Origin of the sequence: Chitinibacter bivalviorum (assembly GCF_013403565.1) — a bacterium.
GTDB classification, from domain to species: Bacteria; Pseudomonadota; Gammaproteobacteria; order Burkholderiales; family Chitinibacteraceae; genus Chitinibacter; species Chitinibacter bivalviorum.
Genome location: NZ_CP058627.1, coordinates 1,211,103 through 1,266,493 on the forward strand (window position 1 = coordinate 1,211,103; position 55,391 = coordinate 1,266,493).

General features: G+C 49.8%; 64 protein-coding genes (2 of these 64 cut by a window edge). 48 read left to right on the forward strand and 16 right to left on the reverse strand.

All coding sequences use genetic code 11. The features are described 5' to 3' along the window. The 26 genes from HQ393_RS05700 to HQ393_RS05825 all read left to right on the forward strand — a co-directional run. On the forward strand, positions 1 to 367 hold the end of the coding sequence (locus HQ393_RS05700; RefSeq protein ID WP_179357871.1) for a glycosyltransferase family 4 protein. The gene continues 866 nt to the left of window position 1, outside the view; the window shows 367 of its 1,233 coding nt (coding positions 867-1,233); the start codon falls outside the window, past its left edge; it ends in the stop codon at positions 365 to 367. Next, complete coding sequence (locus HQ393_RS05705) at positions 360 to 992, forward strand: acyltransferase (protein ID WP_246307964.1); 633 nt, start codon at positions 360 to 362, stop codon at positions 990 to 992. The genes HQ393_RS05700 and HQ393_RS05705 overlap by 8 nt, the downstream gene beginning before the upstream one ends. Beyond that, the gene (locus HQ393_RS05710) at positions 982 to 2,163 is read left to right on the forward strand and encodes a glycosyltransferase family 2 protein (RefSeq protein WP_179357872.1); all 1,182 of its coding nucleotides are present in this window, start codon (positions 982 to 984) and stop codon (positions 2,161 to 2,163) included. Before HQ393_RS05705 ends, HQ393_RS05710 begins: the two co-directional genes overlap by 11 nt. Next, positions 2,160 to 3,158, forward strand: a complete 999-nt coding sequence (locus HQ393_RS05715; protein ID WP_179357873.1) for a glycosyltransferase family 2 protein — start codon at positions 2,160 to 2,162, stop codon at positions 3,156 to 3,158. Before HQ393_RS05710 ends, HQ393_RS05715 begins: the two co-directional genes overlap by 4 nt. A gap of 14 nt (positions 3,159 to 3,172) precedes the next feature. Beyond that, positions 3,173 to 3,676 carry a serine O-acetyltransferase gene (locus HQ393_RS05720; RefSeq protein WP_179357874.1) on the forward strand — a complete coding sequence of 168 codons (504 nt, stop codon included), beginning with the start codon at positions 3,173 to 3,175 and terminating at the stop codon, positions 3,674 to 3,676. A gap of 4 nt (positions 3,677 to 3,680) precedes the next feature. Continuing rightward, a complete protein-coding gene (locus HQ393_RS05725) occupies positions 3,681 to 4,421 on the forward strand; it encodes a PilZ domain-containing protein (protein WP_179357875.1) in 741 nt (246 codons plus the stop codon). Between the two features lie 87 nt (positions 4,422 to 4,508). Further along, positions 4,509 to 4,847, forward strand: a complete 339-nt coding sequence (locus HQ393_RS05730; protein WP_179357876.1) for an STAS domain-containing protein — start codon at positions 4,509 to 4,511, stop codon at positions 4,845 to 4,847. Continuing rightward, positions 4,844 to 6,061 carry a nucleotidyltransferase family protein gene (locus tag HQ393_RS05735; RefSeq protein ID WP_179357877.1) on the forward strand — a complete coding sequence of 406 codons (1,218 nt, stop codon included), beginning with the start codon at positions 4,844 to 4,846 and terminating at the stop codon, positions 6,059 to 6,061. Before HQ393_RS05730 ends, HQ393_RS05735 begins: the two co-directional genes overlap by 4 nt. 21 nt (positions 6,062 to 6,082) lie before the next feature. Further along, entirely contained in the window at positions 6,083 to 8,221 is a 2,139-nt protein-coding gene (locus HQ393_RS05740; protein ID WP_179357878.1) for a GumC family protein, read from the forward strand. Continuing rightward, complete coding sequence (locus HQ393_RS05745; protein ID WP_179357879.1) at positions 8,208 to 8,936, forward strand: glycosyltransferase family 25 protein; 729 nt, start codon at positions 8,208 to 8,210, stop codon at positions 8,934 to 8,936. The genes HQ393_RS05740 and HQ393_RS05745 overlap by 14 nt, the downstream gene beginning before the upstream one ends. A 9-nt stretch (positions 8,937 to 8,945) precedes the next feature. Continuing rightward, the gene (locus HQ393_RS05750) at positions 8,946 to 9,569 is read left to right on the forward strand and encodes a class I SAM-dependent methyltransferase (protein WP_179357880.1); all 624 of its coding nucleotides are present in this window, start codon (positions 8,946 to 8,948) and stop codon (positions 9,567 to 9,569) included. Positions 9,570 to 9,981: 412 nt separating this feature from the next. Continuing rightward, positions 9,982 to 10,959 carry a tRNA dihydrouridine(20/20a) synthase DusA gene (gene dusA, locus HQ393_RS05755; protein ID WP_246308000.1) on the forward strand — a complete coding sequence of 326 codons (978 nt, stop codon included), beginning with the start codon at positions 9,982 to 9,984 and terminating at the stop codon, positions 10,957 to 10,959. Positions 10,960 to 10,970: 11 nt separating this feature from the next. After that, entirely contained in the window at positions 10,971 to 11,612 is a 642-nt protein-coding gene (locus HQ393_RS05760; protein ID WP_179357882.1) for a retropepsin-like aspartic protease family protein, read from the forward strand. Positions 11,613 to 11,682: 70 nt separating this feature from the next. Further along, on the forward strand, positions 11,683 to 12,276 hold the full coding sequence (gene rdgB, locus HQ393_RS05765; protein ID WP_179357883.1) for an RdgB/HAM1 family non-canonical purine NTP pyrophosphatase: 594 nt from the start codon (positions 11,683 to 11,685) through the stop codon (positions 12,274 to 12,276). Next, positions 12,273 to 12,503, forward strand: a complete 231-nt coding sequence (locus HQ393_RS05770; protein ID WP_179357884.1) for a hypothetical protein — start codon at positions 12,273 to 12,275, stop codon at positions 12,501 to 12,503. The genes rdgB and HQ393_RS05770 overlap by 4 nt, the downstream gene beginning before the upstream one ends. Positions 12,504 to 12,508: 5 nt before the next feature. Then, the gene (locus tag HQ393_RS05775; RefSeq protein WP_179357885.1) at positions 12,509 to 13,012 is read left to right on the forward strand and encodes a hypothetical protein; all 504 of its coding nucleotides are present in this window, start codon (positions 12,509 to 12,511) and stop codon (positions 13,010 to 13,012) included. 26 nt (positions 13,013 to 13,038) lie between these two features. Then, the gene (locus HQ393_RS05780; protein WP_179357886.1) at positions 13,039 to 13,605 is read left to right on the forward strand and encodes a hypothetical protein; all 567 of its coding nucleotides are present in this window, start codon (positions 13,039 to 13,041) and stop codon (positions 13,603 to 13,605) included. Positions 13,606 to 13,633: 28 nt separating this feature from the next. Next, positions 13,634 to 14,827: a radical SAM family heme chaperone HemW gene (gene hemW, locus HQ393_RS05785; protein ID WP_179357887.1), complete on the forward strand. Its 1,194-nt coding sequence runs from the start codon at positions 13,634 to 13,636 to the stop codon at positions 14,825 to 14,827. 76 nt (positions 14,828 to 14,903) lie between these two features. Further along, positions 14,904 to 15,476: a flavin reductase family protein gene (locus HQ393_RS05790; RefSeq protein ID WP_179357888.1), complete on the forward strand. Its 573-nt coding sequence runs from the start codon at positions 14,904 to 14,906 to the stop codon at positions 15,474 to 15,476. Positions 15,477 to 15,487: 11 nt separating this feature from the next. After that, entirely contained in the window at positions 15,488 to 15,940 is a 453-nt protein-coding gene (locus tag HQ393_RS05795) for a GNAT family N-acetyltransferase (protein ID WP_179357889.1), read from the forward strand. Positions 15,941 to 15,977: 37 nt separating this feature from the next. After that, complete coding sequence (locus HQ393_RS05800; protein ID WP_179357890.1) at positions 15,978 to 16,358, forward strand: Rid family detoxifying hydrolase; 381 nt, start codon at positions 15,978 to 15,980, stop codon at positions 16,356 to 16,358. A 2-nt stretch (positions 16,359 to 16,360) separates the two neighbouring features. Next, entirely contained in the window at positions 16,361 to 16,717 is a 357-nt protein-coding gene (locus HQ393_RS05805) for a DUF3147 family protein (protein WP_179357891.1), read from the forward strand. 69 nt (positions 16,718 to 16,786) lie between these two features. Then, a complete protein-coding gene (locus tag HQ393_RS05810) occupies positions 16,787 to 17,209 on the forward strand; it encodes a CoA-binding protein (protein WP_179357892.1) in 423 nt (140 codons plus the stop codon). Between the two features lie 144 nt (positions 17,210 to 17,353). After that, a complete protein-coding gene (dapF, locus tag HQ393_RS05815; RefSeq protein ID WP_218871395.1) occupies positions 17,354 to 18,187 on the forward strand; it encodes a diaminopimelate epimerase in 834 nt (277 codons plus the stop codon). A gap of 75 nt (positions 18,188 to 18,262) precedes the next feature. After that, a complete protein-coding gene (locus HQ393_RS05820) occupies positions 18,263 to 18,928 on the forward strand; it encodes a DUF484 family protein (RefSeq protein WP_179357894.1) in 666 nt (221 codons plus the stop codon). Next, complete coding sequence (locus HQ393_RS05825; protein ID WP_179357895.1) at positions 18,915 to 19,877, forward strand: tyrosine recombinase XerC; 963 nt, start codon at positions 18,915 to 18,917, stop codon at positions 19,875 to 19,877. Before HQ393_RS05820 ends, HQ393_RS05825 begins: the two co-directional genes overlap by 14 nt. A gap of 11 nt (positions 19,878 to 19,888) precedes the next feature. Here the strand turns inward: HQ393_RS05825 and HQ393_RS05830 are convergent, their stop codons facing one another. Together HQ393_RS05830 and HQ393_RS05835 are read right to left on the reverse strand one after the other, a co-directional pair. Further along, entirely contained in the window at positions 19,889 to 21,451 is a 1,563-nt protein-coding gene (locus HQ393_RS05830; RefSeq protein ID WP_179357896.1) for a cyclic-di-GMP receptor FimW-related protein, read from the reverse strand. A 6-nt stretch (positions 21,452 to 21,457) separates the two neighbouring features. Beyond that, positions 21,458 to 22,786: an adenosylmethionine--8-amino-7-oxononanoate transaminase gene (locus tag HQ393_RS05835; protein ID WP_179357897.1), complete on the reverse strand. Its 1,329-nt coding sequence runs from the start codon at positions 22,784 to 22,786 to the stop codon at positions 21,458 to 21,460. A gap of 111 nt (positions 22,787 to 22,897) precedes the next feature. Here HQ393_RS05835 and ltaE point away from each other — a divergent pair, with 111 nt between their 5' ends. The 6 genes from ltaE to HQ393_RS05865 all read left to right on the forward strand — a co-directional run bounded on the left by ltaE (position 22,898) and on the right by HQ393_RS05865 (position 27,013). Beyond that, on the forward strand, positions 22,898 to 23,923 hold the full coding sequence (gene ltaE / locus HQ393_RS05840; RefSeq protein WP_179357898.1) for a low-specificity L-threonine aldolase: 1,026 nt from the start codon (positions 22,898 to 22,900) through the stop codon (positions 23,921 to 23,923). A gap of 79 nt (positions 23,924 to 24,002) precedes the next feature. Beyond that, the gene (locus HQ393_RS05845; RefSeq protein ID WP_179357899.1) at positions 24,003 to 25,013 is read left to right on the forward strand and encodes a methionine ABC transporter ATP-binding protein; all 1,011 of its coding nucleotides are present in this window, start codon (positions 24,003 to 24,005) and stop codon (positions 25,011 to 25,013) included. Then, complete coding sequence (locus HQ393_RS05850) at positions 25,010 to 25,678, forward strand: methionine ABC transporter permease (RefSeq protein WP_246307965.1); 669 nt, start codon at positions 25,010 to 25,012, stop codon at positions 25,676 to 25,678. The genes HQ393_RS05845 and HQ393_RS05850 overlap by 4 nt, the downstream gene beginning before the upstream one ends. A gap of 155 nt (positions 25,679 to 25,833) precedes the next feature. Then, positions 25,834 to 26,616 carry a MetQ/NlpA family ABC transporter substrate-binding protein gene (locus tag HQ393_RS05855; protein ID WP_179357900.1) on the forward strand — a complete coding sequence of 261 codons (783 nt, stop codon included), beginning with the start codon at positions 25,834 to 25,836 and terminating at the stop codon, positions 26,614 to 26,616. Next, a complete protein-coding gene (locus HQ393_RS18035; protein WP_179357901.1) occupies positions 26,600 to 26,722 on the forward strand; it encodes a hypothetical protein in 123 nt (40 codons plus the stop codon). Before HQ393_RS05855 ends, HQ393_RS18035 begins: the two co-directional genes overlap by 17 nt. An 18-nt stretch (positions 26,723 to 26,740) precedes the next feature. Beyond that, a complete protein-coding gene (locus tag HQ393_RS05865; RefSeq protein WP_179357902.1) occupies positions 26,741 to 27,013 on the forward strand; it encodes an acylphosphatase in 273 nt (90 codons plus the stop codon). A 63-nt stretch (positions 27,014 to 27,076) separates the two neighbouring features. Here the strand turns inward: HQ393_RS05865 and HQ393_RS05870 are convergent, their stop codons facing one another. Further along, a complete protein-coding gene (locus tag HQ393_RS05870; RefSeq protein WP_179357903.1) occupies positions 27,077 to 27,547 on the reverse strand; it encodes a WbuC family cupin fold metalloprotein in 471 nt (156 codons plus the stop codon). Positions 27,548 to 27,662: 115 nt separating this feature from the next. Between HQ393_RS05870 and HQ393_RS05875 the strand changes: the two genes are divergently transcribed. The 7 genes from HQ393_RS05875 (at position 27,663) to mscL (ending at position 33,640) form a co-directional block, all read left to right on the forward strand. Continuing rightward, positions 27,663 to 28,757 (forward strand): hypothetical protein, encoded by a 1,095-nt coding sequence (locus HQ393_RS05875; protein WP_179357904.1) that lies wholly within the window; start codon positions 27,663 to 27,665, stop codon positions 28,755 to 28,757. Positions 28,758 to 28,788: 31 nt separating this feature from the next. Then, positions 28,789 to 29,100: a (2Fe-2S) ferredoxin domain-containing protein gene (locus tag HQ393_RS05880; protein ID WP_179357905.1), complete on the forward strand. Its 312-nt coding sequence runs from the start codon at positions 28,789 to 28,791 to the stop codon at positions 29,098 to 29,100. Between the two features lie 37 nt (positions 29,101 to 29,137). Continuing rightward, positions 29,138 to 29,785 (forward strand): alpha/beta hydrolase, encoded by a 648-nt coding sequence (locus HQ393_RS05885; RefSeq protein ID WP_179357906.1) that lies wholly within the window; start codon positions 29,138 to 29,140, stop codon positions 29,783 to 29,785. Positions 29,786 to 29,788: 3 nt separating this feature from the next. Further along, a complete protein-coding gene (locus tag HQ393_RS05890) occupies positions 29,789 to 30,445 on the forward strand; it encodes an energy-coupling factor ABC transporter permease (protein WP_179357907.1) in 657 nt (218 codons plus the stop codon). Between the two features lie 100 nt (positions 30,446 to 30,545). Beyond that, positions 30,546 to 32,027 (forward strand): sensor histidine kinase, encoded by a 1,482-nt coding sequence (locus HQ393_RS05895; RefSeq protein ID WP_179357908.1) that lies wholly within the window; start codon positions 30,546 to 30,548, stop codon positions 32,025 to 32,027. A gap of 86 nt (positions 32,028 to 32,113) precedes the next feature. Continuing rightward, positions 32,114 to 33,169, forward strand: coding sequence for a 23S rRNA (cytidine(2498)-2'-O)-methyltransferase RlmM (gene rlmM, locus HQ393_RS05900; RefSeq protein ID WP_179357909.1), 1,056 nt, complete (start codon positions 32,114 to 32,116; stop codon positions 33,167 to 33,169). 45 nt (positions 33,170 to 33,214) lie between these two features. After that, positions 33,215 to 33,640: a large conductance mechanosensitive channel protein MscL gene (mscL, locus tag HQ393_RS05905; RefSeq protein WP_179357910.1), complete on the forward strand. Its 426-nt coding sequence runs from the start codon at positions 33,215 to 33,217 to the stop codon at positions 33,638 to 33,640. Positions 33,641 to 33,706: 66 nt separating this feature from the next. On the opposite strand, the gene HQ393_RS05910 is transcribed toward mscL, so the two are convergent. Beyond that, entirely contained in the window at positions 33,707 to 34,885 is a 1,179-nt protein-coding gene (locus tag HQ393_RS05910) for an acetyl-CoA C-acetyltransferase (RefSeq protein ID WP_179357911.1), read from the reverse strand. A gap of 99 nt (positions 34,886 to 34,984) precedes the next feature. Next, a complete protein-coding gene (locus HQ393_RS05915) occupies positions 34,985 to 36,703 on the reverse strand; it encodes a PHA/PHB synthase family protein (protein WP_246307966.1) in 1,719 nt (572 codons plus the stop codon). 224 nt (positions 36,704 to 36,927) lie between these two features. On the opposite strand from HQ393_RS05915, the gene pbpG reads away from it, so the two are divergent. Continuing rightward, the gene (gene pbpG, locus HQ393_RS05920) at positions 36,928 to 37,989 is read left to right on the forward strand and encodes a D-alanyl-D-alanine endopeptidase (RefSeq protein WP_179357912.1); all 1,062 of its coding nucleotides are present in this window, start codon (positions 36,928 to 36,930) and stop codon (positions 37,987 to 37,989) included. 85 nt (positions 37,990 to 38,074) lie between these two features. On the opposite strand, the gene HQ393_RS05925 is transcribed toward pbpG, so the two are convergent. The 3 genes from HQ393_RS05925 to HQ393_RS05935 are packed head-to-tail and all read right to left on the reverse strand — an operon-like array spanning position 38,075 to position 39,608. Next, complete coding sequence (locus HQ393_RS05925) at positions 38,075 to 38,260, reverse strand: YgaP family membrane protein (protein WP_179357913.1); 186 nt, start codon at positions 38,258 to 38,260, stop codon at positions 38,075 to 38,077. A gap of 27 nt (positions 38,261 to 38,287) precedes the next feature. Continuing rightward, a complete protein-coding gene (gene trxC / locus HQ393_RS05930; protein WP_179357914.1) occupies positions 38,288 to 38,716 on the reverse strand; it encodes a thioredoxin TrxC in 429 nt (142 codons plus the stop codon). A gap of 7 nt (positions 38,717 to 38,723) precedes the next feature. Continuing rightward, positions 38,724 to 39,608 carry an MBL fold metallo-hydrolase gene (locus HQ393_RS05935; protein ID WP_179357915.1) on the reverse strand — a complete coding sequence of 295 codons (885 nt, stop codon included), beginning with the start codon at positions 39,606 to 39,608 and terminating at the stop codon, positions 38,724 to 38,726. A gap of 93 nt (positions 39,609 to 39,701) precedes the next feature. On the opposite strand from HQ393_RS05935, the gene HQ393_RS05940 reads away from it, so the two are divergent. The 4 genes from HQ393_RS05940 to HQ393_RS05955 are packed head-to-tail and all read left to right on the forward strand — an operon-like array spanning position 39,702 to position 42,664. Next, on the forward strand, positions 39,702 to 40,052 hold the full coding sequence (locus HQ393_RS05940; RefSeq protein ID WP_179357916.1) for an ArsR/SmtB family transcription factor: 351 nt from the start codon (positions 39,702 to 39,704) through the stop codon (positions 40,050 to 40,052). Beyond that, a complete protein-coding gene (locus tag HQ393_RS05945) occupies positions 40,042 to 40,470 on the forward strand; it encodes a YeeE/YedE family protein (protein ID WP_179357917.1) in 429 nt (142 codons plus the stop codon). Before HQ393_RS05940 ends, HQ393_RS05945 begins: the two co-directional genes overlap by 11 nt. Before the next feature lie 14 nt (positions 40,471 to 40,484). Next, on the forward strand, positions 40,485 to 40,913 hold the full coding sequence (locus HQ393_RS05950) for a DUF6691 family protein (protein ID WP_179357918.1): 429 nt from the start codon (positions 40,485 to 40,487) through the stop codon (positions 40,911 to 40,913). Positions 40,914 to 40,915: 2 nt separating this feature from the next. After that, the gene (locus tag HQ393_RS05955) at positions 40,916 to 42,664 is read left to right on the forward strand and encodes a SulP family inorganic anion transporter (RefSeq protein WP_179357919.1); all 1,749 of its coding nucleotides are present in this window, start codon (positions 40,916 to 40,918) and stop codon (positions 42,662 to 42,664) included. A 193-nt stretch (positions 42,665 to 42,857) separates the two neighbouring features. On the opposite strand, the gene HQ393_RS05960 is transcribed toward HQ393_RS05955, so the two are convergent. The 3 genes from HQ393_RS05960 to HQ393_RS05970 all read right to left on the reverse strand — a co-directional run bounded on the left by HQ393_RS05960 (position 42,858) and on the right by HQ393_RS05970 (position 46,611). Continuing rightward, on the reverse strand, positions 42,858 to 43,898 hold the full coding sequence (locus HQ393_RS05960; protein WP_179357920.1) for an ABC transporter ATP-binding protein: 1,041 nt from the start codon (positions 43,896 to 43,898) through the stop codon (positions 42,858 to 42,860). Between the two features lie 3 nt (positions 43,899 to 43,901). Next, positions 43,902 to 45,509, reverse strand: a complete 1,608-nt coding sequence (locus HQ393_RS05965; RefSeq protein WP_179357921.1) for an ABC transporter permease — start codon at positions 45,507 to 45,509, stop codon at positions 43,902 to 43,904. A gap of 94 nt (positions 45,510 to 45,603) precedes the next feature. Next, a complete protein-coding gene (locus HQ393_RS05970; RefSeq protein WP_179357922.1) occupies positions 45,604 to 46,611 on the reverse strand; it encodes an extracellular solute-binding protein in 1,008 nt (335 codons plus the stop codon). A 157-nt stretch (positions 46,612 to 46,768) separates the two neighbouring features. Here HQ393_RS05970 and HQ393_RS05975 point away from each other — a divergent pair, with 157 nt between their 5' ends. Continuing rightward, positions 46,769 to 47,677: a recombination-associated protein RdgC gene (locus HQ393_RS05975; protein ID WP_179357923.1), complete on the forward strand. Its 909-nt coding sequence runs from the start codon at positions 46,769 to 46,771 to the stop codon at positions 47,675 to 47,677. 64 nt (positions 47,678 to 47,741) lie between these two features. Here HQ393_RS05975 and HQ393_RS05980 read toward each other — a convergent pair whose 3' ends face one another. From HQ393_RS05980 to nudB, 5 genes are all read right to left on the reverse strand, one after another. Then, on the reverse strand, positions 47,742 to 48,008 hold the full coding sequence (locus HQ393_RS05980) for a hypothetical protein (protein WP_179357924.1): 267 nt from the start codon (positions 48,006 to 48,008) through the stop codon (positions 47,742 to 47,744). Between the two features lie 330 nt (positions 48,009 to 48,338). Further along, positions 48,339 to 50,369: an NADPH-dependent 2,4-dienoyl-CoA reductase gene (locus HQ393_RS05985; RefSeq protein ID WP_179357925.1), complete on the reverse strand. Its 2,031-nt coding sequence runs from the start codon at positions 50,367 to 50,369 to the stop codon at positions 48,339 to 48,341. 120 nt (positions 50,370 to 50,489) lie between these two features. Next, on the reverse strand, positions 50,490 to 51,659 hold the full coding sequence (clsB, locus tag HQ393_RS05990; RefSeq protein WP_179357926.1) for a cardiolipin synthase ClsB: 1,170 nt from the start codon (positions 51,657 to 51,659) through the stop codon (positions 50,490 to 50,492). Between the two features lie 3 nt (positions 51,660 to 51,662). Next, complete coding sequence (locus tag HQ393_RS05995) at positions 51,663 to 52,433, reverse strand: endonuclease/exonuclease/phosphatase family protein (protein WP_179357927.1); 771 nt, start codon at positions 52,431 to 52,433, stop codon at positions 51,663 to 51,665. Beyond that, on the reverse strand, positions 52,434 to 52,877 hold the full coding sequence (gene nudB, locus HQ393_RS06000; protein ID WP_179357928.1) for a dihydroneopterin triphosphate diphosphatase: 444 nt from the start codon (positions 52,875 to 52,877) through the stop codon (positions 52,434 to 52,436). Positions 52,878 to 52,942: 65 nt separating this feature from the next. On the opposite strand from nudB, the gene HQ393_RS06005 reads away from it, so the two are divergent. From HQ393_RS06005 to HQ393_RS06015, 3 genes are all read left to right on the forward strand, one after another. Beyond that, positions 52,943 to 54,154 (forward strand): aminotransferase class V-fold PLP-dependent enzyme, encoded by a 1,212-nt coding sequence (locus tag HQ393_RS06005; protein WP_179357929.1) that lies wholly within the window; start codon positions 52,943 to 52,945, stop codon positions 54,152 to 54,154. Continuing rightward, on the forward strand, positions 54,151 to 54,597 hold the full coding sequence (locus HQ393_RS06010) for a SufE family protein (protein WP_218871311.1): 447 nt from the start codon (positions 54,151 to 54,153) through the stop codon (positions 54,595 to 54,597). The genes HQ393_RS06005 and HQ393_RS06010 overlap by 4 nt, the downstream gene beginning before the upstream one ends. An 84-nt stretch (positions 54,598 to 54,681) precedes the next feature. Continuing rightward, positions 54,682 to 55,391: the 5' portion of an HDOD domain-containing protein gene (locus HQ393_RS06015; RefSeq protein ID WP_179357930.1), read on the forward strand. 139 nt of this gene lie beyond the right edge of the window; 710 of the gene's 849 nt are visible here — the first part of the coding sequence; the start codon lies at positions 54,682 to 54,684; its stop codon lies off the right edge, out of view.

Below are 55,391 nucleotides of genomic sequence, written 5' to 3' on the forward strand. Positions count from 1 at the left end.
CCCCTTAAGCAGCGAAGCTACCCGCCAACTTTATCGTCAAGCCAAGGTATTTGTTTTACCTAGCTTTGCTGAAGGCATTCCAGTGGTGCTGATGGAAGCGATGGCCAGTGGCGTGCCGTGTATTAGCAGTCGGATCACGGGCATTGCTGAATTAATCGAGCACGAAAAAGAAGGCTTGCTGATTCATGCCGGTGACAGTCACGCCCTGGCGCAAGCGATCAAGACACTGCTTTTTCAGCCCGATTTCGCACGCAGCCTAGCCCTAGCCGCTCAGGCCAAAATCAAGCACGCATATCACTTGGAGCGCAACCTAGATCAACTAGCGCAGTGCTTCAGTGCATTTAATCGGGAGCCACATCATGCTTAACTTTGCCATGCACGCTATACGTCAAGTGGTATATCAACAAGCACATGATCATAAAAGGCTTGTCGGGCTATACCGTAGGCTATGTCGCCCATTTGGTCTGGAATGGGCACAATTTCTCAAGCGCTGGGGCGGGTTTCAAGCCATCGGTGAGCACTGCGCCATCAATATGAATGTGACGATCACTGATCCGGCCTACGTCAAGCTGGGCAATAACGTTCACCTCAGTGGCTGCACGCTGTTTGGTCATGACGGCTCGGTCAATATGGTCAATCAAGCCTTTGGGCTCAATTTAGATCACGTGGGCAAGATTGATATTCGTGACAATGTCTTTATAGGCCATCAAGCCATCGTGCTGCCGGGCGTCACGATTGGCCCCAACGCCATTGTGGCCGCCAATTCGGTGGTCACTCGTGATGTGCCGCCCAATACTGTGGTTGGAGGCGTTCCCGCCAAAGTACTGTGTACTTTATCTGAATGGATAGCGCGCACCCAAAAAGCCAATACCGATATGCCCTGGGCGGAGGAATTCGCCAAACGCCAGCATGTACTCGAACCGGAAAGTAGCGCGCTGCGTGCCGCGCGCCTACAGGCTTTCTTTGGCGAAGGAGCGCATCATGCTCATTGAAACACTCCAATCGACCCTAGGCTTGGCCAGTATGGCCGCGGCCATCTACACCCTGCCTGGCAGTTGGGCGCTGGCAAGATGGACTTGGGCTGCTCGTCACCCTATGCCATCTGTACAAGGCCCCTCTTCAAACGAAGCAATTTTAATTTTAGTGCCGGCACACAATGAAGCGGCGACCATTCCGCGCACACTCCCCCCCTTAATGGCGCAATCCAAACAAGATGGCAACAGTGTCGTCGTGGTCATAGCAGATAATTGCACCGATCTCACCGCGCAGATTGCTCGTGATTTGGGGGCGATCGTTCTGGAACGCCACAATGAAACCGCTCGCGGCAAGGGCCATGCTTTGGCTTATGCCTTTCAGACCTACCCTGATACCGCCTGGTATTTAATCGTGGATGCGGACAGCAGCTTAGATGACGATTTTTTATTTAAATTACGCCAGAAAATCAGTGAAGATCCCGCCGCCATCCAAGCTCGTTACACCCCCGATTGCGCAGCTGACGACCCACGCGCAACGCTAAAGCATTGGGCATTACAAGCATTTAATATTAACCGCCAGCGCGGCCGGGCCAAGCTGGGCGAGAGCGTGAGCCTACTGGGCAATGGCTTTGCATTATCGGCAAGCACCTTAAATCAAGTGCCCTATCGCGCGGGTTCAATCGTAGAAGATTTTGAATATCAATTGGCGCTCCAAGCTGCGGGCTTAAAAATTAGCTGGCTGGAAGAAGTCGCCGTCCACGGCGAGATGCCAAGTGGTAGCGGCGAAAAAACTCAACGCGTCCGCTGGGAAGGCGGCCGAATTGCCATGCTGCGCCAACATTGCCTTCCCTTACTCAAGCAAATCACACAAGGCCAACATCAGGCTTGGTCAGCGTTGCAAGAATTAATGCTTTTGCCTTTAAACCTGCACGCTTTGTTATTACTCATCGCCTGCTTAGGCAATAGCTGGACCAGTCTGATGGGCGTAATCGGATTGTTAATTTTAATCGCTCACGCAGGTTTTGCGCTGTCCGAATTACCCGCTGGTGAACGTAGCACGGCACTGTTGAGCCTACCTCGCTACCTAATTTGGAAACTGATTCAACTGCCTGCTATTTTGCGCAGCAGCACCCTTAATAGCCCATGGTTACGTTCGGAACGTCAAGCTGAAAGGAGTCGCCCATTATGAAACCCGCCCCAGTCTTTGATTTAAGCGTCATTGTGGTCAGCTACAACAACGCACCCGAGATCACATCGTGTCTATGCAGCATTCAAGCCGCTTGCGGTGCGCTACGGTACGAAACATATGTCGTCGACAACGCCAGCAACGATGGCTGCGCAGAACTTGTAGCGCAAAACTTCCCCGATATCACCTTGATTGCAAGCCCCGTCAACCTTGGATTTGCCGCCGGAAACAATTTAGCTTTTGCACATGTCAGAGGGCGCTATATCGCCCTGATTAATCCAGATGCTCGGCCAGCGGCCGAATCACTGGCGGAGGCTGTCGCGTGGATGGATGAACATGCCCAAATCGGTTTGGCCGGCGGGCAATTATTAGATGAAGAAGGCCACAATCAACCTTCTGCCCGCTGTTTTCCGTCACTACTCAATGATTTTCTCGCTATCAGTGGATTAGCGGCAAAATTTGCAAACAATCGATTTTTTGGCCGATTTGACCGAACCTGGGCCAACCCAGCGGAGGCGGCACAAGTCGATTGGGTGCCCGGAGCCTTTGCCATAATTCGGCATCAAGCGCTGCGCCAAGTCGGGCATTTTGACGAGCGATTTTTCCTGTATTACGAAGAAGTCGACTTATGTCGCCGCTTAAAGCGAGCAGGCTATCAAATTTGGTATCAGCCTCAGTGGCAAGCAGTGCACATTGGCGGCGTCTCCTCGCGCCGCGTGGCAGGGGAACATTTTAATCGCCATGGCAGCCAGCTTTCCTTATGGCGAATGCGCAGCACTTTACTCTACTACCGCAAACACCATGGCTGGCTAATAGCCAAACTCGATAATCTGCTCGAGCAAATTTGGCATTTCGCACGTCAATGCCGTAATGCGTGGTTTTCACAGCGCGCCCAGGCAAAAGAAAAAGCGCAGGAATCCACTGCATTGCGTCGGCTATTGCAACAAGCCTGGGGTGACACCGCAGGTGGCCAACGCTCCCCCCCCACACCTTGGTAATGCGGAGCGACATCATGTTCGATTTGATCCGCGAAGATTGGCAAACCTACCAACGCGACCCTTGGCGGCAAGGGCTTTGGGTCATGCTGGTGTATCGATTTGGACGCTGGCGTTACGGCATACGCAATCGACTGGCGCGCAAACTTTGCTCAATTATTTATAAATGGCTCAAAATTTTCAGCCAGATCTTGACTGGCATTGACCTGCCTTGCGAAACGACAGTCGGGCGACGACTGCGCATCGATCATTTTGGTGGCGTGATTATCAGCGGCGATACCATCATCGGTGACGATGTCATTTTGCGGCATGGCGTGACTCTGGGCTTAAAACATGAGGGTGAGCGCGGCGCACCTAGGCTAGGTGATCGAGTTGAGGTGGGTGCTGGTGCCAAAATACTTGGCCAGATCCATATCGGCGCGGGGGCCAAAATTGGCGCCAATGCGGTGGTGTTAAGCGATGTGCCCGCAGGCGCCATTGCCGTTGGCATCCCGGCCAAAATCATTCAGGCCAAGGAGTAGCACCATGCTCAATCCGCTCAAGTTATTTCGCTTTAACACCGCCAGCCCGAGCATGGAACTCGAGCACGAGCCCATCGATCAATTACCGAGCCCAGATATTGTCCGTAACCCACAACAAATTATTCGGCTACTCCAGGATATGTCCTCACCATCCGAACGCATCCATGCACTCGCATTATTCGAAGGAAGTCGTTCCGCAATTGGAATATGGGATATGCAGCTTCAGGTCGATCGCCATCAGTGTGATTTTGAAGTCATCCCACAACGAGGGCAACTCATTGGCAAACACCTCACCGTGATCGCCAATTGGCATGAATATCGAATGGCTTTTTCCAGCCCAATCGTCAGTCAATACAATCAACACCACTTCGCCTTTGACATACCCAGTGAAGTGATTCAACTGAGCGGCCGCAATTTCTATCGCGTTCATCCAGCACACAAAACGCTGGCTACCTTGCTCAACGCCAATATCCAGCTCAAAGGCGAGTTGCATGATCTAAGTGAGGGCGGGATAGGGATCAAGCTAGATGCATTGCAATTAGCGCAATTAAGCGCTAACGCCAGCAATAAACTCATTATTGAGATTACAGGTCAGCGCATTGGCATCACCCACTTTAGCATCTGCAATATTCAGACCCCACATCAAGAGCGGCTCAGTCGGGTCGGCTTAGTCTTTGATGAGATGGCTGCGGCAGAGCAATTCAAGCTACGCAGGCTGCTACTGCAACTGCAAACCCGACATTAAGTTTTACACTCCCGTCACAATCCCCACCCCCTGCTCGCCTTTAATAGCACTAAGACCTCTATCGGTTCTTTCGCTAAGGAGAGCATCATGAATTTGATTAATCAACACGAACAAGATGACCTCACCATTATCTCGTTCAATGTGAGCAACCTCGATGCCAGCAATGCCGATGCATTTCGCAAACAGGTTCGCCCGGCCCTCGAAAAATCAAAAAAAGTTGCACTGGATATGTCAGTTTTGCAATTTGTCGATAGCTCGGGGCTCGGGGCTTTGCTGTCTTGCTTGCGCTTTTGCAATGAACAAGGCGGTAGTTTTGTGTTATTTGGCCTGCAGCGCCCTGTCACTGCGCTCTTTGAATTAATGCGGATGCATCGGGTCTTTAATTTGTTTGATTCCATTGATGAAATCGTGGGGGCAACATCATGAAAGCCCTCATCCTCGCGGCGGGCAAAGGCACACGACTGATGCCATTGAGCCGGGATTGCCCCAAGCCCATGCTGCCTATTTTGGATAAGCCGGTCCTCGAATGTCTGATCGAACACCTCGCCAGCCAGGGCGTCGATCAAATCATTATTAATACCAGTTACCTCGCACCAGAAATCGAAAATTATTTTTCCAGTGGCCGTCGCTGGGGCGTGGAGTTGGCATTTAGCTACGAAGGCTATGAAGAGGATGGCCAATTGCATGACGAGCCATTGGGTTCAGCCGGCACCATTCGGCGCATTCAACAGCATTCAGCCTTTTTTGACGACACATTTATCGTGATGTGTGGTGATGCATTATTGGATTTGGATTTACGTGCATTAGTGGCCGCACATCACCAAACCGGCGCACTAGCCACCTTGGCGCTGATGCGTGTACCGAAAAATAAAGTCTCGCAATATGGCGTAGCCGTGCTCGATGATTTAGGCCGGATTATGTCATTTCAGGAAAAGCCCAAACCTGAAGAAGCGTTAAGCGATTTGATCAATACTGGGGTGTATGTGTTTGAACCCAATATTATCAAATACATTCCAGAACATACCCCATATGATCTTGGTAGTGAAGTCTTTCCGGCGCTCGCCCGAGATGGTCAAGCTATCTACGGGGTGGAAATGGATTTTGACTGGATCGATATTGGTCGCGTCTCTGATTATTACAGCGTACAAATGCGCGCCATTGCGGGCGAATTGGCCACCGTAACGCGCCCTGGGAAGGAAATCTTGCCGGGTGTTTTTGTCGGCGCGAACACCCGTTTTGATCCACGTCGCTGCCATATTGAAGGCCCCATGGTCATTGCCGACAGCGTGACAATCGAAGATGGCGCAACCTTGATTGGGCCACTGTATATCGGCAGAGGCTCAATCATAGAACGCAATGCAATGATCAAACACAGCTTAATCTTTGATTACACCCGAGTGGGAGCCCAAGCGAGCCTAAGTAATATGTTGGTCAGTGGCCGATGGTGCGCATTGCCTGATGGATTCACCATCGATCCGCAACGCAGTGGTATTTCGTGGATTCTTGCCGATAGCCGTACCCCACGCAAAAACATCAATCAGCATGAGCAATTGTTTCTGGAGCAAATCAACGATTTCCCGCCCGTCACCGAATTAATCGAGCAGCTTAATCGCGAACACTCATTTTCGCGCCCGTGGTAAATCGAACCAAGGCGAATGACCATGTCCACCAACCTATCGGCAGCTGGGATCGGCATCAAACCGCTCGTTAGCCTGCGCCAACACCCCAAGCTGGCGGTTATTAGCTGCCTGTTGGTGTTGATCGCTAGCCTGCCATTGGTATGGATCAAAGGAAAACCCAATTACAGCAGCGAAGCGGTCGTACAAGTCGCGCCGCGCTATATGAAAACGCTCAAAGACGACAACGAGCTCGATTTTCAATCTAATTCACAATACCGCCAGTTTGTGCAGCAACAAATGAGCACCTTGCTGCGCTACGACATTTTGGCGGACGGCATGAAACGCGCCAAAGTACCCTTTCGGCTCGCCGCCGAATCTGAACAATACGCAGTTGATCGACTCCGCAATTTATTGCAGGTCGCGGCTGTTCCCGATACCTATATGGTACGGATCAGCATGTACGGTCAAAATAAAGCGCAGATGGCCCCATTGATCAATAGTGTCGTGAATGTGTATCTAGAGCGCGCCCGTACCGAACAAGTCTTTGGCCGTGATGACCGCATCAGCAAATTACAAAACCGCCAAGCCGAATTACTCAAACTCATTGATGAAAAATCCGAGCGGCGCAATCAAATCGCGGGCGAGCTTGGCATTGCCACCTTTTCAGCGGAAGCCGGCAATCCCTACGACAAAGCCATTGAACGGCTCCGCGAAGCACTGGCCGAGGCCAAAATCAAACGCTTTGATGCAGAAGCGCACGAGAAAGCCTTCCATCAGCATGGCGACACAGACCCTTCGGTGCGTTCAATCATGGAAAGCGTTTCGGTCGATCCGGGGCTCAATAGCCTCAAAGCCAGCCTGAACAATCGCCGGGCCACGCTCGTGTCAGGCATGGCGGGGCTCACCGCCAAACATCCGGGTTATGAACAAAGCCAAATCGAATTGGGCGATATTGATAACGAGCTCAATCGCCAAACTGACAAACTGACCAACTCAGTGCGCCGCAATTTAGAAAGTCGCTTTGCCACAGCGAGCACACAGGCCAAACAACTGGAAGCCCAGCTCCAATCTGAGCTGGCCGAGCAGGAGAAATCGCGCGGTCATTACGCAACTTTGTTTAAAGAAGCGAATGAAATATCTGGTCAAATCACACAAACGCGCAAAGAAGTAGAAACCATCCAAGATCGGCTCAATTTCTTTGCTGGCGAAACCAGCTCGCTCGGTTTTGTCCGCTTGGTGAGCGCCGCCCTGCCCCCCGAAATCCCCCAAGGACCTGGCTACAAAAAACTACTGCTGATGGCGATTTTAGCGGCATTGGGCGCAGGGATATTCATCCCTATTTTGCGCGATCTGCTCGATCGCACCATACACGCACCGAATGATGTGATCAGCAGCTTTGGGTTTGCGCCGGTTGGCTGGTTAATTCAAAGCAAAGATCATGATAGTGCGCTGTTTCTTGACAACCAATTGCGCCGCCTCGCCAGCGCCTTGATTCGCGAACAAGATCGCACTGGCATTCGCATTTTTGGTATTTCATCGCTTCAACCCGGCGGCGGTGCTAGCAGTTTGACGCAACAATTAATGAACACCTTCCAAAACATGGGTATTGCAGCGCTTGCGGTCGATGCCAACGCGTTTAGTCGGGATAGCTTTTTTGATCAGTCCACCGAATACACCATCGGTGAAGACTTACCCAGCCAATTAGCTCAACTGAATAGCTTACGGCTCAAAGCCAACGGGCGTCATCTGCAAGCGATCGACAAACTGGGTGTTTCACTGGAGAAAATGGCCGAAACCTTCCGTTTTGTCTTGGTGGACGTGCCCCCGCTACTCGTCAGCGGAGATGCCGAGCTCACCCTGCGCGCCACGCCTGCGATATTGGCTGTTGTGGAAGCCGAAGCGCAAAGTCGTGGCGAAGTAACGCGTGCTGCGCGGCTGCTTCAGGGCATAGACCCGGCCTCAATCGGCGTCGTCGTTAATCAAGTTCGACCTTTGGATGGCGGTGGCTATGTGCGAGATTTGATGACCGAATTTATAGAGGGCCGCAAAACGGCCAAGGCGGGCAAATTAACCGAGCTCTGGCTGACGGCCCAAGTCATTGGCAAGGCTTGCCGCAGTTTAATGCAAGAGCTCTATCACCCATTACGCTTTAGCCGGAGATCAAGCCATGACACTCTCTGACCTGATTGATCGCATCTATATTATCAATTTGCCTGAGCGAAATGATCGCAAAGCTCAAATTAGCGCCGAGCTCAACAAGCATGGTATGCACTGGCAAGACAACAAAATCATATGCTGGCCAGCTATACGCCCCCATGATGCTGCAGATTTCCCTACTCTTGGCGCACATGGCTGTTTTCTTAGCCACCTTGGCGCGCTCAGAGATGCGTGTCAATTATCGCAGGGTTGGGTGCTCATTCTGGAAGACGATGCAGTCTTACTCCCTCAGCTAACAGCCGCCCTGCCCGACTTAAAACATTTGATGGCCAGTGATCAGGCCGATCTGATTTATCTGGGTTGCTGTGAGCAGCAAGACCAACGCTGCAGCGATAAGACTTTCCAGCCGAGCAATAATCCAATCGTCGGGGCCCATGCCTATCTGGTATCCCGCGCCTTCATCGATGAACTCTTGCCCTATTTACAAGCCTGCCTGATTCGCCCGGCCGGGCATCCTTTGGGCGGTCGTTTACATTTTGACGGCGCATTGAGTTTATTTAGGCAATTTAACCCCGATTGCCGCACATGGCTGGCCAACCGCAATCTGGTTGAGCAGCGTTTTTCACGCAGTGATATTCAAGCACGCTGGTGGTATGACCAATGGCCAGTCGTGAAGCAACTGGCCGCTTGGGCTAGGCAATGGAAACAATTTCAACGTCACGTAGCCAACAAAACTTAGGAGCTCATCATGGAATACTATGGCTTTGTCCGTCACGAAATCGCCCCGATGTTGCCTGCGCACGCAGATCGGGTTTTAGAATTGGGCTGCGGCAACGGCGCGACGCTGGCTTGGTTAAAAGCCAATGGGCGCTGTAACTCAACCACCGGCATTGAATACAGCCCCGATGCCAGCAGCATTGCACGCCAACATCTCGATCATGTAATCGAAGGTGATGCCGAACAAATCGATCTACAAGCATTAGGGCAATTCGATCTGATTTTGTGCCTCGATGTGTTAGAGCATTTGCGTGATCCATGGCAGATGCTTAGAAAGCTAAAACAACAACTCACGCCACAAGGCCGCATCATCGTGAGCGTACCTAATATTCGTCACCATAGTATTTTGCTGCCGCTGTTATTTCGTGGCCAATGGCGATACCAAGCTGCCGGCATCCTCGATCAAACGCATTTGCGCTTTTTTACGCAAGAATCGGCTCAGCAATTACTAGAGCAAGCCGGCTTTCAAATCGAACAATGCACAGGCCTTGGCCAGCAATGGGCCGCCAGCCGATTCTGGCGCTGGCTAGGCAAACTCGCTTGGGCTAAGCCATTTTGCAGCGTGCAATATATTCTCAACGGGAAAATCAGCTAACGCGCTCATATTTTCCATAGCCATTTGGCTTACTGAAACGAGCTAGCACTAATGGTTATGAATTTTTTGTGGGATATGAATTTATTACGGCGCCGCTTGAGCCATAAGGCTTAAGTCGGCGCACCTGACTCGGCGGCAAATTACATATTTACAGACCGAGGCATGGCGCCATCTCACGAGGCGACATCTCCATGAGGCAAAAAGAAAAAGCCATCTTTCTTCTGAACGCGTAAAATGCTCGCCATTGGACGCAGCTGTGCCAGGGGTCAACTCCCCCGTACTTCATAGTTGGCGATCCCATTTTAAACCTACATAAAAATGTCGCATGCCCAACGTCGAAACCCAATCAGAAGCAAAACAACCCTTAGCAAACTTGGACCTTAAACCTTCTCGCCGCTTCTGCATCGCGCCGATGCTCGATTGGACTGATCGTTTTTATCGTCGCTTTGCGCGTGAGCTCTCACAGCAGACGTGGCTTTACACTGAAATGGTCAATACGGGTGCGATTTTGCATGGGGATAAAATGCGGCATTTGCGTTTTGACCCAGCGGAACACCCGATTGCTCTACAACTGGGCGGCAGCGAACCGGCGGATCTGGCGCGCTGCGCGAAGATCGCGCAGGACTGGGGCTATGACGAAGTCAATTTAAACGTCGGTTGCCCGAGCGAGCGAGTGCAGTCGGGCTCGTTTGGTGCCTGCTTGATGCTGGAGCCCAATTTAGTGGCCGATGGCGTTAAAGCGATGCGTGATGCTTGCCAGATTGATGTCACCGTCAAACATCGCATTGGGATCGATAAAATCGAAGATTATTCTTTTGTCCGCGATTTTGTCGGACATATTGCTGATGCGGGCTGCAGTACTTTTATTGTTCATGCGCGTAATGCGATATTGAAAGGTTTAAGCCCCAAAGAAAATCGCGATATTCCGCCGCTAAAATACGATTACGCCTATCAACTCAAACGTGACTTTCCAAACCTTGAAATCATTATCAATGGCGGCATCACGACGCTTGAGCAAACTCAATCGCACCTATTGCATGTTGACGGGGTTATGGTTGGGCGCGAGGCTTATCACAACCCTTGGATACTGACCGACATTGATTCAGCAATTTACGGGCAAGCCCATCGTGATCAAACTCGCCGCGGTACCATGGAAAATTTGCGCGTATTTATCGAGGCCGAACTAGCGAGCGGCACGCCCTTACGCTTTATTGCGCGCCACATTCTGGGCTTGTATCAAGGCCAATATGGTGCACGACAATGGCGTAGAATGTTGTCTGATGCGACACTATTAAAAAATGCCAATTGGGAATTGATCGAATCTGCTCTGGCGCAGATTGAGAACAGCCTGAGCCATCGCGAAGCATCGAACTTGAATGATCCTAGCTAAGGAATTCTGACATGCGCATCATCCTTGCCCTACTCGCCTTGTGTTATTGCAGCCTGAGTTTTGCCGACGACATTGTGCTCATTGGCACGATGGGTAATAAAGGCGTGTTCCAAATCAATGGACAAAAGAAAACCTTGCAAGCTGGACAGGAAAGCGGCGCATTCAAAGTGCTTGCGATTCAAGGCGAAACAGCAACGGTCAGTAGTGGCAGTCAACAGCGACAATTGCAATTAGGGCAAGGCTATGTCGCGCAAACTTCAGAAAATAACGAGAATAGCGGCGGCAGCTTGGTGCTCAGCCCCGATGCGCAGGGCCACTATATGGCCGATTTATTCATCAACCAAGTGAGCCGACGCGGTTTGGTCGATACCGGTGCCACTCACTTATCCATGACCCGTAATGTCGCGGAGGCGATGCGGATTAGCTACCAATCAGGTCAACTCGGCCGCTCGCAAACCGCCAATGGCGTCATCAATGCATGGTTAATCCGCATTCCACAGGTCAAAATTGGCAATATCATGGTTTACGATGTGCCCGCAGTGGTGCGTGATGCCAACGATAACAGCCCCATTCTGATCGGCACCAGCGTACTGAATCGTTTTCAAATGAAGCGCGATCAGGATCTGATGATTTTAAGTAAAAAAGCATATTAATACCTGGGTATACATCCAAAAACCAATTAGAAAAAAGACTTTAAGCATATACCTAGAAAAGAGCCTTCCAATGCAACGTATTGTTCTAGCCAGTAATAATGCCGGAAAATTAAAAGAATTTTCCCATCTGCTCGCCCCATTGGCACTACAAGTCATCCCGCAGGGCGACCTCAATGTCCCTGAATGCCCCGAGCCTTTTGGCACATTTGTGGAAAACGCGCTCGCCAAAGCGCGCCATGCCGCTAAAATCACCGGCTTGCCTGCGCTAGCCGATGATTCAGGACTGTGCGTTCATGCTTTAGGGGGTGCGCCAGGGGTATATTCAGCCCGTTATGGCGGCGAACCAAAATCCGATCAGCGCAATAATGAAAAACTGTTGGCCGCACTTGCGGGTAAGCCGGATCGCCGCGCTTGGTATTACGCAGCGCTGGTGCTGGTTCGTAGCGAGAATGATCCACAACCCTTGATTGCCGATGGCGTTTGTGTTGGTGAAATTGCGCAAGCGCTGATCGGTGAAGGCGGATTTGGCTATGATCCGCTGTTTTGGCTGCCCAATCTGGGTAAAACAGTCGCTCAAATCAGTGCCAGCGAAAAAAGTCAAATCTCTCATCGTGCTAAAGCACTCAACGAGCTGATCAGTAAATTACGGGAAACAGGTTTATGAACAAGCAGGACGAAAGTCGCTGGGCCAAATGGTGCCGAGACGACGGCTCCGTGGTATCGTGCACGGAAAAAGTAAAAGTGATGAATGAAAATCTGGATGAACTATCGCAAATGGCACAAGACCTATTTGAAGATGGTTTGCTCATGGAAGTATCCGAAGACCAAATGCGCGCTGTATTGCACCAATTAATTGATGCGCTACACAACCCTTATCCAGCCAAAGCCTAATCGCCATGTTAAAAATTGCCTTATTTTTGGCGCTTTTTGCGCCTATGATCGCCAGCGCGGGTGATCCAACCCAAGAACGCAATGAAGCCGTTGCCACAGTCAGTACCAGTGTCGTGACTTTGCAGAAAATGGAAAGTCAATGCGTCAACGCTAAAACCATTGCCGCGAGCACGGCTAAAAACGCGATTGATGGCTGGCGCATGCGCAATGATGTTTTTTTGTACACACAGAGTGGCTATTTGAATGCTTATTTCAAAGGCTACGCCAAAGAATACGGCGAAGCTGCTGCGCAAACGCAGCGTAAAGCGCTCAATGCCGACATTAATGCAGCAGCAGACGGCAATATCAAAGTATTGCTCGACAAAAAGAATCTGAAACAAGCTTGCCCAAGCTTTTTCGAGGCCTTAAACAAGGGCAAATACGACATTAATATCAATTACCCCTACTACCCTACCCTCAAAGAAATGGTGGAGTTGCTAGGTTTGGCCGATCGCCTACCGAAGAACTAATTATTTGATTTATTGAAGGACTACCGATGAAAAAATCTTTACTTGTACTTGCGATGGCGATTCCACTCAGTACGATGGCGGCCACACCAAAAACAGAAAGCACAAAAAAAGCTACGCCAGCCCCAGCACCTGCAATAGAGGACAATCCATTTACACCGCAACGCAATAAAGCAGCGGGCGCAATCAGTACCACCATCGTCATCATGCAAAAAATGTCGAAGGGCTGCGTCAATAAAGGCGGTGTCACAGAAGAGAAGATCAAGATTTCTCAGCAAAATTTTGCCGATCAAAACCAGGTCTTCCTGCAAATGCATCGCTCATATTTATCCGGTTTCTTTGGCGCCATTAAAGAGACCAACGGTGAAGAAGCCGCCATTAAAGCCAATAGCGACATGGTTAAAATGGTCAATGAACAAGCCGACGTTACGATCAATGACATGACCGGTAAATATAAAACGGATGAAGCATGCAAGAAATACTTCGATAAATTGGCTACCGGTGGCTTTAACATCAAAGAAGGCTATCCAGAGTACAAAACCATCGTTGAAATGGTTGAATACTCAGGCCTAAAAGTACCCGTCGCCAAGAAATAATCGCATCGCAGGAATAGTTACGAACTTAATGCAAACCATTTCGCTCAATCAGCTCTCTTCATCGGGCCTCACAGCCCTGCCGCCATTGGCGCTGTACATTCATTTCCCATGGTGCGTTCGCAAGTGCCCATACTGTGACTTTAATTCGCATGCGGTAAAAGACGCCAACTATCCGAGCGGGCTACCCGAGGAACAGTACATTGCGGCGCTGATTAGCGATTTAGAAAGCAACCTACCCCAAGTGTGGGGGCGTTCTGTCAGCAGCATTTTCATGGGGGGCGGCACACCGAGTCTTTTCTCTGCCGCTAGCATGGATAAGCTCCTTGAGGCGATTCGTGCGCGCGTCAAGCTCAACCCCGACGCAGAAATCACGCTTGAAGCCAACCCTGGCACGTTTGAAATCGAAAAATTCGCTGGCTATGCCGCCGCGGGCATTAATCGCCTATCGATCGGTATTCAAAGTTTTAATCCCGAGCACCTTAGCGCCTTGGGCCGCATTCATAATCGCGACGAAGCGCTGCGTGCGGTTGAAATTGCGCACCAGCACTTTAACAATTTCAATCTCGATATTATGTACGCACTGCCCAAGCAAACGTTGGCGCAAGCTCAGGCGGATATTCGACTCGCGATTGAATGCAATTCAACACACCTTTCAGCCTATCATCTGACACTTGAGCCCAATACGCTGTTCCACCGCTATCCGCCCGCCTTGCCCGACGACGATCTCGCGGCAGACATGCAGGAAATGATTGAAGCTGAATTGGCCAGCGCAGGTTTTGAGCATTACGAAACGAGTGCTTTTGCCAAAGCAGGCAAACGCAGCCAGCACAATCTGAATTACTGGCAATTTGGTGACTATTTGGGCATAGGCGCGGGCGCACATGGCAAAATTAGTTTTCACGACAAAATTATTCGCCAAGCACGCTACAAGCAGCCCACTGAATATCTGACCCAAATGGCGAGCGGCAATGCCATTCAAAGTGAGAATGTCGTTGAAAAAAGCGAATTGCCGTTTGAGTTTATGCTCAATCTGCTGCGCCTTACCGAAGGCTTCCCGCTCGCACTCTTTACCGAGCGAACTGGATTGCCACAGAGCAAAATATTCAATGAAATCGAACGCGCCTGCAGCGAAGGTTTACTTGAGCGTGATCTACACTGGGTTAAGCCAAGCATCAAAGGCCAGCGCTTTTTGAATGTATTGATGGAGCGCTTCCTTCCCTAAGCAGGGTATAGCCTTCAAAAACTTATTGAAAATAGATTAGCAACACATACCCACCACAGTATCAGCAGGAATCATTATGGAATGGCCAGTAGCGACGCTGTCGCCGAGCGAAAAATATAATCTGATTACCGACTGCGTCGTGCCGCGCCCAATCGCATGGGTCAGCAGCGTCGATGCGGCGGGCAAAATCAATATTGCGCCATTTTCGTATTTCAATATTGTTTCCAGCGAGCCAATGATTGTGTCACTCAGCGTCAATCGTCGCCTCGATGACCAAGGGGGTAGCGAGCGCAAAGACACGGCGTTAAATCTGGCTCACACTGGCGATTGCGTGATTCATATCCCATCCCATGACCATGCCCCTGCAGTCCATGCCACGGGTTCAGGCACACCACCAACACAGGCGCAAATCGATGCCCTTGGCCTGCAATTTGCGCCGTCGCGTCAAGTCAAAACGCCACGCATTGAAAACTGCGCCGTCGCACTGGAGGGGCGTTTTCTGCAACAAATCGAAGTCGGCAGCCCCGTTGTTGCCGATCTGATCTTGGTTGAAATCGTGCATATTTATGCCGCCGATGATTTGCTACACAACAATCGTGTTCACCCCGAGCCCTATGCCATTGCGGCCAGCAAACACCCCCGCAATTAAGCGCCCAGCCCATGCCATTTCAAATTAGCCCGTGTACGCTTGATGATTTAGCGGCTCTATTTGCTGAACTTGATCAAGACTTGCAAGCGCGCTACCCCAGCTTGGACATCAGCACGGTGCAGCTCTGCGATTTCGATCCCGCAGCCGATATTGCACTCATCGCGAAAGAAGCTACAGATGAGCTAGGCTGTGTCGTACTCAAAAAATATGCCGCACAGATTGGCGAACTCAAGCGCCTCTATATCGCACCCACCGCACGGCGTCGTGGTATTGCGCAACAACTGCTCCTGATGATTGAAAATCTAGCCCGCGCTCAAGACTACCAGCAGATTATTCTGGAAACGGGCGATCAACAAGCCGAAGCGGTCGCACTTTACCTTAGCCTCGGTTACAGTCAGACCCCAGCTTACCCACCCTATTGCGACAATCCAGTTAGCATTTGTTTTGCCAAGCATTTGATTTAAGATCTGTCTATTCACCCCCATACTGAGGACTCACCTTATGAGCAAAGAAATCATCCATTCAGATAATGCGCCAAAAGCCGTTGGCACGTATTCGCAAGCCGTAAAAGTGGGCAATACCGTTTACTTGTCTGGTCAAATTGGCCTTGATCCAGTGAGCGGTGAGCTGGCAGATGGTTTTGAAGCGCAAACGCATCGCGTTTTCCAAAACCTGCGCGCTGTCTGCCAAGCCGCTGGCGGCGATTTGTCTGACATTGTGAAATTAGGCGTGTTTGTCGTTGACTTGGCCAACTTTGCCAAGCTCAATGAAATCATGGGTGAATATTTCACCGCGCCATTCCCCGCTCGCGCCGCAATTCAAGCCGCCGCACTACCTAAAGGCGCGATTGTTGAAGCCGACGCGGTGATGGTACTGGCCTAATTGTGGCAAGCGCCTACCTGATTACCAAATACTTGATCACGGCCGCTGCCGTGGTCGGTATTTCTGAAGTTGCAAGTCGTTACGAGCGCATCGGCGGCTTGCTAGCTGCGCTACCCATCGTGACTTGCCTAACGCTAATCTGGCTCTATATCGAAAAACAGCCTAGCGATAAAATTGCCAACCATGCGTGGTACACCTTTTGGTATGTCGTACCCACATTGCCCACGTTTTTGGCTTTCCCTAGCCTTTTAACCCGCTTTGGATTCTGGCCTGCACTGGGCATCAGTGTAGTAGCTACGATGGCCCTATTTTTAGTCTACGCCCAGGTATTGGCACAATTTCAGATTAACCTGTTGTAATCCATGGGTATATCCCTGAAAGCCTTGAATTTAATACAATAGATACTTATACCCCATAAGGATGCATAAATGTCTTTTCAAAATCCAAGTGATGCGCAAATTAAAGCCATTTTGCAATCTTGCAAAACCATCGCCGTGGTGGGCTTATCAGACAAAACCAATCGCGCCAGCCATGGCGTAGCCAAGCTGATGCAGCAATGGGGTTTTAAAATCATTCCGGTCACCCCCAAACCACAAGAAACCATCCTGGGTGAAAAGGTCTACCCCGATCTGGCCAGCGTACCGGGCGAGATTGATTTGGTGAATGTTTTTCGCCGCAGCGAAGAAGCAGGCGCCGTGGTGGATGCCGCCATCGCCCGTGGTGCAAAAGCAATTTGGCTGCAATTAGACATCATCGACGAAGCGGCTGCTGCGCGAGCCCAAGCGGCGGGCATCCCCATCGTCATGGATCGTTGCTTAATGGTCGAATACGGACGACTTTTTGCGGATTAACTTGCCCCACCCTCAAGGCCGCGTTAGCCTATATTGCCCCACGCAATTGGCAATTAGTAAAATTGCGGGGGCATAAAAATAATTAGTTTTACTGGTCAGTTTATGTCTGTTTTACTCTCATAAAATGACTTTTCTGGAAAAATAATAATGAAGCTGAAATTCAGCAAAATGCACGGCCTGGGCAATGATTTCATGGTGATTGATGGCGTTCGCCAAAATGTCTCACTCTCTGCCGATGCAATTGGTCAATTGGGTCATCGTCATTTTGGCATTGGTTTTGACCAATTATTGCTCGTTGAAAAAAGCAGCACCCCCGGTATTGATTTTCGCTATCGCATTTTTAATTGCGATGGCTCAGAAGTCGAGCAATGCGGCAATGGCTCACGTTGCTTTGCACGCTTCGTATTTGACCAAGGCCTAAGCGACAAAACTGAAATCGCGGTCGAAACGGCCAAAGGCGTGATTTACCCCAAGCTCGAAGCCGATGGCAATGTCACCGTCAATATGGGTGTACCTCGTTTTCACCCCACTGAGATTCCGTTTCAGGCCCCCAACGAAGCCATCATTGACCCGTTGATCGTCGATGGTCAGGTTTATGATATTTCCGTCGTTTCAATGGGCAATCCACACGCGGTACAAGTGGTCCATTCGGTCGTGACGGCGCCTGTGGCCCTACACGGCCCATTGATTGAAAACCATCCGCGCTTTCCGCAAAAAGTGAATGCCGGTTTTATGGAAGTGGTCAATCGCAATGAAATTCATCTACGCGTTTATGAGCGCGCAGCGGGTGAAACCCTTGCCTGCGGCACAGGCGCTTGCGCTGCCGTCGTAGCAGGTATTCGCCGTGGCCTACTCGATGAAACAGTGCGGGTTCATACTCGCGGTGGTGATTTGACCATTTCGTGGGCGGGTGTGGGTCAGCCAGTGATGATGACTGGCCCTGCGGTCACGGTTTTTGAAGGCTCAATCGACATTTAATCTTTTCAGGCCGCCCATACGGCCTGATGCGTTTTCTTTAGTAATCGGCAGCGATATTTAATCAGGAAATAACACATGCAAGCGGATGATGTAGTTCAGTGGTTAAAGCAAAACCCCGAGTTTTTCGACGACTTTGCCGATGACATCGCGCAAATTTTCGTGCCGCACAATCATGGCGGGCACGCGGTTTCCTTGGCCGAGCGTCAATTACTGACATTGCGCGACCGCAATCGCCAGCTCGAAGGCCGCCTCAGTGAATTACTGCAATTTGGCGTTGAAAACGATTCAATTTCCGATAAATTACATCAACTCACCGTTGATTTAATGAAAGCAAATGATCTGGCGTCGATTATTGGCACGTTGGAATTTCATTTAAAAGAGCGCTTTACCGTGCCTTTTATGGCCCTACGCCTCTGGCTTCCTGCTGGCGATTGCAATCTCATGGAGTTTTCGCCGGTCGGTGAAGCCATTCATCGTTTGGCGGAAAACTTAGTTTCACCCTACTGCGGCCCCTATGTGACCGATGAAGTTCTTGATTGGTTTGAAATTGGTGCCGGCGAACTCAAATCATTTGCGCAATTTGCCCTAAAAACGGGCGAAGTTCCATTTGGTATTCTGGTCATGGCCAGCCCAGATAGCGAGCGTTTCTACCCCGACATGGGCACTCTATATTTACAGCGTCTCTCTGAGCTCGTGTCTGCCGCGGTGCGCCGTGTTACTACAACGCATGCTGAATCCTAAAGCTGAAGCGATTGCCTCATCCGAAGCAATATCTGCGCAGACTGCGGAGCAGTTTGCGCATTTTTTTCGCTATTTACATGGTGAAAAGCTCGCCAGCCCACACACCCATCTTGCTTATGTGCGCGACCTGCACCAGCTTGGGCTCTTGTCTAAACAGCGCGATTTAAGAGAGCTTATCGCGCAAGACATTCGTAGTTTCGTACGCCAGTTGGCCAGCAAAGGTACTTCCGGGCGCTCTATAGCGCGGACATTATCGGCTTGGCGAGTCTTTTATCGGGTGATGATTCGCGATTTCAGCTGGCCGCTGAACCCTGTTGAAGGCGTCAAAGCTCCTAAATCTGCTAAGGCACTGCCCAGCACACTCAATAGCGATAATGCGGTTGGTTTTTTGGAAAACATGCCCGATGAGGAAACCATTGCCGCCCGGGACAAGGCCATTTTTGAATTAGCCTATTCATCAGGCTTGCGGGTTAGTGAATTAGTGAGCCTAAAGCTAATCGATCTTGATCTTCCGCACGGCATGGCGAGCGTCACCGGTAAAGGCAATAAAACGCGACTAGTCCCAATTGGTCACCCCGCGCAAGAGGCCTTGCGCCACTGGCTTTCTGTGCGGGCACTGTGGGCCAGATCGAACACTCACACGGTCTTTTTAAGCAAAAATGGCACGCCATTAACCACTCGCGCAGTGCAATTACGCCTACGCCATTGGCAAGAAACACTGGGTATTAGCGAGCCACTCTATCCGCATAAATTACGCCATAGCTGCGCCAGCCATTTATTGCAATCATCAGGCGATTTGCGTGCAGTGCAAGAGTTGCTAGGTCACGCCAGCATCGCCACCACGCAAGTCTATACTCACCTAGATTTTCAGCATCTAGCCCAAGTTTACGATCAGGCGCATCCGCGAGCCAAAAGCAATCATGATGAGACTGATGCAGGTAAAGAGTAACAGCCAGAAAGTTACTGCGTTAATTCGCCCGTAAACTCAAATAAATCGTAGCCATTTTGCTGCTCAACCAATTTAGCGGTGCGGATAAATTGCTCACGCTGCCCCATAATTACCGAATATTCGCGCAGCGGGGTGTACTGCCCCTTTTGGGTCACAATCCGAGCTGCTTGTTTTAATGCGGGGATGGCGGGCAACATCAGGGCAGGAAAATAAGCAGGCGTCTCAGCGCCTAAGGTTGGGCGCATCAAAACGGGGACTGCTTTCGCACTCATCACCTGCAAGCCCATTTCCATCGAACCATTGTGATGCTGATGCAGCCAGCGAATCGAAGCAACCATCCAATTGGCGTTCTCGGCAACCGACAAGGCAACAATTTCACCGGCCTTGGCCTGCTCTTTAGGCAATTCATGCGCCAAAATACCGTAGCCGCCCGGGCTTTCATTAATCACTTGCCACTGGGTTAGCTGGAGGTCTTTTTCAGCAATAATGGGTTTGTCATGGCCATTGACCAAGTGCTGACCCGCATTTAAGCGAAAAACGGCACGACGAATTCCAAAGGCAACACTCACAGTAGACTCAGTTGGAATACGTTGATAATGCCGATGTGGAACAATGCTCCATTGCCGAATGACACGCCGTAGAATCTCCAGCCACATCTGGACCTTAACCCTATCTTTGGCCATCGGCGCTTTTGCTTCTACCGTATGCTCAGCTTTGTGCAGTTTTTTAGCGAGCTCAATCGTGTCAAACAATACGGCCTGCCCCGCATAATTATCCAGTGAACGATTACCTACGTAACACGGCGCTTTGTCAGTATTGAGCTCAACCAAAAAAAATCCGGCACTAGAGGCTAGTTTACTTAAGGGTTGAAAGTGAGCATGCGGCGCATAGCTTTCAATGATTTCCAGCACCTTATCTAGCTCTAGCCCTGCAAAACGGTGCGGATCGGCCAAGGCCAGCAGAACCATCTGCTTATAAAGTGTTGCAATGGGGCGCGCCGATTTTTCTTTGGCATTTTCGTTTTTGGGCTCATCGAGCATTTTATTTTCCGCTGCATAGCGGAATAACTGATGGCACTCGGACCAAATACCTTCAGGCAAGGTTTGGTACAGACGACCCGAGACTTGATACACGCGCCAGTAGGCGTACAACAATGCCTGCATTAATTGGGGAGGCGCTTTGGGGTGAGCATTAAAAAAGCCAAACCGCTTTTCTAATTTATCTGCAATCGCCAGTTTCCAACCCACGGCCAACTCAAGCCAGACATTCCGTGCCAACTGCGCAGCCGCACGAGCCGATTCTTTCATCGGCAAGCCTGGGGATGCGTAGGCGATCTCAAACGCCCCGGTGAGCATTTCCAGCGAATTTTGGTATTCGGTCAGTAATGTTGTACGTACATCGGCATCGACTTTAACGCGGTTGAGCACCGCCAAAGCGCCTTGTATCAAACGCCCTGCCTCCAACACATTCGCTGTCGGAAGCGCAATGAGCCAATCCTTAACTTTTTTAGGATCGGTCTCGACAGATAAAGCCAAGCTAGGATCAGCTTCGGGTAACACGAATTTTAAGGTCATAAACACTTAAGCGCTTTTGAACGCCTGTTCGAGTGAATACAAAACAGCCTGTCGAATCTGAACCGCTTCTTGTTCAGTAATATTATAGGGTGGCATAAAATAGACCGTATTTCCAACGGGCCTTAATAAAACCCCTGCTTTTAATGCATTTTGGAAGAAATGCTGCGCAAAAGTCGCTGGCGCATCAATCACATCAAATGCCCAAATCATGCCACGCTGGCGCCAATTCTTCACTTGCGGGAGCGCAGCAATCGGCGAAAAAACCGCATTTAACGCGATAGCTTTGGCGCGATTTTGCACAATAACATCATCGTCACGAAAAATCTGTAAGGTTGCCAAAGCAGCAGCGCACGCCAAGGCATTGCCCGTATAAGAATGCGAGTGCAGAAAAGCCTTTGCGCTCTCATCAGCATAAAATGCTTGATAAATTTCATCGCGACACAGCACCACCGCCAGCGGTAAATAACCAGCGGTAATCCCTTTGGATAAACAGATGAGATCCGGCTTAATGGCGGCTTGTTCACAAGCAAACATCGTACCTGTACGACCAAAGCCTACCGCGATTTCATCTGCGATTAACAAAACACCATACTGATCACAGAGTATACGCGCCTGAGCCAGATATTCTGGTAAATACATCGCCATACCCACCGCGCCTTGCACCAAGGGCTCGACAATCAAAGCCGCGATTTCGGCATGATGCTCAGCGAGCACCCGCTCCAGATCAGCCAAGGCGCGCGCAGTATATTGCTCAGGGGTTTCATCTTTACGTGACAGTCGCGGATCTGGACTCAAAACGGAGAAATTTTCACGGACCAAGGGCGCATATGCCGTGCGGAAAATGGGCACATCTGTGACCGAAAGCGCGCCCATCGTCTCGCCGTGATAGCTATCGGCAAGGTACACAAAGCGATTTTTTTTTGGCTGACCTAGATTTCGCCAGTAGTGCGCCGACATTTTTAAAGCAATTTCGGTGGCCGAAGCGCCATCCGAGCCATAAAAAGCATGCCCCAAGCCAGTCAGCTCGCCCAGTTGTTCAGACAACTGCACCACAGGCTCGTGGGTAAAACCAGCCAGCATCACGTGCTCGACGCTATCCATTTGCTTGCTAATCGCGGCCTTAATGCGCGGTTCATTATGCCCAAAAAGATTGACCCACCAGCTCGACACGCCATCAATAAAGCGATGCCCTTCGCAGTCAGTCAACCAAACGCCATTGGCGCTGGCAATTGGCACCAAGGGCAAGGTTTCATGGCGCTTCATTTGTGTGCAAGGGTGCCAAACAGCGGCGAGACTACGTTCTAATAAATCTTGATTGCTTTGTATTTTCTTCATATCGGTATTTTCTCATAAACCCGAGTGAATAATTCGGATTAGGAATATCGGCTATAGTCAGTTTACGCGTTAAAAGTCACAATTAAACCCATTCCAAGCTATCGAGCCGCCATGAAAACCCTTGATTTACGCAGCGATACGGTGACCCAGCCGACCAATGAGATGCGTCAAGCGATGGCCAATGCCATTGTGGGCGACGATGTCTATGGTGATGACCCCACTGTCATCGAGCTAGAAACCCAAGCGGCAGCTCGCTTAGGCAAGGAAGCCGCACTTTTTGTTCCCAGCGGCACATTTGGCAATCAGCTCGCTATTTTGACGCATTGCCAGCGCGGCGATGAAGTGATTGTCGGCGATGATAGCCATATCGTCTGGCATGAAGCAGGCGCCGCGGCGGTGATTGGCGGCGTGCAATTGCGCACGCTGGAAAGCGATCAAGGTCGACTAAACCCACAGGCGATCAAAGCCAAAATCCGCCATGGCATTGATATTCATGAGCCCAAAACGGGTTTGATTTGCTTAGAAAATGCGCACTCCAATGGCCGTGTCATTCCATTGCAGAATATGCAGGATATTTGGGCGATTGCTCAAGCGCAGCAAGTTCCGGTCCACCTCGATGGCGCACGCGTTTTCAACGCAGCAACGCACTTAGGTGTGAATGCAAAAGAGATTACCCAATATTGCGACACGGTGATGTGCTGCCTCAGCAAAGGCTTGGCTGCGCCGGTTGGCTCAATCCTCGCAGGCCCCGCCGATTTTATCGCCCGTGCACGCAAATTGCGCAAAATGCTCGGCGGCGGCTTGCGCCAAGTCGGCGTCTTGGCTGCACCGGGGCTGATTGCACTCAATACCATGACAATGCGCTTAGGCGAAGATCACGCCCATGCGCAGCAACTAGCCCTGGCACTCAGTCAAATGGATGGCATAGATATCGATTTGGCCAGCGTACAAATCAATATGGTGTGGTTCCGCTTTAGGCACGAGATTGATGTGGCTGCGTTGATGAGTGCTTTTGCTGCAGCGCATATTAAAGTGAATCCCCCCGAAAACGGTTGGATGCGCTTAGTCACCCATTGGCAAATTGAATCGACAGATTTAGTGCGAATTAGCGCAGTATTGCGCCAATTTGCTGGATAAATCGCAATTAATTCCCTTGTTCATTGATATATGCATGATGAATAATTAATTCATCACAGCAGCCCAAAAAGGCAAACGAGTGATTTCATTAGAAAATCTCAGTAAATTTTATCGCGTTGATGGCCGTGAAATACCGGCGCTTAAGCGCATTGATTTGAATATTGCCGCAGGAGAAATCTTCGGCGTCATCGGCCATTCTGGCGCAGGCAAATCAACCTTAATCCGCTTGATTAACTTGTTAGAGCGCCCAACGGGTGGCCGCGTCTTAATCGATGACGTTGATCTAACCGAACTGACGAGTGATCAGCTGCGTAAATCGCGCCAAAAAATTGGCATGATTTTCCAGCATTTCAACCTGCTGATGAGCAAAACCGTCGCGCAGAACGTCGCGTTTCCATTGCAAGTAGCCGGTGAGCTCGATAAAGCGGCCATTGCAACGCGAGTTGCAGAATTGCTCGATTTGGTCGGTCTGACCGATCACGCGAATAAATATCCAGCTCAGCTCTCGGGCGGCCAAAAGCAGCGCGTCGGCATTGCCCGCGCACTCGCCAATAATCCGAAATTACTGCTGTGCGATGAAGCCACTAGTGCACTCGACCCACAAACCACCGCATCGGTACTGCAATTGCTGCTGGAAATCAATCAGAAGCTCAAGCTGACCATCGTACTGATTACGCATGAAATGAATGTGATTCGTAGCATTTGCGATCGTGTTGCGGTGATTGATGGTGGCGAAATTGTCGAAACCGGCCCGGTAACACAAGTCTTTTTGCATCCGCAACATCCGACGACACGCCGCTTTGTGTACGAAAGCGAACACATCGATGAAAGCGATGAGGCCGATGATTTTGCCCATGTGCCGGGCAAAATTGTGCGACTGACTTACAAAGGTGAAGCCACTTACCAATCGCATCTAAGCGCCCTCGCCCGCGAGTATGAAATTGACTTTTCGATTCTGGCAGGCCGCATCGAGCGCATCAAAGACACGCCTTGCGGCCAGCTCACTTTGGGCCTCACTGGGCTAAACACCAAGGCCATGCTGGCTCGACTCGCAGATGAAGGCATTGTGATTGAGGAGTTGCGCGCATGATGAACGAACTTTTTGCCAATATTGACTGGGCCGACATTGGTACGGCCACGCTGGATACGCTGAGTATGCTCGGCGGCTCGCTACTATTTACGCTTATCCTCGGTTTACCGCTCGGGATTTTGCTGTTTCTCACCGGCAAAAAACAATTACTCGCCCAGCCTGCCGTGTACGGTATTTTGTCTTTCGTAGTGAATGTGCTGCGCTCGGTGCCTTTTGTGATTTTGCTGATCATTATGATCCCATTCACGGTACTACTGACGGGCACCTCGCTGGGTGTCGCAGGCGCTATCCCACCGCTAGTCGTGGGTGCGACGCCCTTCTTTGCGCGTTTGGTTGAAACGGCCTTGCGGGAAGTCGATCGCGGCATTATCGAAGCGACGCAAGCGATGGGCGCAACCACGACGCAAATCGTGACCAAAGCCCTATTGCCTGAGGCAATGCCCGGCATTCTGGCTGCGATCACCGTCACGGCGATTACCTTGGTGTCATACGCCGCGATGTCTGGCGTCATTGGCGGCGGCGGCTTGGGTGATTTGGCGATTCGCTTTGGCTATCAACGCTTCCAGACCGACGTCATGGTCGTTACCGTGATTTTGCTATTGATCTTGGTGCAGATTTTGCAGATGGTGGGCGACAAGCTGGTACAGCACTTTAGCCGTCGCTAAGGGGTAACTGATTTGTATAAAGTTATAACAAAGCAATCTTTAGTATTTTTATTACGTAGTGGTAATCTGTATGCATAGACCCACCAACGGGTATATGCGTACAAGTCATTACTCCAAAAGAGTTCAAACTGATACCCATCCCAAAAGGAAATAAAATGAAAAAAATCGTCACCCTACTTGCTGCCGCAGCCGCTTTCGCTAGCATCAATAGCGTTGCAGCCGACAAACTGAGCGTTGGCGCCACAGCCGTACCGCACGCTGAAATTCTCGAATTCATCAAACCCACTCTCGCCAAGCAAGGCGTTGAGTTGGACATCAAAGTATTTACTGACTACGTACAGCCCAATGTGCAAGTGGCCGAGAAAAAACTCCACGCCAACTTCTTCCAACATCAACCTTACCTGACCGAATTTAACAAAGGTAAAGGCACCACCTTGGTGAGCGTAGCGGGTGTTCACGTTGAGCCATTCGGCGCGTACTCGACTAAAGTCAAAAAATTGGCCGACCTGAAAGAAGGCGCAACCGTTGCGATTCCAAATGACGCCACCAACGGCGGCCGCGCTCTGCTCTTGCTCGATAAAGCGGGCGTTATCAAGCTCAAAGACAACAAAAACATTCTGGCGACCAGCAAAGACATCGCTGAAAACCCGAAAAAGTTGAAATTCAAAGAGCTGGAAGCCGCCACTTTGCCACGCATTTTGAACCAAGTTGATTTGGCGCTGATTAACACCAACTACGCACTCGAGGCGAAACTGAATCCAACTAAAGATGCCTTGGCGATTGAAGGTAAAGACTCACCGTATGTAAATATCTTGGTGACTCGTACCGACAACAAAGACGCCGCAGCAGTGAAAAAACTGGCTGCAGCACTGAAAACGCCAGAAGTGAAAAAATTCATTGAAGAGAAATACAAAGGCGCGATTGTTCCAGCTTTCTAAGCGGAAGATTGACCTGAGTTTAACTGCTCAGCATTTGGTGATACACATTGGTAATAAAAAACGGCACTTAATAGTGCCGTTTTTTATTTGCGCTAAACTCAAATGATGAGTTGAGGATGCAATCATGAAACAAGCGCAGCATTTTTTCATTTCGGGACGCGTGCAAGGCGTTGGTTTTCGCTGGGCAACTTGCAATCGCGCGATCGACTTACAACTGACAGGCTGGGTACGCAACCTCAGCGATGGTCGGGTTGAAGTTTGGGCCGAAGGTGAGGCACTCTCACTCGCCCACTTGGCCGAATGGTTAAAACACGGCCCAAGCACCGCGCGTGTTGAGGGCTTGAGCGAAAGTATGGTCGAGGCCAAAAACTATAAAGACTTTCGGGAAATCGCCTAAAATGGCAGGTATAGCCAGCAAATCCAACTAGAAATTATATTTCATAACCATACCCCCACATCATTAGAATTGACTCACCATCCAGTCTAAATACGCAGCGACATTATCATCATTCGCCGCTGGCGCCCACGGCGCTAATTCATTCGCGGCAACTGGCACATACGGGCCAGCCTTGGCTTCAAAAAACACACAAGGCGTCAAAGCCAGTACGCTGTGATAAGCCCCAGCTTCGATATTTATCCCGACATTCTCACCACCTGCAACGAGATGATGACGCGCAATGACTTGCCCATCTTCAGCAAAAATCAGCACGCCCAACTCGCCTTGCAAAATAATCATCGTCTCGGCTTTGTTGGGGTCCATATGCCGATGCGGGTGTACATAAGTACCCGGCTGCAAAGCATTGGCCAAACGATGGCACGCTGCATCGTCGCTCGGATGAAAATTGCGATTTTTACGCAAGCGTGGGTTATCTGCTGCTTCAGCCAGCAATCCACTGAGTAAGTCTTGATTAATTACACTGTACGTCGTCATTACGGGCTCCAATATGAATTTCCCGCCATTAAACCACGAACAACGCATGTCGCGACAAGCGACAACATCGGCAGGTATAATCGCACTTTCGAATTGTTCTCATTAAAGCACTGCCATGACGCTGCCAGATCCTCGCCTCTACCCTCGCGTGAACCCACAAAACCCAGTGATTCGCCAATTGATGTCGCTGATGACCGAGCGCGATGCCGCGCAGGTGGCGGTAAAACGCCAAGGTCTGCGCCAATTGATCGCTGAATTACTCGGCGCGCGCGATCATTACGGCCTCAATGGCGCAATTACCCAAGTGCCATCACAAGAGGCTTGGTTTGAATTGTGGCAATGCATTCGCGATGAAGTGGAGCAATCTACTTCGGCCAAATATGCGGTTCCGTTTGCGATTCCTTTGGTCTTGGTCGCCGGCTTTAAGGGCGAGACCAGCTTACCGAGTGAAATTGATGGCGCTGCGGCGCTCAGCATCTTGCGCGAACATGGCGTCGTCGCCGCCGACGCGGATGTCTTTTTGTCTGGCGCACTGCTAGCCCCCGATTTAGTCGCGGCGATCAATCCAGCGCAAATTGCCGAATGGCGCGAAACCATCAGCGAAGCGAGCCGCTTCCCAATTGATTCGGCAGGCAGCGCAATTGCAATCAAAGATGAAGTCGTGGCTTTACGCTATTTAGTCGGCGTAGCGATTCAGCAGCAAAACGCTGCCCCTGCGATCAAACTTGGCGGCCAAGTAGGCGCTTGGGGTATGCCTTTGGCGCAACTGATTAGCGACACGCTCAAAACTAATGGCGTGACTTTATTCCCGATTCCACGCCCACCAATGAGCTGGCTGGCCGCGCAAGACGCTGGTCGCGTTACGCAGCTCGAAACTCGCCTGCAAGTGATGACCAGCAATGCCCTGCGCAGTATTCGTACTAAAGGTCGCACGCCAGTGGTGACGGTTGCGGCGCATGAAAATGCTGAAATCCGCATTACCTTTAGCACGACTGAAGACCCAGAACGTTGGGAAGGCTATGTTTGGCCTTTAGCAGCGAATGATCAAGTAGCCTATATCGAACAATACGTCGCCGAATTAATGCGCGAATGCCGTGTTGACTCAGTCAAAATGATCGGCAATGTGCAGCCAGTCCTCGATACCGACGGCTTGCCTTTGTTTATTACAGCACACAATCTGGGTCAGGCGATTGACGCCACGATTCAATAATTTTTATTACCCATAGCCCACCGAGGTCGCGATGAGTTTTTACCAACATCATGTCTTTTTTTGCTTAAACCAGCGTGAACCCGGTGAGCGTCAAAGCTGCAATAGCTGTGGAGCAGATCAGCTTTGGGCGTACGCCAAAGAGCGAGTGAAAGCCTTGGGGCTCAATGGCACAGGCAAAGTACGCATCAACAAGGCCGGTTGCCTAGAGCGCTGTGAAGAAGGCCCTGTGATCGTCATTTACCCTGAAGAAACCTGGTACACCTACATCGATAAAGACGACATCGACGAAATCATCAACGAGCACCTCGTACATGGCCGTGTCGTCGAGCGATTAAAGATCTAATACCCAGCTACGTATAACAATAAAGACCAATCAAGAAATGACCCAGAGCAACATACCCCGCAAAGCAGCTACTTTCGAGCTCATTGAAATCGCAGGCCCAGCGGGCAAGCTGGAATGTTTACGCCTAGACTCGGCATGGTCGAGTACCGTTGGCATTGCCCTGATCGCCCACCCCAACCCAACCGAAGGTGGCACATTCAATAATAAGATTGTGCATACCTTGGCCAAAACGCTATCGCGCTTAGGCTATGTGGCTTTTTGCCCCAATCTGCGTGGCGTCGGTAAGTCGGAAGGTGTACACAGCCGCGGTGAATTTGAGCCCGACGATATGGCTGCAGTATTGGCCTATGCCCGCAGTCAGTTCCCAGAGGTGACACGCCTAACCTTGGCGGGCTTTTCCTTTGGTACCTTGGTGCAAAGCCGATTGCGTGAGCGCTTGGGCGAACATGAAGTCGAGGGCATGATTTTGATTGGCCCCGCTGTTAGTCGCTATGAATTTCCGAATGTCCCCAAAGGCACGCTGATTATTCATGGCGAAGAAGATGAAGTGATCAGCCTGCAAGCCGTACTGGATTGGGCACGCCCACAACAACACCCCGTCGTTGTCGTGCCTGGCGTCGGGCATTTCTTCCACGGCCGACTCACGCAACTGGGTGAAATGGTCGACAAAGCCTGGCGTTTTTAAGCGATGCCCGCACTCTATGCTCAGTCTTGGCTGATTTTGGGTGCGGGGCTGATGGTACTCGGCCTATGGCAGGCTTTGCGCACCGAGCGGTGGCGGGCTATTTCCAATAGTCATCTCAATAGCTGGTTAGCATGCTGTGTATTCATCATGCTGATCTGGCAGCTTAACGCACAAATCCAAGCGGGCATTTCATTTCACATCTTAGGCAGTACCGCGCTCACTTTAATTGCAGGTCGCAATCGGGCACTGATCGGTATTGCCGCAATATTGCTCATTGAAGCGCTATTTTCCCGTCTTGAATGGCAAAATATCGGCCTATATTGGCTTTTGCTCGCGGCCATTCCTTGTTATATCAGCAGCTATTTACTCCAACTTAGCCAACAGCGGCTGCCGCTTAATTTCTTCACCTATGTGTTTGTCAATTGCTTTGCAGCCGCAGCCATTTCAATGTGGGCTTATGGCCTCTTTCACTGCGTAGTTTTAGCCAGCTCAGGCAGTTATAGCTGGGGATTTTTACAAGACGAAATCCTGCCGTATTATTTTTTAATGGGTTGGCCTGAAGCATTTAGCACGGGACTCAATCTCACCTTACTCGTCGTCTGGCAGCCTCAATGGGTTGCCAGTTTTGACGACGCAAAATACCTGCAAAAAAAAGAATAACTGCTAAATTTAAAGCCTATTCAGTCAAAATTTAGCCATGCGCCGCATACGAACTCACCTTAATATTATTTTTGTCTTGATTCTGACAACGGCGTTGACCGTGTCTGGTGCTATTTCGTATTACCACACCGAAAAACGTCTTGAGTCTGAACTCTCAGACTACCTCAATCGCATGAAATTGCGCATGGAAACGGTCGTTCCTGGCGTGCTGTGGAATTTTGATGATATTCAACTTGCCCGCATCCTCGATGCCGAAATGAGCTACCCCGGCATTACCGCGATCGAAGTGTATAACGGCGATTTATTTCTCGATGGTCGTTCGCGCAATGCCGAAGGGGAAGTTGTTAAACTGAAGCAAGCGTTGAGCAGCGAAAAAGGCGTGGAATTCGCACTCAAATACAATGGAGCAGAAAGCCAGAAAGTACTTGGGCACGTGAAATACATTGCCAGCCGTAAACTAATTGAAAAACAACTAAGCGAACAAGTGATCGAAAAAATCATTGAGATTATTATTCTCGATCTCTTGATCGTTTTGGCACTCTCCCGTTCCTTGCAACAAATCGTCATCAAGCCATTATCTTTACTCCGCGATCGACTTAGTTACATCGCAGAACGCGACATTGCCTACAATGACATCGATTTACCACGCAATCCCTATCAAGAAATCGATGAGGTATCAGTAGGCTACAATCGCATCGCCCATCGCCTACAAGATGATGTGTCCAATTTATCGCGTACTGAAATTGCAATGCGCCAAGCGAAAGAAGAAGCCGAAACCGCCCTACTTCAACTCAAGGAAACACAGCAAAATCTGGTGCAATCAGAAAAAATGGCTTCATTAGGAAGCCTGGTAGCGGGCGTAGCGCATGAAATAAACACGCCAGTTGGCGTAATTTTGACGAGTGCATCAGTCTTGCGTGACGAATCCGCGAAATTTAGACAAATGATTGAGGGCGGTCAGGTCAAAAAATCGGAAGTGATCAATTACAGTGAAACGGCCGAACAATCATCTGCGCTCATCATGAGCAATGCCAGCCGAGCCGCCGACCTGATTCAAAGCTTTAAACGGGTTGCGGTTGATCAGACCTCGGAAGTGAAACGCGACTTTGAGCTTAATGCCTATCTGAATGAAATTTTAATGAGTTTGCGTCCGCTGATAAAACACGCGGCGGTGAGCATTGAAATCAACTGCCATGAAGAAATTCGCATGGATAGTTTCCCAGGGGCGCTGTCACAAATTTTGACCAATTTACTCAACAACGCACTGCTGCACGCCTTTGCGCCGAGCAATGGTGCTGCGATAGGCGGACAAGATAATCAAATCATCGTATCGGCCCATAAAGACGGCGATTGGGTTGAGCTTGAATTTAGTGATAATGGCGCAGGAATCTCCGAATCTTTCATCAATAAAATTTTTGATCCCTTCTTTACCACCAAACGCGCCAATGGCGGCAGCGGGCTGGGGCTGAATATTGTATTTAATCTGGTAACACAAACTTTAGGCGGCAGTATCCAAGTCCATTCCAAAGAAGGCGAAGGCACACGATTTGTTATGCGCTTTCCAAGTCATATCAACAACTAGCTGCCGCCCACACTAATTTATTCCTAGTTTCATGGCCGCAAAGCAATTTCTTGGGTATCCTTGCGGCTTTTACTTTGAGCGCTAATATGTCTGAGATCAACACCGTCGTCCCAAAGGCTTTGCTAGTTTATTGCCGCCCCGGTTTTGAGCCTGATTGCGCCGAAGAAATTGCCGACAATGCAAGCTGTGATGGCAGCTTTGAACGTGGCGATGGCTGGATCGTCTTTACCCCTTCAGAAAAAGATCCACGCGCATTAAATAGCCTCGTCAATAAGCAGCTGATGTTCCCCCGTCAGGTACTATTAGTGCACGATCGCATCACACTGGGCGGCAAAGATCGACTGACCCCGATCGTGAATTCACTCAAACAAATTGACTCGGCTTTTAGTGATATCTGGCTAGAATATCCAGACACCAATGATGGTAAGTCGCTCTCAAGCTTTTGCCGTAAATTTGGTGATTATGTCGCCAAAGCAGCAGCCGAAAACAATTGGCTACAGCCACAACGTGTTCGCAATCGTTTGCACTTATTCTTCCCACAACAAAATGAAGTATTTATCGCCTCACGCCCAGCAAAAGACACCGACTGGATCAATGGCATTCCGCGCTTACGCATGCCTGTTGATGCGCCAAGTCGTTCGACCTTAAAGCTGCTCGAAGGGATTTTGGTTCTGGTCGATAAACCCGAAAGTAAATTTAGGGAAGGAATGAGTGCCGTCGATCTGGGCGCAGCACCTGGTGGCTGGACCTATCAATTAGTCAGCCGAGGCTTGAAAGTGTTTGCGGTTGATAACGGGCCCATGAAGGGCAGTATGGATGGCCATCACCAAGTCAAACACATCCGAGATGATGGCTTTAAATTCAAGCCTAAAAATCCAGTGGAATGGCTGGTCTGCGATATGGTTGAGCAACCGATTCGGGTTGCTGAATTAATGGCCAAGTGGTTTGCTGCAGGCAATGCGCGCCGAGCGATTTTCAATTTGAAATTACCGATGAAAAAACGCTACTTGGAAGTTTGCAAATGCTTTGCATTGATTGAAGCAAAGCTGGAAAAAGCTGGAATGTCATGCAAAATCACAGCCAAGCATTTATACCATGACCGAGAAGAAATCACGGTTTACTTGACCGTTGTGAAAGATTAACTAACAATTCACTTACTTTTATCTCAATGACATATCGGGGTTTTCATGTTTAAAGAGTTTCGCGAATTTGCCATGCGTGGCAATGTGATTGATTTGGCGGTCGGTGTCGTTATTGGCGCGGCCTTTGGCAAGATTGTTGATTCATTAGTCAAAGACATCATCATGCCCCCCTTGGGCTTTATTATTGGTAAAGTAGATTTCACCAATATGTTTATTACCCTCGTTCAAGGCAGCAAAGTAGCGGGCCCCTACGAAACACTGAAAGCGGCTCAAGATGCTGGTGCGGTCACTTTGAACTTCGGCCTATTTTTTAATAGCCTGATCAGTTTTACAATTGTTGCTTTCGCCATTTTCATGGTTGTTAAAGCCATGAACAAATTGAAACGCGAAGCTGAGCCAGCCCCAGTCGTAGCAGAAACTCCAGAAGAAATTGCATTGTTGCGCGAAATTCGCGATTCACTCAAAAAGTAATTGAGCGCAGACCAATAAAAAATCCGCAGAAATATCTGCGGATTTTTTATTGGGTATATGTCTAGACTAGCGCTCTACACACAAAGCTACGCCCATACCCCCACCAATACACAAAGTCGCCAGACCTTTTTTCGCATCACGGCGAAGCATTTCATGGATCAGCGTTACCAAAACTCGACAACCTGAAGCACCAATTGGATGGCCTAAAGCAATCGCGCCACCATTGACGTTGACCTTATTCATATCCCATTTCAACTCACGCGCCACACCCAATGCTTGCGCCGCAAAAGCTTCATTTGCTTCGATCAGATCAAGATCTTCAATACTCCAACCCGCTTTAGCCAACGCTTTTTGGGTAGCAGACACAGGTCCCATACCCATAATCGTTGGGTCCAAACCCGTACTTGCTGAAGCGCGAATCGTCGCCAATACAGGCAAGCCAAGTTCATTGGCTTTTTCACGGCTCATCAACATTACCGCTGCAGCACCATCATTGATACCTGATGCATTACCTGCAGTTACAGTCCCTTCTTTGTCAAACGCTGCGCGTAATTTAGCCAAGGAATCAGCCGTGGTGTTGGGCTTAATAAATTCGTCTTGATTAAATACAACGGGATCGCCTTTCTTTTGTGGAATGACGACAGGGATAATTTCATCTGCAAAACGCCCTGCTGCTTGCGCTGCGGCTGCTTTTTGTTGCGAAGCCAAGGCTATAGCGTCTTGTTCTTCACGCGTAATGCCATATTTCTTCGCAATGTTTTCAGCCGTAACACCCATGTGGTAATTGTTATAAACATCAGTTAAACCGTCGTAAACCATGCTATCGATGAGGCTGGCATTACCCATACGGAAACCATCACGGCTACCATTCAAAATATGCGGGCTAGCTGACATATTTTCCTGGCCACCCGCGATGACAACCTCTGAATCACCAGCCAAGATAGCTTGAGCGCCCAAAGCAACTGCTTTTAAGCCTGAACCACAGACTTGGTTAATCGTCATGCCTGGTACTGTATCTGGTAAGCCCGCGCGACGCACAGACTGACGAGCAGGATTTTGCCCCAAGCCAGCCGTCAAAACATTACCCAAAATAACTTCTGATACTTGCTCAGGTTTTACCCCTGTTTTTTCAAGCAAAGCACGAATCACTGTCGCGCCAAGTTCTGGTGCTGCAACTTTAGCTAAGCCACCAGAAAAATTACCCAATGCAGTACGTCCAGCAGCAACAATAACCACTTCAGTCATAAATATTCCCTTTTATACAAAAGCAAACAACAAGTAGTTGTAAGCATTTGACTCTAAAAAAAGCAAGGCGACTGCCTTGCTCAATTCAACTACAAAAAATCAAACCACTTTGGCTTTAACATAACGACCTGGGGCCGCTTCAATTGATTTGTACTTGGTATTGCCGCCCTTTTTCGGCGCAGCGACTTGCGAGCCTGAGTGTGGCACCAGCCAAGCAGACCAGTCTTGCCACCAGCTGCCTGGGCGTGATTCGGCTGAGTTAAACCAATCCTCGGCGTTCAGTGCAACGTTGTCATTGACCCAATAGTTACGTTTATTGGTGCTCACCGGATTGATGGCACCCGCAATATGCCCAGAAGCCCCCAACACAAAACGCAACGGTCCTTTAAATATCTTAGTCGTTGCAAATGCAGAGTGCCAAGGCACAATGTGGTCTTCTCTCGCCGCAAAGATATATGTCGGCACATTGATGGTCGTTAAATCGATGGGCGTGCCGCATAAGCTAAAGGAATTGGGCTTGATGAGGTTGTTTTCCAAATACATATTGCGCAGGAAGAAGGTGTGCATCGGTAATGCCAAATTAGCCGAGTCACTATTCCAATACAGCAAATCAAATGGGGCTGGATTTTTGCCTTTCAGATAGTTATTGACGACATAATTCCAAATTAAATCGTTAGAACGGAGCGCAGAGAAAGTGCGTGCTAATTCTTTGCCACCAATGACTCCCTCTACTTTTAACTCACGCTGACGAATTAAATTCCAATCAATAAAATGCTTAATCTCGCCTGGATCGGTGTGATCGAGCATCACCGTCATCAAAGTCACCGACTCAAACCAATCTAGTCCACGGGCTTTCATGACTGGAATTGCGGTAGAAACTAGCTCACCACCTATGCAGAACGAGAGCACATTAATTTTTTCGGCTTTACTTATTTCACGCACAACTTCAGCGGCTTTAATTACGCCGGACTCAATATAATCATCCCAGCGCAAATGCCCCTGGTGCGGCTCAATGGATTTCCATGAGACCAAGTAAGTGGTGAAACCTTGACTTACGATATAACCCATCATGGAGTTCGCTGGCTGCAAATCCATAATGTAGTATTTGTTGACACACGGCGGCACGACTAGCAGTGGGCGGCTATACACCTGTGGGGTACTTGGCGTGTATTGAATCAGCTGGAAAAGCTCATTTTCAAAAATCACTTCACCTGGCGTTACAGCAAGATTCTTACCCACCTCAAACTGACTTTCATCAGTCATGGTAATTGAGCCTTTTTGCATATCCGCCAGCAATTGCTTCATCCCTTCTTGCAAACTTTCCCCTTTGGTTTCTAGGGCGAGCTTCATTACTTCGGGATTAGTAAAAGCAAAATTGGTTGGGCTCATGGCATCGATATACTGACGCGTAAAAAAAGACATTTTCTCGCGCGTTACATCGTCGTATTGAGGGGAATTAATCTGATCAAGCAGCCATTTAGAGGTCAGCAAATAATTCTGTCGAATGTAATCAAAAATCGGGGTGTCCCACTCTGGGGCATTAAATCGGCGATCTGATTTTTCGGGCTCAACCACTTTAACACCTGATTTAGCACCAATCAGTCCGAGCCATAAATCCATTTGTTGCTGATAGAACTCAGCGTGGGCGCTGAGTAAATTTGGCTGAGACTGTTGCATTTTATGCAACATTTCATGCAAGACGGTTACATGCTGATTGGGCGTACCAACCGGAAAAGCTTTACCCCAATGTTCAGCCCATTGACGATTTGCTTGAGTTAAATGATCGAAAAAAACCTGCATCGAGGGGTGATTCAGCACAGTTCAGCTCCGTATAACTAGGGTTATCCCTAACATTGTGACAAGACAATTGCTGCAACGCAACACAAACACATCCTAACACCAACAGAAAGCGAATTAGATTCTAATGTTATTTATTAGCTAAAAACCACTACTTCTTGATTAAACATGACATTTTCACCCCTCTTCAGTAAAATCAGTATTAACTAAGATAGTATCAATCCGTATTCTCAAAGGGGTCTCTCATGAACAAGCTGTATCGCTCGCTATGTGTGCTATTTACTAGCACCGTTTTGGCGGCCACCCCGGCTCTTGCAACTAGCAAAACAACAAATAAAACAACAGCTAATCAGCAACAGAACAGCACTCAAAAAAGCAAGAAAACGTCCGCCAAAAAACCAACTGTTCAGACCAGTAAAACAAGCAAAAGTAATTCATCAAAAACAGTCGCTCGCAAAAAAAGCATTGAACAACAAGCCATTGCTGGCGCCCGCAGCGGTGTTCGTGTTGATCGTGTTAATGCCAATCCAATTAATCTAAGCAGTCCAGGTGTGCAATCTAGTGGGGTTTTGGTACTGAACGAGCAAAACGGCGAAGTGATGTACGAAAGAAACGCCGACAATATCGTGCCAATTGCTTCAATCACCAAACTCATGACCGCCATGGTCGTGCTTGATGCCAAATTGCCACTTAATGAACTGATCAGCATTACCCAAGCTGACGTTGATAGCCTGAAAAACACCAGCTCACGCCTCACCGTAGGCACAACGCTCACCCGCGGTGAAATGTTGCTGCTCGCACTGATGTCATCAGAAAACCGCGCAGCATCGGCCCTGAGCCACGCCTACCCTGGCGGTCGCGAAGCGTTTACTCGCAAAATGAATGAAAAAGCGCAACAGCTGGGCATGCAAAACAGCCGCTTCTTCGATCCAACGGGACTGACACCTAGCAATGTGTCGACACCACGTGAATTATCTTTGATGGTTAAAGCTGCACAGCGTTACCCTGAGATTCACCAATTTTCGACCTCTAGTGAATATCAGTTCGTTTCGAATGTTACTGGCCACCTGATGTCTTTCCGCAACACCAATCCGCTAGTCAAAGATGCAGATTGGCAAATTGGCGTCTCAAAAACCGGCTTTATCAATGAAGCTGGCCGCTGCATTGTGATGCAGGCAACGATCAACAATATGCCTGTGGTCATGGTGCTGATGGATTCAAATGGCAAATACACGCGAATTGGTGATGCCCAGCGAGTTCGCCGCTGGATTGAAGAAACACGTCAAAGCGGCCTCAAAGCAGGTTAAGCCTCGCTTGATAAGGCTGGCTACAAATTAAAAGACCACTGAAATCAGTGGTCTTTTTTTTACGGCACCTACCTCTAGACGCCAATTATTTAAGCGGGCATGTATTGATACCCACTAATTTATAGAGTGGGCAAGAGCGAAGCAAGCCTGTTGCCAATGGCACCACCCCAATCCAACCCCAGACACCGATTACACCCAACAAGGTCAGCACCAGCAACAACACCCCCACCGCGATACGAGCAACGCGATCCAAACCACCTACATTGTTCATCTCACACCTCCTCGCGGCCCGAGCCGCTTATAAAAACTGCATTAACCAGGCTTTAAACTGGCCGGATGACATGGCGCCTGACACACGCTCCAGTTCCATGTTTTGCTCCAACATCAACAAAGTTGGAATACTGCGCACGCGAAATTGATTACCCAACTCAGGTTCGGCTTCGGTATCCACCTTTACAAACAAGATTTTTCCCGCCATATCCTTTGCCGCAGCGGCAAACGTAGGTCCAAATTGCTGACAAGGTCCACACCACGGTGCCCAAAAATCAATCACCACCGGCAATTTTAAATGTTTGAGTAATTCCGGCAGCGACTCTTTTGTCGCCGCAATAGGTGCCCCAGCCAATAAGGGTGCATGGCAAGCCCCACAGTTTGGCGCTTCATTTAAGCGCGTCGCTTCCAAACGGTTTTTAGCATGGCAGTGGGGGCAATCGATTAACAAACTCATGTCTTTCTCACAAAGTATTTAGTGGCAATTTCAAATATTGGCGTCCATCAGCTTCCGCAGGCGGCAAATGACCAGCACGCACGTTAACCTGTATCGACGGCATGATTAAAACGGGCATGGCCAACGTGGCATCGCGCGCTTCCCGCATTTTGACAAAGTCATCGCGGCTCGTCGCGGCCGACAAATGAATATTATGCGCTTTATGTTCGGCAATACTGGCCTCCCACGCGGGATTAGCCCGGTTGGCAGGTTGATAATCATGACAAGCAAATGCTCTGGTCTCATCGGGAAGTTGATACAGCCGTTGTACCGAATCATATAAACGACCAGCATCTCCACCGGGAAAATCGCAGCGTGCCGACCCAACATCTGGCATAAACAAAGTATCACCCAAAAATAGCGCATCTCCAATCAAATACGCCACATCAGCAGGGGTATGTCCTGGCACCATTAATGCCTTTGCGGTCATTTGTCCAATACCCCACTCTTCATTATCCACCACCAAATGATCAAATTGGCGACCATCCGTGGCAAACTCATTCTCCATACCAAAGATGGGCTTAAAGATTTTTTGCACCTGCTCAATCCCTTTACCAATGGCGATTTTCCCGCCCAATTGCTGCTGCAACCAGGCGGCGGCAGACAAATGATCCGCATGAGCATGCGTCTCGAGTATCCAATCGAGCGTTAATTGCATGGCACGAATGCGATCTACGATTTTCTGCGCATTGCCGGTACTGGTTCTGGCGGATTTAGCATCGTAATCGAGCACCGGATCAATAATTGCGGCATGCCCACCTAGCTTGTCATACACCAAGTAGGAAATCGTAAAAGTCGCTGGATCGTAAAATGCTTCAACCTGGGGTTGCTGCTGAGTATTTGCTACGGTCATATTGAACTCCTGTGATTCTTTATCGTTACAGCTTTACTTTACAATATATTTTTTTATATAATATGTCAACGTTAGTTAACTAGAAGGTCACTTATGACTGACTTAGAAATGCAAGCAATGCGCTCAGCCGCGTGCAATGCCATTGGCCTACTCAAAAACCTCGCCAACGAAGATCGACTCATGCTGCTCTGCCAAATGGTAGACGGTGAAAAATGCGTTTCTGATTTCGAGGCCCTACTCGATATTCGCCAACCAACCCTGTCCCAACAATTGGGCGTGCTGCGTAATGCCGGTTTGGTCAATACGCGTCGGGATGGCAAACGCATTTATTACTCGCTCGCCAGCCAGGAAGTACACGAAATACTGTCACTTCTTTATAAGCTTTATTGCCCCATAGACTTAAACAAATTTGACGCTGCCCAAGGGAATGAAAATGCAAATTGATCTGGCTCACTTTACCCCGCTCGCCTCGCTATTGGGCGGCGCCCTGATTGGCCTCACCGCCGGCTTAATGATCTTGCTCGCTGGTCGTGTGGCTGGCATCGCCGGCATTATCGGTGGCTTAATTGGCGGCGCGGCAGATAAAAGCTGGCGACTCTTTTTTATCGCTGGCCTAGTCATTTCACCGCTGATTTGGTCGCTCTTTGCGCCTTTACCCGCGCTACAAATGGTCACGTCACCATTGGGCTTGATTATTGCAGGTCTCTTGGTCGGGATTGGCACGCGGTATGCCAATGGCTGCACCAGTGGTCATGGCGTCTGTGGTTTATCTCGTTTTTCCCTGCGCTCATTGATCGCAGTATTGAGTTTTATGGGCACAGGCTTTGTGACCGTATTTATCATTAAACATCTACTCGGATAAACAAGGACACAAGCATGAAATTCAATCTATTTGGCCTGTTTAGCGGCGTTTTATTTGGCCTTGGACTGATCCTCGCAGGCATGGCGAACCCAGTCAAAGTTCAGGGTTTTCTCGACATTGCAGGTCTGTGGGATCCGAGTCTGGCATTTGTGATGGGTGGTGGCATTGGCGTTTCAATGGTTTTCTACGCCAAGGCAAAACGCACCTCATTGAGCCTGTTGACCAAAGAAGCGCTCAAAGTACCCAGCAATACCCTCATCGACAAACGTTTAGTGTTAGGCAGCGCAGCATTTGGCATTGGCTGGGGTATTGGGGGTATATGCCCAGGGCCAGCATTAGTAGCGGTAGGCATGGGATCACTAGGGGGGGTATTGTTCACCGTCGCAATGTTGGTGGGAATGTATCTCTTCGAAATCATTGAACGTCGCAACGCCAAAGCTTAATCATGTCCATACGCAGCCGATTTCGCCCTACTAGCTTATTGCCGCAATGGATGCGCCAGTATCATGGCGGCTTGTTCGCGGGCGACTTCAGCGCAAGCGTGATTGTTGCGCTGCTATTGATCCCCCAAGGCTTGGCTTATGCCCAATTGGCGGGTTTACCGCCGATGGCAGGTTTGTATGCCAGCCTTGGCCCCTTATTGGTCTATGGTTTTTTTGGCAGTAGCATGACGCAATCGGTGGGCCCCATGGCCATTACATCGGCCATGACCGCCAGCGCCCTCGCCCCTTTGGCACTCGCAGGCAGTCGAGAATACCTTGCCCTGGCAGCCACACTGACCCTGCTATCTGGCCTAATGCTCACGCTGTTTGGCAAACTCAAACTGGGCCAAATGACACGACTGCTTTCGCTCCCTGTCGTGCAAGGATTTAGCGCGGGCACCGCTTTATTGATTGCACTCGGCCAAACTGGGGCATTACTGGGCGCCCAATGGCGTGGCGACACCTTGATTGCTTTAGCCCAACATGTACCCGCAGCTGTACAGCAACTCAGCGCAGCGCCATTGTTATTTGGATTATTCGGACTACTGGCCATGTGGCTTAGTGCCAGTCCGGCAGCGGGTTTACTGCAAAAATTAGGATTAGCGCAAAACACGGCCCAACTGGCCGGAAAAGTGCTACCGCTCTTGACGATGATGGTGTTGGCCATCGCGCTGATCTGGCTTGACCCAGCCCACCAGATTAAAACCCTCGGCAAATTACCTGATGCTCATTTTGCCATTGAGCACTTCAACCTTGATTTAGTGCAGATGCAATCTTTGGTATTACCAGCCCTTTTGATCGGTTTAGCTGGCTATCTACAAAGCATCACGGTAGCGCAAACCATCGCCGCCAGCCGCCACCAAACCATCGATGCCAATCGCGAATTAGTAGCACTGGGTAATTGCAATGTGGCGTCCGCATTTTTGGGCGGATTGCCAGTTAGCGGCGGATTTTCTCGTACCGTCGTCAATACCAGCGCGGGGGCACAAACGCCACTGGCTGGGATGATGTCTGCCGTCTGGATGTTACTGGCCCTGTGGTTGCTATTACCTGCGCTGGCTTTCTTACCGCAAGCCTTGCTGGCGGCAACCATCATTCTGGCTACGAGCCGCATGATCTCATTCGAACAATTACGCAAAGCCTGGCAATTTGATCGCCGCGATGGGCTCGCTTGGATAGTCACCTTCACTGGGGTGTTACTCACCGGCCCGATGTTGGGTATTGCACTCGGGGTTGGGATTGCCATCTTGCTCTATGTATGGCGCAGCCATAAGCCGCATATCGCCGTCGTTGGGCAAGTACCCCATACCGAGCACTACCGCAATGTAGAACGTTTTCAGACCCAAACGGTGCCGACCATATTGGCGATCCGAGTCGATGAAAATCTATATTTTGCGAACACCGCCAATGTGATCGAGCAGATTAAACATCAGCTCAATATTCATGCTGCATCAGGGCAAATCAAACATCTGCTATTGATCTTATCTGCCGTCAATAGCATTGATTACAGCGCGATCAATGACCTCAAAGAGTGGCACAAAGCATTAGCCGATGCGGGCATTACGCTGCATTTAGCAGAGGTTAAAGGCCCGGTACTCGAAACGCTGATGCATGGCGATTTACTCGAGCACCTAGATCGCGCGCCGTTTATTTCTACTCACGCGGCATTTACGGCTCTTTCACCTCGGCAGCAAGAAGATTACACCATATAGGTATTTTATTGAAAATCAACCCAATCAAAGCTTATATAGACATACCCCTTATTTCTTGGGCATGTTCAGATAACGTGTTGATAACAAGAGTCGTAGGGTGGGGTAGCCCCTTAGGGCGTAACCCACCCTACGAATATCGTTTTTCGTAGTCAAACCAAGTTCTGTTCATATCAACACATAATCTGAACATGCCCTATTTCTTGAAAACAATCAGGTGATCCATCTCCAGCTCGATTCCAATATCTTCACCTATCGCATGATTATGATGACTGGGCACCAATGACAATAAAGTCTGCCCAGATGGCAGCGCCAAGGTATAGAGAAATTGCGCGCCGCGAAATGCCTTGGCCATCACTTTAGCTTGCAGCGAGCTGCGGTCATTGTGCTGAATGTCATCAGGTCGAATCAGCACCTCCATGTCGCAGCCAAGGCAGCATTCAACCGGCGTTGTGCGGCAAATCTGGCCTAGCTCAAATTCAATACACTGGGGTGCCGTCAGCTTGGCCGGCAATAACACACCTTCACCAATAAAATTGGCTACGAATCGATCTGCTGGCTCATGGTACAAATCATACGGCGTGCCCCATTGGCAGATTTTTCCATCGGCCATTACACCGATCTGATCAGCCATGGCAAATGCTTCACGTTGATCATGCGTCACCAAAATGGCCGTGGTGCCCGTCGCTTTTAAAATAGCGCGAACTTCTTGTCCTAGTCGCTCCCGCAACTCGACATCCAGATTAGAAAACGGCTCATCCAGCAACAATAAGCGCGGTTGTGGCGCCAAAGCACGTGCTAGTGCAACGCGCTGTTGCTGCCCACCCGATAGCTCATGCATATAGCGCGCGCCCAAGTCAGCCAAGCCCACGAGTTCGAGCATCTGAGCCACGCGAGCGGCTTGCTCCGACTTACTCATGTGCTGAATTCCGAATGCCACATTGCCTGCAACAGTCAGATGCGGGAATAAGGCGTAATCTTGAAACACCATGCCCACACCGCGCATTTGGGGCGCAACTAAACTCGCGGGGCTAGACACCAGCTGATCATCAAGATAAATCTCACCATCACGCAAAGATTCAAAGCCCGCAATGGCCCGCAGCATTGTCGTTTTACCGCAACCCGACGCGCCCAATAGGCATGCGATTTCGCCCACATTGAGCACAAACGACAAGCCTGCCACCACATGGCGTTCGCCAAAAGCAATCCGAACTTGATCAACACGAAGTAATGCCATGGTTTAGTCCTGTTTATTTTCTGATTGAATGACCAAGAGAACGACGGGGATTAATCCTGTCAGCACGATCATCAAACTCGGCAATGCGGCATTGGCCCACATTCCTTCTGAAGTCATCTCAAACACCCGCACGGCCAAGGTATCCCAGCCAAAGGGGCGCGTCATCAAGGTAATCGGCATTTCTTTCATCACATCAACAAAGCACATTAGCAGCGCGGTCAACATCCCCCCGCGCAGCATCGGCAAATGTAAACGCCATAACAGCTGGCGTTGATTCAAGCCCAAAGAGCGTGCGGCGTCTTCCTGATTGCGACTAATGCGCTGCATTGTGCTATCCATAGGCTGAAAGGCCACCGCCATAAAACGCGCCGCCAAAGCCAATAACATGACAGCCACCGAGCCCTTGAGCACTTGAAACGTCGCAAAACCCATGCTTTGCGCGATAGGGATCAACAAATTATCCAACCAAGCAATCGGCAAGAATACGCCCACGGCCAAGACCGAGCCTGGCACGGCATAGCCCAAGGTGGCCAAACGCACCATCCAGCGCGTCGCGCGCGAATTAAAACGACGAGCAATAAACACCAACAATAGCGCCAGCAAGCTGACCAAACTAGCCGCCAAAATCGAAATCATCATCGAGCGCAAAGTAAAACCGAGATAGCGACTATCCAAATCCTCTTGCAAAATCGATTTCGCCCACACCAGCAATTGAATCACAGGGATCACAAAGGCAATCAATAACACTGCACTACACAGTGCAATCACCGCGATCTGGTGCCAGCGTTTCAATTGGATCCGCTCAGCAGCAACAATGCGCGAATGATAATGTCGCGCACCGCGCGCCCAATGCTCCATCCCCACCAGCACCAGCACAAAGATCACCAGCAAAGACGCCAACTGCGAAGCCGCAGGCAAATTAAATAGCGAAAACCATGACTTATAAATCGCGGTCGTAAACGTATCAAAATTGAAAATTGCCACCGTGCCAAAATCAGCCAGCGTTTCCATCAAAGCCAGCGTCAGGCCGCCAATCAACCAAGGTCGCGCCATCGGCAGGGCCACCTGCCAAAAACCTTGGGCACGCGATAAACCCAGCATTTGTGCAGCTTCCAAAGCCCTTTTCCCTTGCGTTAAAAATGCATTGCGCGCCAGTAGATAGACATAAGGGTAAAAAGCCAGCGACAACACCAGCACGACGCCACCGATCGAGCGTATCCGGGGAAACCAACTGGAATCTCCGCCAATATCTCGAATTAGCGTTTGCACTGGCCCGGTAAAATCAAGCAAGCCTACCTGCACAAACGCCAGCACATAAGCTGGCATAGCCAGTGGCAGCATCAAGGCCCAGCTAAAAAAGCGCCTCCCAGGAAATTCGCACACAGCGGTAAACCATGCGAGCGGTACGCCCAATAGCAGCACGCCGCAACCGACTCCGAGCATCAAAATTAAAGTATTATTGATGACCTCAGGCAGCACATATTCGCTGAGATGAGCCCATACCTCGGGCTGTGGATGCAAAAACGACCCCAACACAACCAGCAAAGGTATGAGGGTTAATAAAGCAATCGGCGCGACCAATAAGGGCCCGCGCAACATGGTTAATCGCATACATTTCTGCCAAAGACAAAGGGCAGCACCAGCAATCTGGCCTGCCCTATTGGTTTCAAATCGCCAATTGGCTATTTATCCATCATTCAATGGATTATTTATATCCTGCACGATCCATTAGTTTAACTGCTTGCGACTGCAATTCACCCGCTTTGCTCATATTGATTACGTTTTGTTTGTACGGGCCCCAAGCGCTCACCAAAGCATCTGGCTTCACTTTTGGATTGACTGGAAATTCCAGATCTTTATCCGCATACAGATTTTGCGCTTTTTCGGATGATAGCCATTCCATCAATTTAACCGCACCCGCCTCATTTTTGGCATAGCGCGTTACACCAGCACCCGATACATTGACATGAACGCCATTGGTTTTTTGATTGGCCCAGAATAATTTTGCAGTATATGCATCACGTTGCGCGGGCGTCATTTTATCCAAAATGCGGCCAAGGTAATATGTATTCACAATCCCCACCGCGCATTGGCCAGCGGCAACAGCCTCAATCAATTTGGTGTCATCGGCAAAAACATCAGTCGCCAAATTAGCGACCCAACCACGAATGACTTGTTCAGTTTTGGCTTCACCTTGCTGCGCAATCATCATGGCGACCAAAGACTGGTTGTAAACCTTTTTGCTGGTGCGCAAGCACAACTTGCCTTTGAATTTTGGATCAGCCAGATCTTCATACGTCGAAAGCTGATCGGCCTTGATCAGGTTAGGGTTGTAAACCATGGTTCGGGCACGAATTGAAAGGCCGTACCACTGCCCTTTGGCATCACGCAAATGCGCCGGCACATTGTCATTCAAAGTCTTAGAATTGATCGTTTTGAGCAAGCCCATATTTGCTGCCTGCCACAAATTACCTGCATCAACGGTAATCAGCATGTCTGCTGGGGTATTGCCACCTTCAGCTTGCAAACGCGCCATCAGTGGGCCTTCTTTATCCGACAGCATTTTGACTTCAACGCCGGTTTCTTTGGTGTAGGCATCAAAGAGCGGCTTAATCAATTGCTCATTGCGTGCAGAGTAGACGGTTACCGTTTCGGCTTGAGCTAAACCTGCTAGCAGCGCCAATGCAATCGCAGACAAAGTAAAACGTTTCATGGCAAATTCCTAAGTAGTAATTATTCTCATTATATATGTAACAACAATCATTCTCAATGAGATTCAAGTGGGTGAAATTCACTTCGCTGACCGCCGCCCATTTTGCCTTTCGCCCATACAGCGCTACAATCAGCGGCCATTCTTAGAGATACTCACGATGCTTTGGTTCCGCAATCTGCAAATTTATCGTTTATCTGCTGACCACGCGCTCAGCCCTGACAGTATCGCCACCGAGTTGGCTAAACGCCCATTTATTCCTTGCGGCAGCATGGATATGGAATCATGTGGTTGGGTAGCTCCTGCTCGTCACGAGCCAGCCATGATGGCACTTGAGCGTCAAAATGCCGTGCTGGTCGCGCTGAAAAGCGAAGAAAAAGTATTACCCGCCGCAGTCGTCAAAGATGAGCTTGATTATCGCGTTCAGCAAATCGAAGCGGCAGAAAGTCGCAAAGTGGGCCGTAAAGAGCAGCGCGAGATGAAAGATCGCATCATTGAAGAGCTCACTCCACGGGCGTTCACTCGCTCGCGTGTGCAACGCGCCTTACTGGATCTGGAATCAGGCTTGGTACTGGTCGATGCGGCCAGTGCAGCCAAAGCGGAGTATTTACTCTCTACACTGCGCGAAACCTTGGGCAGCTTGCCGACGCGACTCATCGACACGGAAATCAGCCCCAGCGCTGCGATGACCGAATGGCTCAGCAATGAAACGCCTGATGCATTTGCATTGGGGCAAGATGCCGAGCTGAAAGTACCCGGCGATGAAGGCTCTATTGCGCGCTTTAAACGTCAGGTGATGGATTGTGATGAAGTGCGCCAGCATTTGGCCGTAGGTAAAATCGTGACTCGATTGAGCCTAGCATTTGGCGAACGTCTTACGTTTACGCTCACCGACGCTTTGGAAATCAAATCACTGGCCATGCTCGATGTATTGAAAGATGAACTCAAAGACATGGATGCAGAAACGCAAGATGCGCTATTCGAGTCGCAATTTGCCTTGCTAATCGGCGAGTTGCGCGGCTTTATTCCAGAGCTACTCAACGCCTTAGGCGGCGAAACCGAGCGTTAAGCAACACGGGGTATATGGCAGAAGACAAAGCAGATTAATATCTTCAGCCATATACCCAACCACCCTATTTACCGGTCGCAATTTTCTCACCCGTAGGGTTAAGCAGTGCTCGGGCAGCACTCACTTCACGCAGACACTCGGCATCACTCACAGGATTTAAATCTTGCCGTGGCACAATGAGTGGCTGCAATTTGGAGTTGACCTTGCGTCTGACATCCAGACTGGTGTTTTGCACCACCATTTCGGTCTTCAGCGCTTTGATTTGAGCTTCGCAATTGGCAAAGGCTGGATTGGCCAGCAACAAAATAGCGAGTAAAAGCATTTTCATCATGAGTTCTCCAGCATCAGAAGCGAACGCTTTCAAGCTAGGACAAACGCATAATTTGGCCAGTTACAATATTTCCACAGCAGTAATAAATTGGAAACAACTAAGTAAGTACGGCTAACACCACTTACAGCGGTACGCGAGAGAAATATCAATTGATCTCACGAACTAAAACAATGCATTCGGCGACTTAGTTTTAAAGTGCCAGTAGCAAATCCAGTGAGACCAATTACCAATTCTGACAGTCAGAAAAGGCCATTTTTCCGGCAAAGCCGCTTATCGGATCGACGTTTAAGCGGGAAAAACGACCTTTAATCGCCGTTTAGATTACTGCGTCTATAGCGCAGACTCACGTACTTCGTCGAACGATATGCCAAGTCGGAATCCTTGTTCAATTGCCCGCTTAGCATCAAGCTCCGCAGCCAACTGCGCCCCACCAATCAAATGCACAGCTTGCCCTAAAGCTTGTAGATCGGCATACAGTGAATTCACCGACTCTTGACCCGCACAAATCACAATTTGATCGCAAGGAATGCATTTTTCAACGCCATCATGGATCAAATGTAGGCCAGCATCATCGATGTGCAGATATTGCACGCCACCCCAAAGATGAACATGTTTGCGCGCCAAACGCTGACGATGGATCCAGCCGGTGGTGCGCCCAGGCCCAGCGCCTGGCTTGCCTTTTTTTCGCTGCAACAACCACAACTCACGTTCAGGCACACGGCCATCCGGTACAAGTAGCCCGCCCTGAGCCTGCAATTGCGGATCAATACCCCAGTCCTGCAGATACGCCGCGATGGTATCTGCCGAATTAAGCAATAAATCTGCGACATCGACCCCAATACCCCCCGCCCCCACAATGGCAATTTTGCGCCCCATCGCTACGCGCCCAGCAATCAGATCGGGATACGGCACCACCATGGGGTGATCAGCACCTGCTAAGTCAAATTGGCGCGGCTGCACGCCCGTAGCGACAACGACCTCATCATAGCGTCCCGCCAGTTGCGCGGCACTCACACGGGTATTAAGACGAATGTCGACATTATTTTGCACCAGCATCACTTCGAAATAGCGCAAAGTTTCGCGAAACTCGGCCTTGGCAGGAATTTGCTGAGCGAGGCCAAATTGACCGCCCAAATGAGACCCCGCCTCAAACAAAGTGACATGATGCCCAGCCTGAGCCGCAGTTAAAGCACAAGATAGACCAGCAGGGCCAGCGCCGACTACGGCAATGGTTTTAGCTTGTGCAGCTGGACGGATATTTAACTCTGTTTCACGACAAGCACGAGGATTCACCAAGCAGGACGCGGTTTTGCCTTCAAATACGTGATCCAGACAGGCCTGATTACAGGCGATACAGGTATTGATTTGCGCACTTTGACCCGCTTTGGCTTTGGCCATAAAGAGCGGATCTGCCAATAAAGGGCGCGCCATTGAGACCAAGTCTGCATCGCCATTGGCCAAGATGTGCTCTGCAATTTCGGGGGTATTAATACGATTGACTGCAATCAGAGGCACTTTGACATGCGCTTTGAGTGCGCGTGTTACCCAGCTAAATGCGCCACGCGGCACCATGGTGGCGATGGTAGGGATACGAGCTTCGTGCCAACCGATTCCGGTATTGAGCAGCGTGACGCCAGCCACTTCGAGCGCTTGCGCCAAGGCAATGGCCTCGCTGAGCGTGCCACCATCCTGCACCAAATCGAGCAGAGAAATGCGGAAAATCACGATAAAGTGTTGGCCGACCGCTGCTCGTACGGCCTGAGTGATCGCAATTGCGAGGCGTTGCCGATTTTCAATCGTACCACCCCAGTCATCGCTGCGTTGATTGGTGCGATTTACTAGAAACTGATTAATGAGATAGCCTTCGCTGCCCATAATTTCGACACCGTCATACCCTGCGGCTTGCGCCAGCTTGGCGGTGTTTGCGAAATCCGCAATCGTCTGCTCGATTTGCGCAACACTCAATTCATGTGGGGTAAACGGTGAAATCGGCGCATTAATGGGCGATGGGGCCACCGAATGATTGTGATAGGCGTAGCGCCCTGTGTGCAAAATTTGCAGCGCAATTTTTCCGCCAGCTTGATGCACGGCGCTCGTCACCTTTTGATGTTCGGCAACTTGCTCTGCCCGATCTAAAACGGCAGAACCTTCAAACCCTGCGCCATCCGCATTGGGCGCGACGCCACCCGTGACGATCAAGGCCACCCCTGCTGCGGCCCGCTCCGCATAAAAGGCCGCCAATCGATCCATACCATTGGGCTGCTCCTCTAAGCCCGTATGCATCGAGCCCATGATGCTGCGATTTTTTAGGGTCGTAAATCCAAGATCCAGCGGGGAAAACAGATGCGGGTACTGCGCCATTGCGACTCTCCAAACGATCGTTTGAATTACCATAGCGCATTATCAAGCGGCTTCGCTATTAGGGTTGCGCCTCATGGGTGAAATTGTCTCAATTTTACGTAGCCGAGATGCTGCTACTTCTTATTCGAGGTATTTATTCCCGCCATAACCCGAGACCCCCATCATCAGACGTACCAGCGTATAACTCATCCAAACCAAGGCTCGCAAACCGATACCCGCCTGATGTATATGCTCGGGCAAGATGGCCAGCGCGTCGTTATTGAGGTGCTTTTTAACATCTAGGCGCAACTGTTGCGCAAAGATCGGATCATGAATAAAGACATTCGCCTCACGCGCCAATAACAGACTAAATGGGTCAATATTGCTCGAGCCGACCGTGGCCCATTCACCATCAAAAATAGCCACTTTGGCGTGCATAAAGCCGCTGTTGTACTGATAAATTTCGACCCCCGCCTTCAGCAAGGGGCGATAGAAAGCCCAACTGGCATATTGCAATAAGGCGTGATCTCGCTCATCTTGCAATAACAGCACCACCGCCACGCCGCGTGCAGCCGCCCTCAGCAAAGCCTGACGCAGTCGTTTACCCGGTAAAAAATAAGCATTAGCAATGATAATTTCAGATTGTGCAGCTTCAATTTGCGCCAAGTAGGCATGTTCGATTGCGGCACGATTGCGGGTATTATCACGTACAACAAGTTGTGCCGGCACTCCAGCCGTATACTCAGCACGATTGCTCAAGAAATATCGTCGCGTCCACGACTTTTTAAGTTGCGACCACGCGCTATGGCGCCACTCCCGACTCAATACCGCACGAATTTCATCAACAATTGGGCCACTTAATTGCACTGCATAGTCATATCGAGGCGGTAAGTCGGGCCCATCAAAATCACTCAATATATTAATGCCGCCCACAAAGGCGACTTTGCCATCAAAGCAGGATAGTTTCCTGTGCATGCGACGCAAACGGGCGCGATTAAACGAGAAGCGCTTCAACTCAGGGCGAAAAAACAATAATCGCACGCCGGCCTGTGCCATTGCGTTTTTTATCGCTACAGGAAAATCACGCGCGCCAAAGCCATCAATCAAGACCGAGACGCGCACGCCGCGCCTTGCGGCCGCCATCAAGGCTTGCGCGATCTGCTCTCCCACTTCGTCGAGCTCAAAAATATACGTTTCAAGATGAATTTCGATTTGCGCAGCGTGAATTTGCGCCAAAAGGGCCGGAAAAAAATCAGCACCATTGCACAGTAATTGCACTTGATTATGCTTTCTAAGCTGCGACTTGGGCATCGTTTAACCCTGCAAAACCGTAAATAATGGAGCATGGTCTGATAAATGCCGCCATGGTGCGCCCGTGAGCACTTCAGCACTGACAATCTCAAATCCGCGCACATAAACTCGGTCTAAGGTCAGTAGCGGCATGCGCACCGGGAAACTTCGTGCTGGCGCACCGTGCAGTTGTTCAAACGCCTCGCGCATCCCCAATTGAGTATGCAAGATATGACTCAGCTCAGCTCGCCAGTCGTTAAAATCCCCCGCCAACACCAAGGGTGCATTTGCGGGGATTAGACGTTGAATATGATCAACCAAAATCTGAATCTGCTTGCGCCGATCACCAGCCCGTAAATTGAGATGCACGCATAAAGCATGCAAGGGTTGATCCCAGCCGGCAATATCGAGTTGGCAATGCAAAACACCGCGTTGCTCAAAGCGATGCAAAGTCAAATCGTAGTTTTCCCAATGAACAATCGGATAGCGCGACAGCAAAGCATTGCCGTGATGTCCCAAATGATAATGGGCATTCTTGCCATAGGCGCTGTGCAACACATCCCCAGCCAAGTACTCGTGTTGGGCATCTTGCCAGGTGGCAAATCGTTTGGAATGCTGTTGATGCGCGCCCTGCACTTCCTGCAGAAACACCATATCGGGGGACAACTGACTCAGCGCTTGGCGTACATCGTGCAACACCAAGCGACGATTTAGCGGCGAGAGTCCTTTATGAATATTGTATGAGGCCACAATCAGGCGACGCTCAGGCACGATCAGCTTCACATCGCCTTGCATTTAATGCCCCATCCGCGCAGGCAATTCGCGTAGCGCCTCGGCGTTGGACGGTGAAAACACCATTTCAGCCGCTTGCTGCCAATTAACCCACTTAAAGCGGCGATGCTCATTCGGTGAAATATCAACTTCGCAGGCCACAGGGATTTCGACGCTAAATACATGTTCGGTGTTCATCGTCACACCCGGCGCATAGCGATGACGCCAAACCTCGAAAATTTCGAAATCATGGCAGCTTTCCCAGTCACGGATCTGGCTTACATCCACTCGCAAACCTGTTTCTTCTGCCAATTCGCGCTGCGCGGTATTGATCAGGCTTTCATCGCCTTCGCGGCTGCCCGTGACCGATTGCCAGGCATCGGTAAAATCATTGCGCTCCAGCAACAGCACGTCTAACTCTGGCGTATGAATAATGAGAAGAATAGAAACTGGCTGTTTATAGGGCATTTGGAATTTTTCTACGAATCAAGAGCAGCCATTATACAATTGCCAACCAATCCCTCTAGCCTTGCATGCATATGTTTGATGTCGCCGCGATAAAACAACAGTTTCCGATTTTCGATCACCATCCGGATTTGGTGTATTTGGATAATGCGGCAACCACGCAAAAGCCGCGTGCGGTACTTGATGCGGAGCGCTTTTATTACGAACACCACAATGCCAATGTTCACCGGGGGGCTCATCGACTGGCCGTCGCCGCCACAGATGCATTTGAAGGCGCACGCGCAACGGTCGCCCGCTTTATCAATGCAGCGACTAGCGATGAAATTATCTTCACCCGCGGCACGACCGAAGCGATCAATCTCATCGCCAATACTTTCGGCGAATCGCTTCTCGCTGGCGATGAAATTATCGTTTCCACCCTCGAGCATCACGCCAATATTGTCCCCTGGCAGATGCTGGCTCAGCGCACGGGCGTCATTGTTCGCCAATTAAATATTACGCCTGATGGCGAAATTGACATGGAGCACCTGCATGAATTGCTTCAGTCAAGCCGCGCACGTTTGCTAGCCATCAGCCACGCGTCCAATGCCATCGGCAGCATTCAAGATATTCAATCAATTTGTGACTTGTCACACCAAAAGCAATGCAAAGTGCTGGTCGATGGCGCACAAGCCATTGCCCATTTACCCGTTGACGTACAAGCTTTGGGCTGTGATTTTTATGTATTTTCCGGTCACAAAGCCTATGGCCCCACCGGTATTGGCGTTGCCTATATCGAACAATCACTCTTGCGTGACCTGCCGCCATGGCAAGGTGGCGGCGAAATGATTGATGTGGTGTCTTTTGCAGGCACCACTTATGCCGCCGCACCGCAGCGACTAGAGGCTGGCACGCCAGCTATTGCGCAAGCCGTTGGCCTAGGTGCAGCTTTAGATTGGCTAGCGACACTGGATCGTTCTGCCCTACTGCAACATGAAACGCAATTGCACCACCAGTTAAAGCAAGGACTGGAGTCAATTGAAGGCATCAAAATCCACGGCCATGCAAAAAACACGGTTTCTTTAAGCTCAATGACCTTTGCGGGTGCGCACCCGTATGATGTCGCACAATTTCTAGACAATAAGGGTATTGCCGTGCGAGTAGGTCACCACTGCGCACAGCCACTCATACTTACCATGGGTATACAGGGCACATTACGCGCGTCTTTGGCAATCTATAACACCCAACATGATGTGGCGTTATTATTATCAACCCTAGCAGAAACGCTGGATCTATTATGATGAACAACACTTTGCCTATCGATCAACGCTTTGAACACCCGTTTGGCACCCGCTATGACTCAAACGAAATAGCCAAACTACTCGATCAAGCATACGGTTGGGAAGCCAAAAATCGGCTCTTGGTGCAACTCGCCAAACAATTACCTGAGTGGCCAGACAGCGACAAAACCCCAAAGCATAAAGTCAGCGGCTGCGAGAGCCAGGTCTGGCTAGCCCTTGAGCCCATAGGCGCACATTGGCAAATCGCCGCAGACAGCGATTCACGCATCGTCAAAGGATTATTAGCCTTGGTTTTGAGTGCCTTTAACCAAAAATCGAGCACCGAAATTGCAGCATTTGATTTTGAAAACTGGCTCACTGAGCGAGGCATGCAAAGGTTCTTGAGTGCCAGCAGGGGAAACGGGCTTAAAGCCATTGTCAACACGATACGAAATCAAACTTAAATCCAAAAACGCTCCCCCCGATTGAAAGCAATTTCACAGGCAAGTGCTAAAGTATAACTATCCACCCAAGATAATCAGTCCAACATGATGCTACGTAATATTCCCGCCACCGAGTCAGAGCGACTGATTAAAAATCTGATTATTCCGCCACGCCCAGTCATTTTAGAGGCCATCAAGCGCGCACAAGCCGCCGATGATCCCAATTTTGAAGAAATTGCCGAACTCATCAATAGTGACTTAACGCTATCACTGGCCATGCTTAAAACAGTGAACTCGCCCTACTACCAGCTCAGCCAGAAAATTAGCTCGGTCGATCAAGCCTTGCAGCTACTTGGCCTGCGCAATACCTGTAATTTGGTTGAAGGCATTGTACTCAGACAAACCCTGTGTATTGAACACAACGATAGGATGGAGTTATTTTGGGAAATGGCGACCCGCATCGCGATGATTGCCGGGCGTCTAGCAGAACACGTACACGGCATTACACCCGAAGAAGCATATACCTTTGGCCTATTTCGCAGCAGCGGTAAAGCGGTGATGGCGGCTCGCTTCCCTGATTACATCGACACATTGGAAAAAGGTGATCGATTTAGCCGGGCCGAATTCATCGAATACGAAAATCATCGCTACCAAACCAATCATAATGTTGTCGGTTATCTACTGAGCCGTGCTTGGTACTTACCGGAAGATATGCAGCTTGCAACACTCAACCATCATGATTTTGCTGTCTTTGATTTGCACATGGATAGTGAATGGCATCATGTGTGCACATTGATTGCCCTTACTGGATTAGC

What these genes read in the sequence shown, in the direction of transcription:
- dusA (WP_246308000.1), top strand. Translation starts at nt 9,982, where the DNA reads ATGCTCGATTGGACTGATCGTTTTTATCGTCGCTTTGCGCGTGAGCTC.
- HQ393_RS05810 (WP_179357892.1), top strand. Translation starts at nt 16,787, where the DNA reads ATGTCTTTTCAAAATCCAAGTGATGCGCAAATTAAAGCCATTTTGCAA.
- HQ393_RS05830 (WP_179357896.1), bottom strand. Translation starts at nt 21,451, where the DNA reads ATGACCTTAAAATTCGTGTTACCCGAAGCTGATCCTAGCTTGGCTTTA.
- HQ393_RS05995 (WP_179357927.1), bottom strand. Translation starts at nt 52,433, where the DNA reads ATGCAAGGCGATGTGAAGCTGATCGTGCCTGAGCGTCGCCTGATTGTG.
- HQ393_RS05770 (WP_179357884.1), top strand. Translation starts at nt 12,273, where the DNA reads ATGAACAAGCAGGACGAAAGTCGCTGGGCCAAATGGTGCCGAGACGAC.
- HQ393_RS05715 (WP_179357873.1), top strand. Translation starts at nt 2,160, where the DNA reads ATGAAACCCGCCCCAGTCTTTGATTTAAGCGTCATTGTGGTCAGCTAC.
- HQ393_RS05960 (WP_179357920.1), bottom strand. Translation starts at nt 43,898, where the DNA reads ATGGCATTACTTCGTGTTGATCAAGTTCGGATTGCTTTTGGCGAACGC.
- HQ393_RS05780 (WP_179357886.1), top strand. Translation starts at nt 13,039, where the DNA reads ATGAAAAAATCTTTACTTGTACTTGCGATGGCGATTCCACTCAGTACG.
- HQ393_RS05790 (WP_179357888.1), top strand. Translation starts at nt 14,904, where the DNA reads ATGGAATGGCCAGTAGCGACGCTGTCGCCGAGCGAAAAATATAATCTG.
- HQ393_RS05880 (WP_179357905.1), top strand. Translation starts at nt 28,789, where the DNA reads ATGAGTTTTTACCAACATCATGTCTTTTTTTGCTTAAACCAGCGTGAA.
- HQ393_RS05885 (WP_179357906.1), top strand. Translation starts at nt 29,138, where the DNA reads ATGACCCAGAGCAACATACCCCGCAAAGCAGCTACTTTCGAGCTCATT.
- HQ393_RS05735 (WP_179357877.1), top strand. Translation starts at nt 4,844, where the DNA reads ATGAAAGCCCTCATCCTCGCGGCGGGCAAAGGCACACGACTGATGCCA.
- HQ393_RS05710 (WP_179357872.1), top strand. Translation starts at nt 982, where the DNA reads ATGCTCATTGAAACACTCCAATCGACCCTAGGCTTGGCCAGTATGGCC.
- HQ393_RS05970 (WP_179357922.1), bottom strand. Translation starts at nt 46,611, where the DNA reads ATGAAACGTTTTACTTTGTCTGCGATTGCATTGGCGCTGCTAGCAGGT.
- HQ393_RS05855 (WP_179357900.1), top strand. Translation starts at nt 25,834, where the DNA reads ATGAAAAAAATCGTCACCCTACTTGCTGCCGCAGCCGCTTTCGCTAGC.
- HQ393_RS05750 (WP_179357880.1), top strand. Translation starts at nt 8,946, where the DNA reads ATGGAATACTATGGCTTTGTCCGTCACGAAATCGCCCCGATGTTGCCT.
- HQ393_RS06005 (WP_179357929.1), top strand. Translation starts at nt 52,943, where the DNA reads ATGCATATGTTTGATGTCGCCGCGATAAAACAACAGTTTCCGATTTTC.
- HQ393_RS05975 (WP_179357923.1), top strand. Translation starts at nt 46,769, where the DNA reads ATGCTTTGGTTCCGCAATCTGCAAATTTATCGTTTATCTGCTGACCAC.
- HQ393_RS05705 (WP_246307964.1), top strand. Translation starts at nt 360, where the DNA reads ATGCTTAACTTTGCCATGCACGCTATACGTCAAGTGGTATATCAACAA.
- HQ393_RS06010 (WP_218871311.1), top strand. Translation starts at nt 54,151, where the DNA reads ATGATGAACAACACTTTGCCTATCGATCAACGCTTTGAACACCCGTTT.
- HQ393_RS05870 (WP_179357903.1), bottom strand. Translation starts at nt 27,547, where the DNA reads ATGACGACGTACAGTGTAATTAATCAAGACTTACTCAGTGGATTGCTG.
- HQ393_RS05725 (WP_179357875.1), top strand. Translation starts at nt 3,681, where the DNA reads ATGCTCAATCCGCTCAAGTTATTTCGCTTTAACACCGCCAGCCCGAGC.
- trxC (WP_179357914.1), bottom strand. Translation starts at nt 38,716, where the DNA reads ATGAGTTTGTTAATCGATTGCCCCCACTGCCATGCTAAAAACCGTTTG.
- HQ393_RS05850 (WP_246307965.1), top strand. Translation starts at nt 25,010, where the DNA reads ATGATGAACGAACTTTTTGCCAATATTGACTGGGCCGACATTGGTACG.
- pbpG (WP_179357912.1), top strand. Translation starts at nt 36,928, where the DNA reads ATGAACAAGCTGTATCGCTCGCTATGTGTGCTATTTACTAGCACCGTT.
- HQ393_RS05760 (WP_179357882.1), top strand. Translation starts at nt 10,971, where the DNA reads ATGCGCATCATCCTTGCCCTACTCGCCTTGTGTTATTGCAGCCTGAGT.
- HQ393_RS05945 (WP_179357917.1), top strand. Translation starts at nt 40,042, where the DNA reads ATGCAAATTGATCTGGCTCACTTTACCCCGCTCGCCTCGCTATTGGGC.
- HQ393_RS05740 (WP_179357878.1), top strand. Translation starts at nt 6,083, where the DNA reads ATGTCCACCAACCTATCGGCAGCTGGGATCGGCATCAAACCGCTCGTT.
- HQ393_RS05720 (WP_179357874.1), top strand. Translation starts at nt 3,173, where the DNA reads ATGTTCGATTTGATCCGCGAAGATTGGCAAACCTACCAACGCGACCCT.
- HQ393_RS05835 (WP_179357897.1), bottom strand. Translation starts at nt 22,786, where the DNA reads ATGAAGAAAATACAAAGCAATCAAGATTTATTAGAACGTAGTCTCGCC.
- HQ393_RS05980 (WP_179357924.1), bottom strand. Translation starts at nt 48,008, where the DNA reads ATGATGAAAATGCTTTTACTCGCTATTTTGTTGCTGGCCAATCCAGCC.
- HQ393_RS05985 (WP_179357925.1), bottom strand. Translation starts at nt 50,369, where the DNA reads ATGGCGCAGTACCCGCATCTGTTTTCCCCGCTGGATCTTGGATTTACG.
- HQ393_RS05825 (WP_179357895.1), top strand. Translation starts at nt 18,915, where the DNA reads ATGCTGAATCCTAAAGCTGAAGCGATTGCCTCATCCGAAGCAATATCT.
- HQ393_RS05965 (WP_179357921.1), bottom strand. Translation starts at nt 45,509, where the DNA reads ATGCGATTAACCATGTTGCGCGGGCCCTTATTGGTCGCGCCGATTGCT.
- nudB (WP_179357928.1), bottom strand. Translation starts at nt 52,877, where the DNA reads ATGCCCTATAAACAGCCAGTTTCTATTCTTCTCATTATTCATACGCCA.
- hemW (WP_179357887.1), top strand. Translation starts at nt 13,634, where the DNA reads ATGCAAACCATTTCGCTCAATCAGCTCTCTTCATCGGGCCTCACAGCC.
- rlmM (WP_179357909.1), top strand. Translation starts at nt 32,114, where the DNA reads ATGTCTGAGATCAACACCGTCGTCCCAAAGGCTTTGCTAGTTTATTGC.
- HQ393_RS05775 (WP_179357885.1), top strand. Translation starts at nt 12,509, where the DNA reads ATGTTAAAAATTGCCTTATTTTTGGCGCTTTTTGCGCCTATGATCGCC.
- ltaE (WP_179357898.1), top strand. Translation starts at nt 22,898, where the DNA reads ATGAAAACCCTTGATTTACGCAGCGATACGGTGACCCAGCCGACCAAT.
- HQ393_RS05935 (WP_179357915.1), bottom strand. Translation starts at nt 39,608, where the DNA reads ATGACCGTAGCAAATACTCAGCAGCAACCCCAGGTTGAAGCATTTTAC.
- HQ393_RS05950 (WP_179357918.1), top strand. Translation starts at nt 40,485, where the DNA reads ATGAAATTCAATCTATTTGGCCTGTTTAGCGGCGTTTTATTTGGCCTT.
- HQ393_RS05940 (WP_179357916.1), top strand. Translation starts at nt 39,702, where the DNA reads ATGACTGACTTAGAAATGCAAGCAATGCGCTCAGCCGCGTGCAATGCC.
- HQ393_RS05875 (WP_179357904.1), top strand. Translation starts at nt 27,663, where the DNA reads ATGACGCTGCCAGATCCTCGCCTCTACCCTCGCGTGAACCCACAAAAC.
- clsB (WP_179357926.1), bottom strand. Translation starts at nt 51,659, where the DNA reads ATGCCCAAGTCGCAGCTTAGAAAGCATAATCAAGTGCAATTACTGTGC.
- HQ393_RS05925 (WP_179357913.1), bottom strand. Translation starts at nt 38,260, where the DNA reads ATGAACAATGTAGGTGGTTTGGATCGCGTTGCTCGTATCGCGGTGGGG.
- HQ393_RS05910 (WP_179357911.1), bottom strand. Translation starts at nt 34,885, where the DNA reads ATGACTGAAGTGGTTATTGTTGCTGCTGGACGTACTGCATTGGGTAAT.
- HQ393_RS05730 (WP_179357876.1), top strand. Translation starts at nt 4,509, where the DNA reads ATGAATTTGATTAATCAACACGAACAAGATGACCTCACCATTATCTCG.
- HQ393_RS05820 (WP_179357894.1), top strand. Translation starts at nt 18,263, where the DNA reads ATGCAAGCGGATGATGTAGTTCAGTGGTTAAAGCAAAACCCCGAGTTT.
- HQ393_RS05745 (WP_179357879.1), top strand. Translation starts at nt 8,208, where the DNA reads ATGACACTCTCTGACCTGATTGATCGCATCTATATTATCAATTTGCCT.
- mscL (WP_179357910.1), top strand. Translation starts at nt 33,215, where the DNA reads ATGTTTAAAGAGTTTCGCGAATTTGCCATGCGTGGCAATGTGATTGAT.
- HQ393_RS05865 (WP_179357902.1), top strand. Translation starts at nt 26,741, where the DNA reads ATGAAACAAGCGCAGCATTTTTTCATTTCGGGACGCGTGCAAGGCGTT.
- rdgB (WP_179357883.1), top strand. Translation starts at nt 11,683, where the DNA reads ATGCAACGTATTGTTCTAGCCAGTAATAATGCCGGAAAATTAAAAGAA.
- HQ393_RS05890 (WP_179357907.1), top strand. Translation starts at nt 29,789, where the DNA reads ATGCCCGCACTCTATGCTCAGTCTTGGCTGATTTTGGGTGCGGGGCTG.
- HQ393_RS05800 (WP_179357890.1), top strand. Translation starts at nt 15,978, where the DNA reads ATGAGCAAAGAAATCATCCATTCAGATAATGCGCCAAAAGCCGTTGGC.
- HQ393_RS05955 (WP_179357919.1), top strand. Translation starts at nt 40,916, where the DNA reads ATGTCCATACGCAGCCGATTTCGCCCTACTAGCTTATTGCCGCAATGG.
- HQ393_RS05795 (WP_179357889.1), top strand. Translation starts at nt 15,488, where the DNA reads ATGCCATTTCAAATTAGCCCGTGTACGCTTGATGATTTAGCGGCTCTA.